Annotated in this window: 53 protein-coding genes and 1 pseudogene (1 of these 54 cut by a window edge); 28 read left to right on the top strand and 26 right to left on the bottom strand. The window is 74.0% G+C overall.

Annotation, left to right across the window (positions count from 1 at the left end):
- The 11 genes from uvrC to FVA95_RS06025 all read left to right on the top strand — a co-directional run.
- On the top strand, window positions 1–1,534 hold the 3' portion of the coding sequence (gene uvrC, locus FVA95_RS06075) for an excinuclease ABC subunit UvrC (protein WP_149663320.1). It extends 446 nt beyond the left edge of the window; only the last 1,534 of its 1,980 coding nucleotides appear in the window; the start codon falls outside the window, past its left edge; the stop codon is at window positions 1,532–1,534.
- Window positions 1,531–2,430: an RNase adapter RapZ gene (gene rapZ, locus FVA95_RS06070; protein WP_149663319.1), complete on the top strand. Its 900-nt coding sequence runs from the start codon at window positions 1,531–1,533 to the stop codon at window positions 2,428–2,430. The genes uvrC and rapZ overlap by 4 nt, the downstream gene beginning before the upstream one ends.
- Window positions 2,431–2,459: 29 nt before the next feature.
- A complete protein-coding gene (gene yvcK, locus FVA95_RS06065; protein ID WP_043280574.1) occupies window positions 2,460–3,491 on the top strand; it encodes a uridine diphosphate-N-acetylglucosamine-binding protein YvcK in 1,032 nt (343 codons plus the stop codon).
- A complete protein-coding gene (gene whiA, locus FVA95_RS06060; protein WP_060711951.1) occupies window positions 3,482–4,477 on the top strand; it encodes a DNA-binding protein WhiA in 996 nt (331 codons plus the stop codon). Before yvcK ends, whiA begins: the two co-directional genes overlap by 10 nt.
- A 53-nt stretch (window positions 4,478–4,530) precedes the next feature.
- The gene (locus FVA95_RS06055; protein WP_149663318.1) at window positions 4,531–5,319 is read left to right on the top strand and encodes a hypothetical protein; all 789 of its coding nucleotides are present in this window, start codon (window positions 4,531–4,533) and stop codon (window positions 5,317–5,319) included.
- Between the two features lie 312 nt (window positions 5,320–5,631).
- Window positions 5,632–6,645 carry a type I glyceraldehyde-3-phosphate dehydrogenase gene (gene gap / locus FVA95_RS06050; RefSeq protein WP_149663317.1) on the top strand — a complete coding sequence of 338 codons (1,014 nt, stop codon included), beginning with the start codon at window positions 5,632–5,634 and terminating at the stop codon, window positions 6,643–6,645.
- On the top strand, window positions 6,642–7,823 hold the full coding sequence (gene pgk, locus FVA95_RS06045) for a phosphoglycerate kinase (protein ID WP_149663316.1): 1,182 nt from the start codon (window positions 6,642–6,644) through the stop codon (window positions 7,821–7,823). Before gap ends, pgk begins: the two co-directional genes overlap by 4 nt.
- Window positions 7,823–8,611 (top strand): triose-phosphate isomerase, encoded by a 789-nt coding sequence (gene tpiA, locus FVA95_RS06040; RefSeq protein ID WP_149663315.1) that lies wholly within the window; start codon window positions 7,823–7,825, stop codon window positions 8,609–8,611. The genes pgk and tpiA overlap by 1 nt, the downstream gene beginning before the upstream one ends.
- Window positions 8,612–8,727: 116 nt before the next feature.
- Window positions 8,728–8,961 carry a preprotein translocase subunit SecG gene (secG, locus tag FVA95_RS06035; RefSeq protein ID WP_020627703.1) on the top strand — a complete coding sequence of 78 codons (234 nt, stop codon included), beginning with the start codon at window positions 8,728–8,730 and terminating at the stop codon, window positions 8,959–8,961.
- 28 nt (window positions 8,962–8,989) lie between these two features.
- Entirely contained in the window at window positions 8,990–9,331 is a 342-nt protein-coding gene (locus FVA95_RS06030; protein ID WP_020627702.1) for an RNA polymerase-binding protein RbpA, read from the top strand.
- 62 nt (window positions 9,332–9,393) lie between these two features.
- The gene (locus FVA95_RS06025) at window positions 9,394–10,650 is read left to right on the top strand and encodes a TrpB-like pyridoxal phosphate-dependent enzyme (RefSeq protein WP_149663314.1); all 1,257 of its coding nucleotides are present in this window, start codon (window positions 9,394–9,396) and stop codon (window positions 10,648–10,650) included.
- A 69-nt stretch (window positions 10,651–10,719) separates the two neighbouring features.
- Here the strand turns inward: FVA95_RS06025 and FVA95_RS06020 are convergent, their stop codons facing one another.
- Entirely contained in the window at window positions 10,720–11,142 is a 423-nt protein-coding gene (locus FVA95_RS06020; RefSeq protein ID WP_149663313.1) for a DoxX family protein, read from the bottom strand.
- Window positions 11,143–11,422: 280 nt separating this feature from the next.
- Between FVA95_RS06020 and FVA95_RS06015 the strand changes: the two genes are divergently transcribed.
- Together FVA95_RS06015 and FVA95_RS06010 are read left to right on the top strand one after the other, a co-directional pair.
- Entirely contained in the window at window positions 11,423–12,790 is a 1,368-nt protein-coding gene (locus FVA95_RS06015; RefSeq protein ID WP_205015772.1) for an ammonium transporter, read from the top strand.
- Window positions 12,787–13,125 carry a P-II family nitrogen regulator gene (locus tag FVA95_RS06010; protein WP_075306119.1) on the top strand — a complete coding sequence of 113 codons (339 nt, stop codon included), beginning with the start codon at window positions 12,787–12,789 and terminating at the stop codon, window positions 13,123–13,125. The genes FVA95_RS06015 and FVA95_RS06010 overlap by 4 nt, the downstream gene beginning before the upstream one ends.
- A 5-nt stretch (window positions 13,126–13,130) precedes the next feature.
- On the opposite strand, the gene FVA95_RS06005 is transcribed toward FVA95_RS06010, so the two are convergent.
- From FVA95_RS06005 to tkt, 8 genes are all read right to left on the bottom strand, one after another.
- A complete protein-coding gene (locus tag FVA95_RS06005) occupies window positions 13,131–14,357 on the bottom strand; it encodes a patatin-like phospholipase family protein (protein ID WP_149663311.1) in 1,227 nt (408 codons plus the stop codon).
- 54 nt (window positions 14,358–14,411) lie between these two features.
- Entirely contained in the window at window positions 14,412–15,611 is a 1,200-nt protein-coding gene (gene purT, locus FVA95_RS06000) for a formate-dependent phosphoribosylglycinamide formyltransferase (RefSeq protein ID WP_149663310.1), read from the bottom strand.
- Window positions 15,612–15,688: 77 nt separating this feature from the next.
- The gene (pgl, locus tag FVA95_RS05995) at window positions 15,689–16,480 is read right to left on the bottom strand and encodes a 6-phosphogluconolactonase (protein ID WP_149663309.1); all 792 of its coding nucleotides are present in this window, start codon (window positions 16,478–16,480) and stop codon (window positions 15,689–15,691) included.
- Window positions 16,477–17,427 (bottom strand): glucose-6-phosphate dehydrogenase assembly protein OpcA, encoded by a 951-nt coding sequence (gene opcA / locus FVA95_RS05990; RefSeq protein WP_149663308.1) that lies wholly within the window; start codon window positions 17,425–17,427, stop codon window positions 16,477–16,479. Before opcA ends, pgl begins: the two co-directional genes overlap by 4 nt.
- 40 nt (window positions 17,428–17,467) lie before the next feature.
- Window positions 17,468–19,012, bottom strand: a complete 1,545-nt coding sequence (gene zwf, locus FVA95_RS05985; protein WP_060711941.1) for a glucose-6-phosphate dehydrogenase — start codon at window positions 19,010–19,012, stop codon at window positions 17,468–17,470.
- Window positions 19,013–19,054: 42 nt separating this feature from the next.
- Entirely contained in the window at window positions 19,055–20,767 is a 1,713-nt protein-coding gene (locus tag FVA95_RS05980) for a hypothetical protein (protein WP_149663307.1), read from the bottom strand.
- A complete protein-coding gene (tal, locus tag FVA95_RS05975; protein WP_149663306.1) occupies window positions 20,768–21,877 on the bottom strand; it encodes a transaldolase in 1,110 nt (369 codons plus the stop codon). It abuts the gene before it with no gap.
- Window positions 21,878–21,888: 11 nt separating this feature from the next.
- Window positions 21,889–24,009, bottom strand: coding sequence for a transketolase (tkt, locus tag FVA95_RS05970; protein ID WP_149663305.1), 2,121 nt, complete (start codon window positions 24,007–24,009; stop codon window positions 21,889–21,891).
- A gap of 508 nt (window positions 24,010–24,517) precedes the next feature.
- Here tkt and FVA95_RS05965 point away from each other — a divergent pair.
- The gene (locus FVA95_RS05965) at window positions 24,518–25,438 is read left to right on the top strand and encodes a heme o synthase (protein WP_149663336.1); all 921 of its coding nucleotides are present in this window, start codon (window positions 24,518–24,520) and stop codon (window positions 25,436–25,438) included.
- A gap of 33 nt (window positions 25,439–25,471) precedes the next feature.
- Here FVA95_RS05965 and FVA95_RS05960 read toward each other — a convergent pair whose 3' ends face one another.
- The 6 genes from FVA95_RS05960 to mptB form a co-directional block, all read right to left on the bottom strand.
- On the bottom strand, window positions 25,472–27,496 hold the full coding sequence (locus FVA95_RS05960) for a prolyl oligopeptidase family serine peptidase (protein WP_149663304.1): 2,025 nt from the start codon (window positions 27,494–27,496) through the stop codon (window positions 25,472–25,474).
- A gap of 53 nt (window positions 27,497–27,549) precedes the next feature.
- Entirely contained in the window at window positions 27,550–28,521 is a 972-nt protein-coding gene (locus FVA95_RS05955) for a quinone oxidoreductase (protein ID WP_149663303.1), read from the bottom strand.
- Between the two features lie 186 nt (window positions 28,522–28,707).
- Complete coding sequence (locus FVA95_RS05950; RefSeq protein WP_370460836.1) at window positions 28,708–29,691, bottom strand: heme A synthase; 984 nt, start codon at window positions 29,689–29,691, stop codon at window positions 28,708–28,710.
- Window positions 29,692–29,706: 15 nt separating this feature from the next.
- Window positions 29,707–30,462: an ABC transporter permease gene (locus FVA95_RS05945; protein ID WP_149663334.1), complete on the bottom strand. Its 756-nt coding sequence runs from the start codon at window positions 30,460–30,462 to the stop codon at window positions 29,707–29,709.
- Window positions 30,463–30,497: 35 nt separating this feature from the next.
- Window positions 30,498–31,409: an ABC transporter ATP-binding protein gene (locus FVA95_RS05940; RefSeq protein WP_149663302.1), complete on the bottom strand. Its 912-nt coding sequence runs from the start codon at window positions 31,407–31,409 to the stop codon at window positions 30,498–30,500.
- A complete protein-coding gene (gene mptB, locus FVA95_RS05935) occupies window positions 31,406–33,097 on the bottom strand; it encodes a polyprenol phosphomannose-dependent alpha 1,6 mannosyltransferase MptB (RefSeq protein WP_167306414.1) in 1,692 nt (563 codons plus the stop codon). Before mptB ends, FVA95_RS05940 begins: the two co-directional genes overlap by 4 nt.
- Window positions 33,098–33,226: 129 nt before the next feature.
- Here mptB and FVA95_RS05930 point away from each other — a divergent pair, with 129 nt between their 5' ends.
- From FVA95_RS05930 to FVA95_RS05900, 7 genes are read left to right on the top strand one after another with little or no spacing between them, the layout of a single operon-like run.
- Window positions 33,227–34,039 carry a helix-turn-helix transcriptional regulator gene (locus FVA95_RS05930; protein WP_370460835.1) on the top strand — a complete coding sequence of 271 codons (813 nt, stop codon included), beginning with the start codon at window positions 33,227–33,229 and terminating at the stop codon, window positions 34,037–34,039.
- On the top strand, window positions 34,036–35,472 hold the full coding sequence (gene sufB / locus FVA95_RS05925) for a Fe-S cluster assembly protein SufB (protein WP_149663301.1): 1,437 nt from the start codon (window positions 34,036–34,038) through the stop codon (window positions 35,470–35,472). The genes FVA95_RS05930 and sufB overlap by 4 nt, the downstream gene beginning before the upstream one ends.
- The gene (gene sufD / locus FVA95_RS05920; RefSeq protein WP_240051303.1) at window positions 35,469–36,659 is read left to right on the top strand and encodes a Fe-S cluster assembly protein SufD; all 1,191 of its coding nucleotides are present in this window, start codon (window positions 35,469–35,471) and stop codon (window positions 36,657–36,659) included. Before sufB ends, sufD begins: the two co-directional genes overlap by 4 nt.
- A 37-nt stretch (window positions 36,660–36,696) precedes the next feature.
- Complete coding sequence (gene sufC / locus FVA95_RS05915; RefSeq protein WP_149663300.1) at window positions 36,697–37,464, top strand: Fe-S cluster assembly ATPase SufC; 768 nt, start codon at window positions 36,697–36,699, stop codon at window positions 37,462–37,464.
- A 1-nt stretch (window position 37,465) separates the two neighbouring features.
- Window positions 37,466–38,776 carry a cysteine desulfurase gene (locus tag FVA95_RS05910; RefSeq protein ID WP_149663299.1) on the top strand — a complete coding sequence of 437 codons (1,311 nt, stop codon included), beginning with the start codon at window positions 37,466–37,468 and terminating at the stop codon, window positions 38,774–38,776.
- A 1-nt stretch (window position 38,777) separates the two neighbouring features.
- Window positions 38,778–39,254 (top strand): Fe-S cluster assembly sulfur transfer protein SufU, encoded by a 477-nt coding sequence (gene sufU, locus FVA95_RS05905; protein ID WP_149663298.1) that lies wholly within the window; start codon window positions 38,778–38,780, stop codon window positions 39,252–39,254.
- Complete coding sequence (locus FVA95_RS05900) at window positions 39,251–39,664, top strand: metal-sulfur cluster assembly factor (protein WP_149663297.1); 414 nt, start codon at window positions 39,251–39,253, stop codon at window positions 39,662–39,664. The genes sufU and FVA95_RS05900 overlap by 4 nt, the downstream gene beginning before the upstream one ends.
- A gap of 61 nt (window positions 39,665–39,725) precedes the next feature.
- Here FVA95_RS05900 and FVA95_RS05895 read toward each other — a convergent pair whose 3' ends face one another.
- The 5 genes from FVA95_RS05895 to FVA95_RS05875 form a co-directional block, all read right to left on the bottom strand.
- On the bottom strand, window positions 39,726–40,577 hold the full coding sequence (locus tag FVA95_RS05895; protein WP_149663296.1) for an arylamine N-acetyltransferase: 852 nt from the start codon (window positions 40,575–40,577) through the stop codon (window positions 39,726–39,728).
- 71 nt (window positions 40,578–40,648) lie between these two features.
- Entirely contained in the window at window positions 40,649–41,689 is a 1,041-nt protein-coding gene (locus FVA95_RS05890; RefSeq protein WP_145981329.1) for an adenylate/guanylate cyclase domain-containing protein, read from the bottom strand.
- A 4-nt stretch (window positions 41,690–41,693) separates the two neighbouring features.
- Window positions 41,694–42,143, bottom strand: coding sequence for a universal stress protein (locus FVA95_RS05885; protein WP_149663295.1), 450 nt, complete (start codon window positions 42,141–42,143; stop codon window positions 41,694–41,696).
- A gap of 109 nt (window positions 42,144–42,252) precedes the next feature.
- On the bottom strand, window positions 42,253–43,617 hold the full coding sequence (locus tag FVA95_RS32675; RefSeq protein ID WP_149663294.1) for a lycopene cyclase family protein: 1,365 nt from the start codon (window positions 43,615–43,617) through the stop codon (window positions 42,253–42,255).
- Window positions 43,614–44,405: an SDR family oxidoreductase gene (locus FVA95_RS05875; RefSeq protein WP_149663293.1), complete on the bottom strand. Its 792-nt coding sequence runs from the start codon at window positions 44,403–44,405 to the stop codon at window positions 43,614–43,616. The genes FVA95_RS32675 and FVA95_RS05875 overlap by 4 nt, the downstream gene beginning before the upstream one ends.
- A gap of 149 nt (window positions 44,406–44,554) precedes the next feature.
- Here FVA95_RS05875 and FVA95_RS05870 point away from each other — a divergent pair, with 149 nt between their 5' ends.
- The 3 genes and pseudogenes from FVA95_RS05870 (at window position 44,555) to FVA95_RS05860 (ending at window position 48,755) form a co-directional block, all read left to right on the top strand.
- Complete coding sequence (locus tag FVA95_RS05870; protein ID WP_020625428.1) at window positions 44,555–46,177, top strand: ABC-F family ATP-binding cassette domain-containing protein; 1,623 nt, start codon at window positions 44,555–44,557, stop codon at window positions 46,175–46,177.
- A gap of 301 nt (window positions 46,178–46,478) precedes the next feature.
- On the top strand, window positions 46,479–46,688 hold the full coding sequence (locus tag FVA95_RS05865; RefSeq protein ID WP_010240451.1) for a helix-turn-helix domain-containing protein: 210 nt from the start codon (window positions 46,479–46,481) through the stop codon (window positions 46,686–46,688).
- A 178-nt stretch (window positions 46,689–46,866) separates the two neighbouring features.
- Window positions 46,867–48,755 (top strand): annotated as a pseudogene (locus FVA95_RS05860) (ABC transporter ATP-binding protein).
- Between the two features lie 18 nt (window positions 48,756–48,773).
- On the opposite strand, the gene FVA95_RS05855 reads toward FVA95_RS05860, so the two are convergent.
- Genes FVA95_RS05855 through FVA95_RS05845 form a run of 3 tightly spaced genes read right to left on the bottom strand, consistent with a single transcriptional unit; the run spans window position 48,774 to window position 51,001 of the window.
- Window positions 48,774–49,400 (bottom strand): DAK2 domain-containing protein, encoded by a 627-nt coding sequence (locus FVA95_RS05855; RefSeq protein ID WP_075311737.1) that lies wholly within the window; start codon window positions 49,398–49,400, stop codon window positions 48,774–48,776.
- Window positions 49,397–50,401 (bottom strand): dihydroxyacetone kinase subunit DhaK, encoded by a 1,005-nt coding sequence (locus FVA95_RS05850; protein ID WP_149663292.1) that lies wholly within the window; start codon window positions 50,399–50,401, stop codon window positions 49,397–49,399. Before FVA95_RS05850 ends, FVA95_RS05855 begins: the two co-directional genes overlap by 4 nt.
- A gap of 27 nt (window positions 50,402–50,428) precedes the next feature.
- On the bottom strand, window positions 50,429–51,001 hold the full coding sequence (locus tag FVA95_RS05845; protein WP_020625434.1) for a TetR/AcrR family transcriptional regulator: 573 nt from the start codon (window positions 50,999–51,001) through the stop codon (window positions 50,429–50,431).
- 123 nt (window positions 51,002–51,124) lie between these two features.
- Between FVA95_RS05845 and egtA the strand changes: the two genes are divergently transcribed.
- The 4 genes from egtA to egtD all read left to right on the top strand — a co-directional run bounded on the left by egtA (window position 51,125) and on the right by egtD (window position 55,608).
- Entirely contained in the window at window positions 51,125–52,522 is a 1,398-nt protein-coding gene (gene egtA / locus FVA95_RS05840; RefSeq protein WP_240051302.1) for an ergothioneine biosynthesis glutamate--cysteine ligase EgtA, read from the top strand.
- A gap of 68 nt (window positions 52,523–52,590) precedes the next feature.
- On the top strand, window positions 52,591–53,880 hold the full coding sequence (gene egtB, locus FVA95_RS05835; protein ID WP_370460837.1) for an ergothioneine biosynthesis protein EgtB: 1,290 nt from the start codon (window positions 52,591–52,593) through the stop codon (window positions 53,878–53,880).
- Window positions 53,873–54,622 (top strand): ergothioneine biosynthesis protein EgtC, encoded by a 750-nt coding sequence (gene egtC, locus FVA95_RS05830; protein ID WP_149663290.1) that lies wholly within the window; start codon window positions 53,873–53,875, stop codon window positions 54,620–54,622. Before egtB ends, egtC begins: the two co-directional genes overlap by 8 nt.
- Entirely contained in the window at window positions 54,619–55,608 is a 990-nt protein-coding gene (gene egtD / locus FVA95_RS05825) for an L-histidine N(alpha)-methyltransferase (protein WP_149663289.1), read from the top strand. The genes egtC and egtD overlap by 4 nt, the downstream gene beginning before the upstream one ends.
- Here egtD and FVA95_RS05820 read toward each other — a convergent pair.
- From FVA95_RS05820 to FVA95_RS05810, 3 genes are all read right to left on the bottom strand, one after another.
- Entirely contained in the window at window positions 55,595–55,771 is a 177-nt protein-coding gene (locus FVA95_RS05820) for a helix-turn-helix domain-containing protein (RefSeq protein WP_205015771.1), read from the bottom strand. The genes egtD and FVA95_RS05820 overlap by 14 nt on opposite strands.
- A 130-nt stretch (window positions 55,772–55,901) precedes the next feature.
- Window positions 55,902–56,675 carry an NAD(P)H-dependent oxidoreductase gene (locus FVA95_RS05815; RefSeq protein WP_205015770.1) on the bottom strand — a complete coding sequence of 258 codons (774 nt, stop codon included), beginning with the start codon at window positions 56,673–56,675 and terminating at the stop codon, window positions 55,902–55,904.
- On the bottom strand, window positions 56,635–56,946 hold the full coding sequence (locus tag FVA95_RS05810; RefSeq protein ID WP_149663288.1) for a helix-turn-helix transcriptional regulator: 312 nt from the start codon (window positions 56,944–56,946) through the stop codon (window positions 56,635–56,637). The genes FVA95_RS05815 and FVA95_RS05810 overlap by 41 nt, the downstream gene beginning before the upstream one ends.
- Window positions 56,947–57,169 lie beyond the last annotated feature (223 nt).

Here is a 57,169-nt window from a genome sequence, read left to right as displayed (position 1 = left end):
GGTCTTCCCCGCGCGCACCTGCTCGACGGGGGTGTTCAAGCGGCACGGCCAGATCGGGCGGCCCTGCCTGCTGGGTTACATCGACAAGTGCTCCGCGCCGTGCGTGGGCAAGGTCAGCGCGGACGAGCACCGGGAGATCGTCGAGAACTTCTCCGAGTTCCTGTCCGGGCGCACCGACCGGATGGTGCGCCGGCTCGAACGCGACATGGCCGAGGCCTCGGAGAGGCTCGAGTTCGAGCGCGCCGCCCGGCTGCGCGACGACCTCGGTGCCCTGCGCCGCGCCCTGGAGAAGCAGGCCGTCGTGCTGGGTGACGGCACCGACGCCGACGTCGTCGCCTTCGCCGAGGACGAGCTGGAGGCCGCGGTCCAGGTCTTCCACGTCCGCGGCGGTCGGGTCCGCGGCCAGCGCGGCTGGGTCGTCGACAAGGTCGAGCCCACCGACACCGAGCAGCTCGTGGAGCGGTTCGTCTCCCAGTTCTACGGCGAGCAGCACGCACTCGCCGGCGCCGCCGACGACGCGGCCCAGCCGGTGCCCAAGGAGATCCTCGTCCCGGTGCTGCCCGCCGAGACGCCCGCGCTGGAGCGCTGGCTGACCGGGCTGCGCGGGTCCAGGGTGCAGATCCGGGTGCCGCAGCGCGGCGACAAGCGGGACCTCGCCGCGACCGTCGCGCGCAACGCGAAGGAGGCGTTCGCCCAGCACAAGCTGCGCCGCGCGGGGGACCTCACCGCCCGCTCGGCCGCGCTGCAGGAGATCCAGGAGAACCTGGAGCTCGACCAGGCCCCGCTGCGCATCGAGTGCATCGACATCAGCCACGTGCAGGGCACGAACGTCGTCGCCTCGCTGGTCGTCTTCGAGGACGGGCTGCCCCGCAAGTCCGAGTACCGCCGCTTCGAGATCCGCGACGCCGCTCAGCTGGGCGACGTCGCCTCGATCGCCGAGGTGGTGCGGCGCCGGTTCCGCCGCTACCTGGCCGAGACGGCGGACGAGCCCGCCCCCACCGAGGGCTCCGGCGAGGTCGCGCCGGGCGACACCGTCCGCACCGGGATCGACCCCGAGACCGGGCGGCCCAAGAAGTTCGCCTACCCGCCGAACCTGCTCGTCGTCGACGGGGCGAAGCCGCAGGTCGACGCGGCCGCGGCGGAGCTCGCCGCGCTGGGCATCACCGACGTCGCGGTGTGCGGGCTCGCCAAGCGCCTCGAGGAGGTCTGGCTGCCCGACGACACCGACCCGGTGATCCTGTCCCGGACCAGCGAGGGGCTCTACCTGCTGCAGCGCATCCGGGACGAGGCGCACCGGTTCGCCATCACCTATCACCGCCAGCGTCGTTCGCAGGGCATGACGGCGTCCGCGCTCGACGGGGTCCCCGGGCTCGGCCCGGCCCGCAGACAGGCGCTGCTCAAGCACTTCGGGTCGGTGCGCAAGCTGCGCGCCGCCGACGTCGACGAGATCGCCGGCGTGCCCGGCTTCGGACGCCGGACCGCCGAGTCCGTGGTCGCGGCCCTGCACGCCGGAACCGAGGGGGAGAAGGCATGACCGAGGACAACGGCGAGGCGCCCGCGGGCCCGGGGATCGAGGTCGCCGTGGTCAGCGGCCTGTCGGGGGCCGGGCGCAGCACAGCGGCGAAGGTCCTGGAGGACCTGGGCTGGTTCGTGGTGGACAACCTGCCGCCCGAGCTGATCGCCACGATGGTCGAGCTCGGGTCGCGGGCCCGGGGCGAGGTGGCCCGGATCGCGGTGGTGATGGACGTGCGCTCCCGTGCGTTCACCGACGACCTCGGCGCCGTGATCAAGGACCTCGACGGCCGCGGCTACCGGCCGAAGCTTCTGTTCCTGGAGGCCTCCGACGCGGTGCTGGTGCGCCGCTTCGAGCAGAACCGCCGCTCGCATCCCCTGCAGGGCGCCGGGCGCATCACCGACGGGCTCAACGCCGAGCGCGAGGTGCTGCGCCCGCTGCGTGAGGACGCCGACCTCGTCGTCGACACCTCGAACCTGTCGGTGCACGACCTGCGCACCCGGATCGAGGGCTCGTTCGCCCAGGAGAGCGCGCACGCCGCGACCCGGGTGACGGTGCTGTCGTTCGGCTACAAGTACGGCCTGCCGCTGGACTCCGACCTCGTCGTCGACGTGCGGTTCCTGCCCAACCCGCACTGGATCCCCGAGCTGCGCCCGTTCACCGGCCGCGACCGGGAGGTCAGCGACTACGTGCTGTCCCAGGAGGGCGCGGAGGAGTTCGTCGACCGCTACCTGGAGCTGCTCGACCTGGTCGGGGCCGGGTACCGGCGCGAGGGCAAGCGCTACCTGACCGTGGCCGTCGGGTGCACCGGCGGCAAGCACCGCTCGGTCGCGATCTCGGAGGAGATCGGGCGCCGGCTCGCCGACCGCGAGGGCATCCAGGTCAACGTCGAGCACCGCGACATGGGGCGCGAGTGAGCCCACGCCCGCCCGAGCACAGCGGGGGACTGCGGGTGGTCGCGCTCGGCGGCGGGCACGGCCTGCACGCCACGCTGACCGCGCTGCGCCGGTGCCCGCCGGTCACCGACATCACCGCCGTGGTCACCGTCGCCGACGACGGCGGTTCCTCCGGGCGGCTGCGCCGCGAGCTCGGTCTGCTCCCGCCCGGCGACCTGCGGATGGCGCTGGCAGCCCTCGCCGGCGACGACGAGCGGGGCCGCTTCTGGTCCGGGCTGGTCCAGCACCGCTTCGGCGGGACCGGCGCCCTGGCCGGGCACGCGGTGGGCAACCTGCTGCTCGCCGGGCTGCTGGAGCGCGACGGCGACCCGGTGCGGGCGCTGGCGACCGTCGGCGAGCTGATGGGCTGTGCCGGACGGGTGCTGCCGATGGCCCGGGTACCGCTGGACATCGAGGCGGAGGTCGCGCTGGACGGCGTGGACGGTGCCCACCTGATCCGCGGCCAGGTCGCCGTCGCCGCCACCCCCGGCCGGGTGCGCCGGGTCTGGCTGCGGCCCGAGAGCCCGCCGGCCTGCGACGAGGCCGTGCGTGCGGTGCGTGACGCCGACGTCGTGCTGCTCGGGCCCGGCTCCTGGTTCACCAGCGTGCTCCCGCACCTGCTGGTGCCGGGACTGCGTGCGGCACTGCTGGAGACCGCCGCGGCCCGGGTCGTGCTGCTCAACCTGGCCCCCGAGCCGGGAGAGACCGCCGGCTTCTCCCCCGAACAGCACCTTGAAGTACTGTCCGGGCACGCTCCCGGGCTGCGGGTGCACGCCGTCCTGGCCGACGCCGGGTCGGTGAGCCTGCCGGACCGGCTGGACGCGGCCGCCGCCGACCTGCTGGTCCCCGGCGGGCGGGTGTGGTCGGCCGCCGTCGCCGACGCCCGGGCGTCGACCCCACGTCACGACCCGGACGCACTGGCCGGGGCACTCGTCGACGTGTTCGGTGCTCTGGCCCCCGGCCGGATCCCGGCGGAGAACGGCACCCACGACAGCCCGCAGCACGACAGCCCGCAGCGTGGAAGGAGCTCCCGATGGCCATGACCGCCACGGTGAAGGACGAGCTGAGCCGGCTCACCGTCACCAAGCAGTCGTCGCGGCGTGCGGAGGTCGCCTCGTTGCTCCGCTTCGCGGGCGGCCTGCACATCGTGGGCGGCCGGGTGGTGATCGAGGCCGAGGTCGACACCGGCTCGGTCGCCCGCCGGCTGCGCCGCGAGATCCACGAGCTCTACGGCCACACGGCCGACGCGCACGTGATCACCGCGGGCGGGCTGCGCCGCAGCGCCCGCTACGTGATCCGGGTGATCCGCGACGGCGAGGGGCTCGCCCGCCAGACCGGGCTGCTCGACAACCGGGGCCGCCCGGTGCGCGGGCTGCCGCCGCCCGTGGTCTCCGGCGACCTGTCCGACGCCGAGGCGGCCTGGCGCGGCGCGTTCCTCGCGCACGGCTCGCTGACCGAGCCGGGCCGCAGCTCCGCCCTGGAGGTCACCTGCCCCGGCCCGGAGGCCGCGCTGGCACTGGTCGGCGCGGCGCGCAGGCTGGGTGTCACGGCGAAGGCCCGCGAGGTCCGCGGCGCCGACCGGGTCGTCGTCCGCGACGGCGACGCGATCGGCGCGCTGCTGACCAGGATGGGCGCCCACCAGAGCGTCCTGTCCTGGGAGGAGCGGCGGATGCGTCGCGAGGTCCGGGCGACGGCGAACCGGCTGGCGAACTTCGACGACGCCAACCTGCGCCGTTCGGCGCGGGCCGCGGTCGCCGCGGCGGCCCGGGTCAGCCGCGCCCTGGAGATCCTCGGCGACGAGGTGCCCGAGCACCTGCAGGCCGCCGGCCGGCTGCGCGCCGAGCACACCCAGGCGTCGCTGGAGGAGCTGGGCCAGCTGGCCGACCCGCCGATGACCAAGGACGCGGTGGCCGGCCGGATCCGGCGGCTGCTGCAGACCGCGGACAAGAAGGCCGCCGAGCTCGGCATCCCCGACACCGAGTCCGCGGTGACCGCCGAGATGCTCGAGGAGGACGGCGGCGGGCGCTGACTCCGGTCACACCCCGTCACGAGAGGTTGCGCAGCGTCGGGCATGATGCCCTCGTGACGATCCCGGGCTCCACCCTCCTCGCCGTCCATCTCGATCGATCCAGCACGCTGCGGCCGCTCCTGCCCGCGCTGCGTTCCGGTCTCGCCGACCTGCTCGCCGAGCAGGACGCCCACGACGGTGACCTGCAGGTCGTCGTCGCGACCGGGGACGACCTCACCCGTTCGCTGCCCGACGGCACGCACCCGCCCGCCGTCCCGGTCGGTGCCGGCGAGGCCCGCACCGCACTGCCCGCGAAGCTCCGCCCGCTGGGCGGCCCGGACCTGCGCGGCGGCGCGGCCCGGCTGCTCGGCGCCGTCGGCGACGAGCTCGCCGCCCGCGACGAGGCCGACCGCCCCGAGCGGGTCGTCGTCCTGCTCGTCGGGGAGGGCGCCGTGGGCGACACCTCCGCGGTCCGCGAGCGGATCGTCCACCAGCAGAACACCTACGCCTGGGAGTTCGTGCTGGTCGACGTGACCACCGGCACGATCCCGGCCACAGCCGGTGCCCGGGCGGCCGCGTCCGAGGAGAGCCGGGGCGAGGGCGGGGACGCCGCCGTCGCCGTCGCCGAGCGCCCCGCGGGCGACGGTGCCGAGCGGTTCGGCGTGCCGGCCACCGCGACCATCACCGCAGGCCCGGGGGCCGCCGGCGTGACCGCCGCACTGTCCGCGGCGTCGGCGTTCGTGACCCGGGCCCGCTCCGGGCGCCCGCACGAGCCGGTCGAGGGCTTCTCCGACGACGAGCGCGCCGCCGCCGACGTCCCCGACACCCGTCCGGGCTGGCGCCGGCTGCTCCGCCTGGCCTGAGCACGCACCCGACGGCCCCGTGACCCGCCCGGGCACGGGGCCGCCGGGTGTCCGGATACCGGCCGGTACCGGTCCGTCCTCACACCGGGGACCGTCCGGAGCGCTCCGACCGTGCCCGATCGCGGAGCGCGGCGCAGGTCACGGGCCCTACGGGCGTCGCGACGGCCGATGCGCCGATAGGGTGGCTGCCGAGCACGGCACGCGCCGGCGCCCGCACGGGTGCCGAGCCGCGATCGACCTGCCACACCCCACCGCCGGGACCCGGCGGGCCGGGGGAGAAGACGACAGGCACGACGAGCCCTGGAGGCATCTGTGACGGTCCGCGTAGGAGTCAACGGCTTCGGCCGCATCGGCCGGAACTTCTGGCGGGCGGTGGACGCCCAGCGCGCCGCCGGCACCACGGACATCGAGATCGTCGCGGTGAACGACATCACCGACAACGCGACCCTCGCGCACCTGCTGAAGTACGACTCGATCCTCGGGCGCCTGCCCTACGAGGTCAGCACCTCCGGCGACGAGATCGTCGTGGACGGCAAGGGTTTCAAGGGCCCGGCCGTCCGCGACCCCGCCGAGCTGCCCTGGAAGGACCTGGGCGTCGACGTCGTCGTCGAGTCGACCGGCATCTTCACCAAGCGCGAGGCCGCGGCCAAGCACCTCGACGGCGGCGCCAAGAAGGTCGTCATCTCCGCCCCGGCGACCGACGAGGACATCACGATCGTCAAGGGCGTCAACGACGGCGACTACGACGGTTCGCAGACGATCATCTCCAACGCGTCCTGCACCACGAACTGCCTCGCCCCGCTGGCGAAGGTCCTCGACGACCTGCTCGGGATCGAGAAGGGTCTGATGACCACGATCCACGCCTACACCCAGGACCAGAACCTGCAGGACGGCCCGCACAAGGACCTGCGCCGCGCCCGCGCCGCCGCCCTCAACGTCGTCCCCACCTCCACCGGTGCGGCGAAGGCGATCTCGCTGGTCATGCCGCACCTCAAGGGCAAGCTCGACGGCTACGCGCTGCGGGTGCCGATCCCCACCGGCTCGGCCACCGACCTGACCGTCGACGTCCGCAAGGAGGCGTCGGTCGAGGAGATCAACGCGGCGTTCAAGGCGGCCGCCGAGGGCCCGCTCAAGGGCATCCTCAAGTACACCGAGGACCCGATCGTCTCCTCCGACATCGTGACCGACCCGCACTCGACGATCTTCGACGCCGGTCTGACCAAGGTCATCGGCAACCAGGTCAAGGTCGTCGGCTGGTACGACAACGAGTGGGGCTACTCCAACCGGCTCGTCGACATCACCGGTCTGGTGGCGTCGAAGCTGTGAGGACCCTCGACGACCTCGTCGCCGAGGGCGTGCAGGGCCGGACCGTCCTGGTCCGCAGCGATCTGAACGTTCCCCTCGACGACGACCGGAACATCACCGACGACGGCCGCATCCGCGCGTCCGTGCCGACGATCAACGCCCTCTACGAGGGCGGCGCCCGGGTCGTCGTCACCGCGCACCTCGGCCGTCCGAAGAACGGGCCGGACGAGAAGCTCTCGCTGGCCCCGGTCGCGCAGCGGCTCGGCGAGCTGCTCGGCGCCCCGGTGCGCCTGGTGGAGCTCGGCACGCCGCTGCCGTCGATGGCCGCCGGTGACGTCGTGCTGCTGGAGAACATCCGGTTCGACGCCCGCGAGACCAGCAAGGACGACGCCGAGCGCGGCGCGTTCGCCGACGAGCTCGTCGCCCTGGTCGGCGAGGACGCGGCGTTCGTGTCCGACGGGTTCGGCGTGGTGCACCGCAAGCAGGCGTCGGTCTACGACGTCGCCCAGCGGCTCGACCCCTACGCCGGCGGGCTGGTCCTGTCCGAGGTCGAGGTGCTCCGCACCCTGACCGGGAACCCGGAGCGGCCGTACGCGGTCGTGCTCGGCGGCTCGAAGGTCTCGGACAAGCTGGCCGTGATCGAGGCGCTGCTGCCGAAGGTCGACACCCTGCTCGTGGGCGGCGGGATGTGCTTCACGTTCCTGGCCGCCCGGGGCCACGGTGTCGGGTCCTCGCTGCTGGAGGCCGACCAGGTCGAGGTCTGCCGGACGCTGCTGGAGTCCGGCAAGATCGTCCTGCCGACCGACGTCGTCGTCGCCGACGCGTTCTCCGCGGACGCGAACACGAAGACGGTGTCGGTCGAGGAGATCGCCGACGGCTGGATGGGCCTGGACATCGGGCCCGACTCGGTGCGGGAGTTCGCGGCCCGCATCGCCGACGCGAAGACGATCTTCTGGAACGGCCCGATGGGCGTGTTCGAGCTGGCGCCGTTCGCCGAGGGCACCCGCGGCGTGGCGCAGGCGATCGCGGACGGCGACGCCTTCTCCGTCGTCGGCGGCGGGGACTCCGCCGCCGCGGTCCGGGCGCTCGGCATCGCCGAGGACGCCTTCTCCCACATCTCCACCGGGGGCGGCGCGTCCCTGGAGTTCCTGGAGGGCGCGACCCTGCCGGGCGTCGCCGTGCTGGAGGAGAACGCCTGATGGCCACTCGCAAGCCGCTGATCGCCGGCAACTGGAAGATGAACCTGCACCACCTCGAGGCCATCGCGGTGGTGCAGAAGCTCGCCTTCGCCCTGCCCGACCGGTACCTCGACAAGGTCGAGGTCGCCGTCCTGCCGCCGTTCACCGACATCCGCAGCGTCCAGACGCTGATCGACGGCGACAAGCTGCGCCTCGTGCACGGCGCCCAGGACCTGTCCCCGCACGACTCCGGTGCCTACACCGGTGACGTGTCGGGGGTCATGCTGGCCAAGCTGGGCTGCACCTACGTCGTCGTCGGGCACTCCGAGCGCCGCGAGATCCACGGTGAGGACGACGCCGTCGTCAACGCCAAGGTGCACGCCGCGCTCAAGCACGGGCTCACCCCGATCCTGTGCGTCGGCGAGGGACTGGACGTCCGCGAGGCCGGCACCCACGTGCAGCACTGCACCGACCAGTTGCGTGCGGCGCTGAAGGGCGTCACCGCGGAGCAGGCCGCCGGGATCGTGCTCGCCTACGAGCCGGTCTGGGCGATCGGCACCGGCAAGGTGGCGGGTCCGGCCGACGCGCAGGAGGTCTGCGCCGCGCTGCGCGCGACGCTGGCCGAGCTGTACTCCGACGAGGTGGCCGGCGGGGTCCGCATCCTGTACGGCGGCTCGGTGAAGTCGTCGAACGTGGGCGAGATCGTGGCCCGGCCCGACGTCGACGGCGCGCTCGTCGGCGGCGCCAGCCTGGACGCCGAGGAGTTCGCGAAGCTCTCGGCGATCGCCGCGGGCGGCCCGCTCCCGTGACCGGCAACCACTAGCACCGGCACGACCACCGCGGCCCCGGTCCCCTCGTGAGGGGGCCGGGGCCGCTGGAGTATTCTCGGCCACTCCGGCGAGCGACCACTGATGGGGAAGCGCACGTGATCCTGACCCTCCAGATCATCCTGATCGTGACCAGCCTCCTGCTGATCGCGATGGTCCTGCTGCAGCGCAGCAAGGGTGGTGGTCTGACCAGCCTCTTCGGTGGCGGCGTCCAGTCGAGCCTGTCCGGCTCGGCGGCGGCGGACCGCAACATCGCTCGCTACACGGTCTTCGTCGGCCTCATCTGGCTCATCGCGGTGGTCGGCAACGGCCTGCTGCTGGCCACCGGCTGACGGTCGGACGGACGAGAGGGAGCGGGACATGGCAGGCGGCAACGCGATCCGCGGTACCCGGGTCGGCGCGGGTCCGATGGGCGAGAACGAGCGGGGCGAGACCGCCCCGCGCGAGCGCATCCCCTTCTACTGCGCGAACGGGCACGTCAACAACACCTGGTTCGCCGCGGAGGCCGAGGTTCCCGAGACCTGGGACTGCCCGCGCTGCGGGCTGCCGGGCGGGCGCGACGCGGAGAACCCGCCCGCCGCGCCCCGCACCGAGCCGTACAAGACGCACCTGGCGTACGTGAAGGAGCGGCGCAGCGACGCCGACGGAGAGGCCATCCTCGAAGAGGCCCTCGGCCGGCTGCGGGCGTCCCGGGAGCTCTGACCCCGGCCCCACGGCCCGCCCGGGTCGTGACCGGGCACACGTTCCGGTTAGATTCGGTGGTCATGAGCCGCTGGACGCTGCCCCCGGACCGGATCCCCTCGGCATGGTTCAACGTCGTGCCGCACCTGCCGACGCCGCCGCAGCCGCCCCTGCACCCCGGGACCCGTGAGCCGGTGGTCCCGGACGACCTGGCGCCGCTGTTCCCGGCCGCCCTGATCGAGCAGGAGGTCAGCGCCGAGCCCTGGATCGACGTCCCGGGTGAGGTCCTCGACATCCTGAGGCTCTGGCGGCCCACGCCACTGGTCCGCGCGACCCGGCTGGAGAAGGCGCTGGGCACCCCGGCGCGCATCTACTTCAAGGACGAGTCGATCTCGCCCTCGGGCAGCCACAAGACGAACACGGCGGTGGCCCAGGCGTTCTACAACGCCCGGGAGGGCACCTCCCGGCTCACCACCGAGACCGGCGCCGGCCAGTGGGGGACCGCGCTGGCGTTCGCGTCGGCCCAGTTCGACCTGGACCTGAAGGTCTACATGGTGCGGGCGTCCTACGGGCAGAAGCCCTACCGGCGGATCGCGATCGAGACCTGGGGCGGGGAGGTCGTGCCGTCCCCGGTCGACGAGCCCGACCAGCCCGGCTCACTGGGCTCGGCCATCTCCGACGCGGTCCGCGACTGCGTCGGCCGCTCCGACACCCACTACGCGCTCGGCTCGGTGCTCAACCACGTGCTGCTCCACCAGACCGTGATCGGTCTGGAGGCCAAGGAACAGCTGGCGCTGGCGGGGGAGCGGCTGCCCGACGTGGTCATCGCGCCCTGCGGTGGCGGGTCCAACCTGGGCGGCATCACCTTCCCGTTCGTGCCGGACCCCGGCGTGCGGCTGCTCGCCGTCGAGCCGTTGTCCTGCCCGACGCTGACCCAGGGCCGCTACGACTACGACTTCGGTGACACCGCGGGTCTCACCCCGCTCATGCCGATGTACACCCTGGGCCACGACTTCGTGCCGCCGTCGATCCACGCCGGAGGGCTGCGGTACCACGGCGACTCGCCGCTGGTGTCGTCGCTGGTCAAGGACGAGCGGATGGAGGCCGTCGCCTACCCGCAGGGCAAGGTGTTCGAGGCCGCCATCCAGTTCGCGCGCGCCGAGGGCAAGATCCCGGCGCCGGAGTGCGGTCACGCCATCGCCGCCACCATCGACGAGGCGCTCGCCGCGAAGGAGACCGGGGAGGAGAAGGTGATCCTGTTCAACTACTGCGGCCACGGCTTCCTCGACCTCGCCGCCTACGACGACTACACCCACGGCCGGCTCGACGAGATGGGCTGAGCCCCCGGGCACGTGACGACGGCCCGGCACCCCCGTGGCGGGAGTGCCGGGCCGTCGCCGTGCGGGCGGTCAGCGGCGCAGGCCACGGACCAGGGCCGCGGTGTCGTGGCGGCGGGCCCACGCGACCACGCACACCGCCACCAGGGTCAGCGCCGGGAAGGCGACCATCGCGGGCATCAGCATCACGGTGACCGCGGTGGCCCCCACCATCAGCACCACCTGGCAGGCCGCGGCGAGCCCGCACAGCCGCGGGACGAGCAGCGCCACCGCACCCGCCAGCTCCAGCCACCCGACGACGACCATCCCGGCCGTCCCCAGCCCCAGCAGGTCGAAGCCGGCGACCGCGACCGGGTCGGCGCCGATCTTCGGCAGCGCGGCCATCACGAAGATCCCGGCGAGCAGCACCTGCAGCACCCACAGGCCCACGGTGGCGGCGCGCGGCCGGCGGGTACGGGCGGTGGTGGACGCGGACTCGGTGCGGATGGCGGTCATGGCGGTCTCCCTCGGTGGTGCGGTCCCGGGCCGGGGCCGCCGTCGCAGGGGGAGACCGCACCCCGCGCCGGAACTCATCGGTCCGATCCGGTCCTGCTCCTGCTCCTGGTCCGATCCGTGCCGTCGGTGCCGTGTGTCGCATGAGCGGCGTCTGCGCGCCGCGCGCCGGGTGCCCGGACCCGACACCCATCGGAAACCACGCATGGTTGCTCCACGAAACACCGCGGGCGAACGATCCCTGCCGGGGTCGGGGAACTGCGACGACGGAGGACGCGTGGGCGTGAATGCGGGAGACACCGCGTGGGTGCTGGTCAGCGCCGCGCTGGTGATGTTGATGACGCCGGGACTGGCGTTCTTCTACGGCGGGATGACCCGCAGCAAGTCCGTGCTCAACATGCTGATGATGAGCACCATCTGTCTGGCCGTGGTCAGCGTCCTGTGGGCGCTGTACGGCTACAGCTGGGCCTTCGGCAACGACGTGGGCGGCGGCCTCCTCGGCGGCGGGGAGTTCGCCGGGCTGGCGAACACCGTCGGCGCGATGGTCGGCGTCGGCAGCGACTCGGCCCCGTGGCCGGGGCCCGACGCCCTGCCCGCGCTGGCGTTCGTGATGTTCCAGCTCATGTTCGCGGTCATCACCCCGGCCCTGATCTCCGGCGCCGTCGCGGACCGCACGAAGTTCTGGGGCTGGACCGCGTTCGTCGTGCTCTGGGTGACCATCGTGTACTTCCCGGTCGCGCACTGGGTGTTCGCCTTCGACGGGTTCACCGGACCGGACAACGTCGGCGGCTGGATCGCCAACACCCTCAAGGCCGAGGACTTCGCCGGCGGCACCGCGGTGCACATCAACGCCGGTGCCGCGGCGCTCGCGCTGGCGATCGTGCTCGGCAAGCGGCGCGGCTGGCCGCGCGAGCCGATGCGCCCGCACAACCTGCCCTTCGTGCTGCTGGGAATGGCGCTGCTGTGGTTCGGGTGGTTCGGCTTCAACGCCGGGTCCGCGCTCGCCGCCGGTGACCTCGCCGCGACGGCGTTCACCAACACCATGCTCGCCACCGCCACCGCGCTGATCGGGTGGCTGCTCGTGGAGCAGTTCCGCGACGGGCGCCCCACCACCCTCGGTGCGGCCTCGGGTGCCGTCGCCGGGCTGGTCGCGATCACCCCGGCCTGCGGGTTCGTGCAGCCGGTCGGGGCGCTGGTCATCGGGCTCATCGCCGGTGCGGTGTGCGCGCTGGCCGTCGGGCTGAAGTTCCGGTTCGGCCTCGACGACTCCCTCGACGTCGTCGGCGTCCACCTCGTCGGCGGCATCGTGGGCACCCTGCTCATCGGCTTCTTCGGCGACAACAGCGTCAACTCCGCCGCCGCCGGCGACAACGGCCTGTTCTACGGTGGCGGGCTCGTCCAGCTGGGCCGTCAGGCGCTCGCCGCGGGCGCGGTGCTGCTGTACTCCTTCGTCGTCGCGCTGGTCCTCGGTTACCTGATCAAGGTGACCATCGGGTTCCGCATCGACGAGGAGAACGAGGCCACCGGCATCGACGAGACCGAGCACGCCGAGACCGCCTACGACTTCTCGTCGCTGGGCACCCGCGCGCTCGCCGGGGCCTCGCGCCCCGCGACGCCGGCCACCCGCGAGCCCGTGGGAGAGACCCGATGAAGCTCGTGACCGCCATCGTCAAGCCGTTCGCGCTGGAGGACGTCCGCGCCACGCTCGAACGCCTCGGCGTGCTCGGGCTGACCGTCGGCGAGGTCCGCGGGCACGGCAGGCAGAAGGGGCACACCGAGATCTACCGCGGCGCGGAGTACTCGGTGGACTACGTGCCCAAGGTGCGCATCGAGACCGTCGTCGACGACGACCTGGTCGACAAGGTCGTCGACGCCGTCGCCGAGGCGGCGCGCACGGGCAAGATCGGCGACGGGAAGATCTGGGTGCAGCCGGTCGAGACCATCGTGCGGGTCCGCACGGGCGAACGCGGCAGCGACGCCGTCTGAGCCGGTCAGCGCGTCGCCGGACGGGCCGTCCGGCGACGCGCGACCCCGCCCGCGGGTGCGGTGCCCACCGCGTGCGCCGCACCCAGCTCCGCCGCCGCGGCCGCGAACGCCGGGTCGAAGAACAGGAAGCTCAACAGCTCCGCGCCGTGGGTGGTGTCGGCGTCGCGCACCGCGCCGCCCACCAGCCGTTCCAGCACGGCCAGCGACGGGTTCCGCAGCGCTCGCAGCCCGCCGTACTCGCGGCGGCGCACCGCCTCGGCCAGCTCCGCCAGCTCGGTGGCCCGGTCGGCCGGCGGTCCGGCGAACCAGGTCGCGATCCGGCGGTGCCGCCGGTCCTCGCCGCGCTCGACCAGCGCGTTGACCGCACGCAGGGTCCGCAGGTCCTCGGTCACCCCGGCGCCCAGCACGATGCGCAGCGCCAGCGCGGCGACCGCGTACACGTCGGGCACCCGGTCGCCGGGGGGCGGCGCCGCGGCGGACGCGCCGAACGGGACGTCCGGTGTCGTCGCGACGACCCCGACCCGGTCGGCACCCAGGCGCAGCGCGGGCTTCAGCGGGGTGTTGAGCCGGACCCCGCCGTCGAGGTACCAGCCGGCCGCCTCCCCCTCGATGCGGCGCGGGGCGAACAGCACCGGCACCGCGGCCGAGGCGAGCAGGTGGTCGGGGCCCAGCCGGGCGTCGACGTAGCGGATGTCGCGCCCCGGGTCGTACGGCGGCAGTGCCACGTCCGGCCCGCGCTCGACGAACACCGTGGTCCCGCCGGTCCCGGCCGCGGTGCACGCCACGCCGACGGCGTCGACCCGGCCGCGGGCGACGGCGTCGTGCAACCGGTCCCAGTCGACGACCCGGTCCACCACCGGGCGCAGCCGGTCGGCGTCCAGGAGCCGGGTCACCCGGTCCGGCACCAGCAGCAGCCTGCGCAGCCACGACGGGACCCCGGCGAGGTCACCGAGGTAGGCCGCGGTCGCCTCCACCGCCGACGACGGCAGCGCCACCACCTCGTCGGTGCGCACCGAGGACCAGCGGGCGACGAGCTCGGCGGCCGCGGCGTCGGGAGCGACATCGGCCAGCCCGGCCAGCGCGGCCACGTTCAGCGCGCCGGCGCTCGTGCCGACCAGCACCGACGGCGCCGACCACGTCCTCGCCATCCGCGGCAGGAGCTCGGTCAGCGCACCCGCCTCGTAGGCCCCGCGCGCCCCGGCACCGGCCACGACGAGTCCGCTCCGAGCCACCCCGCCAGGCTACCCGCGGTGGACCCTCCCCAGGGCGACGGCGGGGACCCGTCGTCAGGCCCGCGGCACCGGCCGGACGTGACCGGCGGCGCGGGTCGCGCGCTCCCGGGCGGTGTCGACGTCGTCGGCGTGGGCGACCGCGACGCCCATCCGGCGCCGCTCGGTCGCGGTGGGCTTGCCGAACAGCCGCAGGTCCGCGCCCTCGACCGCGAGCGCCTCGGCGACGCCCTCGTAGGCGGGCGCGTCCATGTCCTTGCCGCCGTAGACCACCGCCGACGCACCGGGGGAGCGCAGCGCGGTGTCCACCGGCAGGCCCAGCACGGCGCGGGCGTGCAGCTCGAACTCCGAGAGCCGCTGGGTCGCCAGGGTGACCAGGCCGGTGTCGTGCGGGCGCGGGCTGACCTCGGAGAACAGCACGGTGTCGCCGCGCCCGTCCCGGCCCTCCCGGACGAACAGCTCCACCCCGAACAGCCCCCACCCACCGAGCGCCTCGGTGATCCGGGCGGAGACGTCGCGGGCGGCGGCCAGCGCGGCGTCGGACATGGGCTGGGGCTGCCAGGACTCGACGTAGTCGCCGGACTCCTGGCGGTGCCCGATCGGCTCGCAGAACGCGGTGCCGCCGGCGTGCCGGACGGTGAGCTGGGTGATCTCGTAGTCGAACTCGACGAAACCCTCGACGATCACCCGCGGGTTCGACACCCGGGCGCCGGTGCGGGCGTACTCCCAGGCGGTCTCGGCGTCGTCGGCGCTCTGCAGGACCGACTGCCCCTTGCCCGACGACGACATCACCGGCTTGAGCACGCACGGCAGCCCGACCGTGGCGACGGCGTCGCGGACCTCGTCGAGGGTGTCGGCGAAGACGTACGGGGAGGTGGGCAGACCCAGCTCCTCGGCGGCGAGGCGCCGGATGCCCTCGCGGTCCATGGTCAGCTTCGCGGCCCGTGCCGTCGGCACCACGGTCGTCCCGGCCGCCTCGATCTCCAGCAGCGCACCGGTGGCGATGGCTTCGATCTCGGGGATGACGAGATCGGGCGCCTCCTGCTCGATGAGCGTCGCCAGCGTCACCGGGTCGGTCATGTCGATCGCGTGCCAGCGGTGCGCCACCTGGTGCGCGGGTGCGTGCGGGTAGCGGTCGACGGCGACGACCTCCACACCCAGGCGCTGGAACGCGATCGCGACCTCCTTGCCCAGCTCACCCGAGCCGAGCAGCAGCACGCGGGTGGGATCCGGGCCGAGCGGGGTGCCGATACGCATGACGGGGACCCTAACCGCAGGTCCACCTGCGGCACCCCGCCCGGGCGCGGCATCTCACATCCGCGCCCGGGCGGTGGTCAGGACACCCGGGCGACGAACCCGTCGGGCAGCTCCGCGGCCGCCTCGGTGTCGAGCAGCCAGCGGGTCGTGACGGTGCCGCGGGCCCCGCCGACCGGCAGCTCGGTCTCCGGCGTGCCGGTGAGCGCACCCGCGACGGCCGGTGCCTTGCCCGCCCCGGCGGCGACCACCCACACCTCGCGGGAGCGGCGCGCCGCGGCCAGGGTCAGCGAGATCCGGGTCGGTGGCGGCTTCGGGCAGTCGAACACCGCGACGACCGTCGCCGCCTGCTCGTGCACGGCGGGGGAGTCGGGGAACACCGACAGGGTGTGGCCCTCCTCGCCCATCCCGACCAGGGTCACGTCGAACGCCGGGATGCCGTCGTCGCCGGGGCCCGCCAGGTCGTCGAGCAGCCGCGCGTAGTCGGCCGCGGCGGCCAGCGCGTCGTCACGGGTGCCGCCACCGGGCGGGGCCGCGGGCATCGGGTGCACCCGGGCCGGGTCGAGCGGGAGCGCGTCGAGCAGCGCCTCGCGGGCCTGGCGGTCGTTGCGCTCGGCGTCGTCGGCGGGGACGAAGCGCTCGTCGCCCCAGAACAGCTCCACCCGGGCCCAGTCGACGGCGTCGCGCGCCGGGGAGGCGGCGACGTCGCGCAGCAGCTGGATCCCGACCCCGCCGCCGGTGAGCACCAGCCGCGGCACGGTGCCCGCGGCCTGCAGGTCCACCAGCGCGGTGACCAGCCGGGCCGCGGTCGCCGCGGCGAGGGTGTCCTTGTCCGGGTGCACCACGACCCGGACCTGCGACGCGGCGCTCACGCGCGCACCTTCACCGGGGTGCGGCCGCGGGTCACCTTCGACACCCCGGCGAGGGCCTCGGCGTACACCTCGTCCGGGTCGAGCCTGCGCAGCTCCTCGGCGAGGCAGTCCGACACCTGCCGACGCGCCAGCGCGATGAGGCGCTCCGGCTGCCCGGGCTGGCTCAGCCGGGCGGTCTTGCCGTCCGGTCGGGCCAGCTCGACGTCACCGGAGGGGCGCGTCAGCCGGACCAGGGCGAGCCCGTTGTCCGTCTCCGACGGCGAACGCTTCACCTTCACGCCCAGGCTCGCGGCGAGCCAGCCCGCGATCAGCTCGGTGGACGGCGACACCGCCTCTCCGGCGACGACCGCCGATGTGATGCCCTCGAACGGCGGCACGTCCAGCGCCGCGGCCAGCTGGGCCCGCCACTGGGTGAGGCGGGTCCAGGTCAGGTCGGTGTCGCCGGGCGCGTAGTCCTTGCGGCGTGCCTCGAAGGCCTTCACCGGGTTCTTCGCCGACAGCGCGTCGGTGATGCGGCGCTGCGCGAGACGGCCCACCGCGTCCTCCGACGGCGAGGCCGGCGCCTCGTTCGGCCACCACGCGACGACCGGGGCGTCGGGCAGCAGCAGCGGCATGACCATCCCGGCGCCCGCGTCCACGTCGGCCAGGGCGCCGTAGCCGCGGAGCAGGATGACCTCGCTGGCGCCGGCGTCGCCGCCGACCCGGATCTGGGCGTCGAGCCGCGGGGAGGCCCGGCGCTGCCCGCGGGCCAGCACGATCACCCGGCAGGGGTGCTCGCGGCTGGCCGTGTTCGCGGCGTCCACGGCCCGCTCCAGCTCCGGGCCGTCCTCGGTCAGCACGACCAGGGTCAGCACCCGGCCCAGCGCGAACACACCGCCGGACTCGCGGAGCTCGACGAGCTTGCGGTTGACCGCCGAGGTGGTGCTCGACGGGAGATCGATGATCACGATGGGGTCTCCGTCTTCTCCGCGACTGCCGTCGGTCCGCTCACGGCCGCCTCCAGTGGCGTCCGGTGCGGGCGAGCATCTCCTCGGCCGACACCGGACCCCAGGACCCCGCGGGGTAGGAGTCCGGGCCGCGCTCGTCGGCGGCCCAGTGCTCCAGCACCGGGTCCAGGATCTCCCACGACCGCTCGACCTCCTCGTTCACCGGGAACAGCGACGGCTCGCCCAGCAGCACGTCGAGGATGAGGCGCTCGTAGGCCTCCGGGGACGCCTCGGTGAACGCGTTGCCGTAGCCGAAGTCCATCGTGACGTCCCGGACCTCCATCTGGCTGCCCGGCACCTTCGATCCGAACCGCATGGTGACGCCCTCGTCCGGCTGCACCCGGATGACCAGGGCGTTCTGCCCCAGCTCCTCGGTCATCGTCGCGTCGAACGGCAGGTGCGGCGCACGCTTGAACACCACCGCGATCTCGGTGACGCGCCGGCCCAGGCGCTTGCCGGTGCGCAGGTAGAACGGCACGCCGGCCCAGCGGCGGTTCTCGACCTCACAGGTGATCGCGGCGAAGGTCTCCGTGGTGGACTCGGGGTTGAAGCCCTCCTCCTCCTTCAGCCCCGGCACCTGCTCGCCGCCCTGCCAGCCGCCCTCGTACTGGCCGCGGGCGGTGGTGGCGTCGAGCGGGTGCGCGAGCTTGACCGCCTTGAGGACCTTGATCTTCTCCGCACGCAGCTCGTCGGAGGAGAACGACGTCGGCTCCTCCATCGCGGTGAACGCGAGCAGCTGCAGCAGGTGGTTCTGGATGACGTCGCGGGCCGCGCCGATGCCGTCGTAGTAGCCGGCGCGACCGCCCAGGCCGATGTCCTCGGCCATGGTGATCTGGACGTGGTCGACGTAGTTGGCGTTCCAGATCGGCTCGAACAGCTGGTTGGCGAACCGCAGCGCCAGCACGTTCTGGACGGTCTCCTTGCCGAGGTAGTGGTCGATGCGGAACACCGAGTCCTCGGGGAAGACGTCGTTGACGATGGCGTTGAGCTCGATGGCCGAGGTCAGGTCGTGGCCGAACGGCTTCTCGATGACGACCCGCCGCCAGACGTCCGGGTCCTCCTGGGCCGACAGCCCGGAGCGGGCGAGCTGCTTGCAGACCACCGGGAACGCACCCGGCGGGATCGACAGGTAGAACGCGTGGTTGCCGCCGGTACCGCGCTTCTCGTCGAGCTCGCGCACGGTGCGCTCCAGCTCGTCGAAGGCGGCGTCGTCGTCGAAGGAGCCCTGGACGAACCGCAGCCCCTCGGCGAGGTGGTCCCACACCTCCTGCCGGAACGGGGTGCGGGCGTGCTCGCGCACGGCCTCGTAGACGACCTGGCCGAAGTCCTCGTTGTCCCAGTCGCGCCGGGCGAAACCGGTCAGGGCGAAGCCCGGCGGCAGCAGCCCCCGGTTGGCGAGGTCGTAGATCGCGGGCATGAGCTTCTTGCGTGACAGGTCCCCCGTCACTCCGAAGATCACCAGTCCGCAGGGGCCGGCGATCCGGGGGAGCCGCTTGTCACGGGGGTCGCGCAGCGGGTTGGTCCGTCCGCCGTTCGCGGTGGGCATCGCCCCTCCTAGTACTGGTGTTCTCGTGATCGGGACACCGGGTCACGGCTCTGTCGAGGGCCCTGTCGGGGGCTCCGTCGACGTCTGTGTCGATGTCTGTGTCGATGTCACGGCCCTGGCCAGGGTGACCAGCCCGGCGAGCCGGTCGGTCAGGTGCAGCCGGAGCACCGGACGTCCCCGGCGTCGCTGGTCGTCGATGACCGCCCGGGCCTGTGCCGCGTGCAGGCTATCCAGTCCCGGGCCGGGCGGCGAGGCGCCCGCGCCGACGGAGCCCGGAAGATCACCGCCGGGGCCGTCCCCGGTCAGGTGACAGTGCACCGCGAGGTCCGGTGCGCCGGTGTCGCCGCTGCGGCAGGCGGGGGCCCAGCCGAACGCGACGGGCAGCCCGAGCCGGGCCACCAGCGGCCCGCGCAGCACCGCGACCGAGGCGTCGGACTCCGGGTCCAGCCAGGCCGAGACGACCGCCGGGGCCCCGTCGGCGACGGCCGCCAGCGCGTCGAGCGCACCGGCGACGGTGCGGGTGCCGGCCGGCAGCCAGTCCCCGGCGTGCACCGCGATCCCGCCGTCGACGAACGACGGCGCGGGGTCGGTGCCGTCGGCGGGCGCGGGCGGGGCGGGCGCGAACGGGTCGGTGTCGAGCACCCGCCCGGCCAGCGCCGCGGCGGCCTGCCACAGCACGACCGCTGCCCCCGGTCCGGCGTCGAGCCGCACCGCGCCGTGGCCCGGCCCGGGCCGCGGCCCGGTGCCGTCGGCGTGCACGTCCACGACGCCCGCGGGAGCGGTGGGCTCGCGGGGGCCGGGGCCCGCGCCGACCGGCTCGTCGGGCGGCACCGGCACGACGGTGAGCCCGGCGGCGGTGAGCAGCGGGGCCAGCCAGCCGGTCAGGGTGGGGGAGCGCTCGACGTCGCGCAGGGCGAGCAGCGAGCCGCGGCCCGCGACGAGCGCGCCGGCCAGCAGCAGCGCCGGGTTGTCCGGGTCGTCGGCGGCCAGTGCGCGCTCGGCGGCCACGGCGTCGCCCAGGACCGCGGGCACGTCCGCTCCGGCGAGCCCCGCGGGGACCAGCCCGAGCGGTCCCAGCACGCCGAAACGGCCGGGCACGTCGGCGTCGAGGGTGACCACGACCGGACCGGGTTCGGCGGGGACGTCCAGCGGCGAGCCGGGCTCTGTCAGGTGCACGGTGCGCGCGGCGAGCGTCTGCGCACCGACCTCCTCGGCGATCGCGGCGGCGACCACCCGGGTGACTGCCGCGACGACCGGGTCGGTTCCCGCCGCGTCGGCGACGACGAGGACGGTCTCGGCGAGCTCACCGGACAGCGCCTCCGCGACCTGCACGGGGTCCGCGGAGTCCAGCGCGGTCAGCCGGGTCGCGTCCGGGGCGGTCCCGGCGACCACCCGGGCCGCGGCGACCGCGTCGGGCGTGCCGACGAGCAGCACCCGGTGCGCACCGGCGACGGCGAACCGCTCGCGCAGCGCGGCGACCTGGCCGACGAGTGGCCGGCTGCGGGTCGCGAGCCCGGCCCAGCCGGTGCGGGGCGGGGCGCCCGCCGCGCGGGGCCCCCACACGCTGGGGTCGCCGTCGGCGAGCCGGGAGGCGACGGTCTCGTCGGTCAGCTCGGCGGCGATCCGCCGGGCCGCCCCGGCGAACGGCTCACCGGCGAGCCGCACCCGCACCGGGGAGGGTGCGGGTGCGGCCGGGCCGCCGGCGGCGGCGGAGCCGAGGTCGGCCCCGTCGCCACCGGGAGTGACCTCGTCCAACTACTTCGCGGCGTCGAGCTGGCCGCGGACGGTGTCCTGCAGCTCGGTCCAGGACTTCTCGAACTTCTCGACGCCCTCGTTCTCCAGGGTGAGGAACACGTCGTCGAGGTCGATGCCCTGGCCCTCCAGGTCGGTGAAGACCTGCTGGGACGCCCCGGCGGTGTCGGTGACCTTGTCCCCGTTCACCTCGCCGTGGTCGGCGAAGGCCAGCAGGGTCTTCTCCGGCATCGTGTTGACGGTGTTGTCCACGACCAGCTCGGACACGTACAGCGTGTCCGGGTAGTCGGGGTTCTTCACCCCGGTCGAGGCCCACAGCGGGCGCTGGGCGTGCGCACCCTTCGCGGCGAGGGCGTCCCAGCGGGCGCCGGAGAACGCGTCGCGGTAGGCGGCGTAGGCCAGCCGCGAGTTCGCGACGGCCGCCTTCCCGCGCAGACCGAGCGCCTCCTCGCCGCCGACCGCCTCGAGCCGCTTGTCGATCTCGGAGTCCACACGGGACACGAAGAACGAGCCGACCGAGTGGATCCGGGACAGGTCCTGCCCGTTCTCCAGGGCCTGCTCCAGGCCGGTCAGGTAGGCGTCCATCACGAGCTTGTAGCGCTCGACGGAGAAGATCAGCGTCACGTTCACGCTGATGCCCTCGGCGGTCGCCCGGGTGATGGCCGGCAGGCCCTCCTCGGTCGCCGGGATCTTCACCAGCAGGTTCGGCCGGTCGACGGCCTTGGACAGCTCGCTCGCCTGGGCGGCGGTGCCCTCGGTGTCGTGCGCCAGCCCCGGGTCCACCTCCAGGGAGCCCCGGCCGTCGACGCCGCCGGTGCGCTCGAAGACGCCGGAGAACACGTCGCAGGCCTGCTGCACGTCGGCGACGGTGATCTCGCGGATCGCGGTGTCGACGTCGGCGCCGCGGGCGGCGAGCTCGCGGACCTGCGCGTCGTAGGCGGCGCCGTCGGACAGCGCCCCCGCGAAGATCGTCGGGTTGGTGGTGACCCCGACGACGTGCTTGTCCTCGATGAGCTCGGCCAGGTTGCCCGAGCTCAGCCGTTCGCGGGACAGGTCGTCGAGCCAGATGGAGACTCCGGCCGCGGAGAGTGCGGCCAGTCGGTCGTTGCTCACGTTCGCTCCCTTCACGCCGTCGTCGCGGCGAGGGTCTCCCGCGCGGCGTCGGCGACGGTGTCGGCGGTGAAGCCGAACTTCTCGAACAGGGTGGCGGCGTCGGCGCTGGCACCGAAGTGCTCGATGGACACCGAGCGCCCGGCGTCACCCACGACGGCGCGCCACGGCATCGCGATCCCGGCCTCGACCGAGACCCTGGCCCGCACCGCGGACGGCAGGACCGACTCGCGGTAGGCCTCGTCCTGGGCGTCGAACCACTCGACGCACGGCATGGACACCACACGGGTACCGACGCCGTCGGCCTCCAGCTTCTTCCGCGCCTCGACCGCGAGGTGCAGCTCGGAGCCGGTGGCGACGATCACGACCTGCGGGACGCCGGTCGAGGCGTCGGACAGCACGTAGCCGCCGCGCGCGACGCCCTCGGCGGAGGTGCCCGGCAGGGTCGGCACGTTCTGGCGGGTCAGCGCGAACCCGATCGGCCCGTCCGACGGGCGCTCCAGCGCCGCCTTCCAGGCGTAGACGGTCTCGTTGGCGTCACCGGGGCGGACCACCGACAGGCCCGGGATCGCGCGCAGCGCGGCCAGGTGCTCGATCGGCTGGTGGGTCGGGCCGTCCTCGCCGAGACCGATCGAGTCGTGCGTCCACACGTAGATCGGGTTGGTCTTCATCAGGGCGGCGAGGCGGACCGCCGGGCGCATGTAGTCGGAGAACACCAGGAAGGTGCCGCCGTAGGCGCGGGTCGGGCCGTGCAGGGCGATGCCGTTGAGGACCGCGCCCATCGCGTGCTCGCGGACACCGAAGTGCAGCGTGCGGCCGTACGGAGAGGTCGTCCACATGCCGGTCGAGGCCGACTTCGGGCCGAACGAGTCGACGCCCTTCATCGTGGTGTTGTTCGACTCCGCGAGGTCGGCCGAGCCGCCCCACAGCTCCGGCAGCACCTCGGCCAGCGCGCCGAGCACGGTGCCGGAGGCCTTGCGGGTCGCCAGGCCCTTCTCGTCGGTGTCGAAGTGCGGCAGCGCGTCCGCCCAGCCCTCGGGGAGCTTCTTCGCGAGCAGCCGGTCCAGCAGCTGCTTGCGCTGCGGCTCGCGCTGCGCCCACTCGTCGAAGGTGCCCTGCCAGGTGTCGTGCGCGGCGCGGGAGCGCTCGCCGACGGCCCGGGTGTGGGCGAGGACGTCGGCGTCGACCTCGAAGTCCTGGTCCGGGTCGAACCCGAGGACCTTCTTGACCTCGCGGACCTCGTCGTCACCGAGCGCCGAGCCGTGCGCGGCACCGGTGTTCATCTTGTTCGGCGACGGGTAGCCGATCACGGTCTTGAGCACGATGATCGACGGACGGCCGGTCTCGGCCTTCGCCGCCTCGAGCGCGGCGAGGATGCCGGTGACGTTCTCGCCGCCCTCGACGACCTGCACGTGCCAGCCGTAGGCCTCGTACCGCTTCGCGGTGTCCTCGTTGAACGCGATGTTGGTGTCGTCCTCGATGGAGATCTCGTTCGCGTCGTAGATCACCGTGAGGTTGCCGAGCTCCTGGCGGCCGGCCAGCGACGACGCCTCCGAGGTGACGCCCTCCTCGATGTCGCCGTCGGAGGCGATCACGTAGATCTGGTGGTCGAACGGCGAGGACCCCTCGGGGGCGTCCGGGTCGAACAGGCCGCGCTCGCGGCGGGCGGCGATCGCCATCCCGACGGCAGAGGACAGCCCCTGGCCCAGCGGGCCGGTGGTCATCTCGACGCCGCGGGTGTGGCCCCACTCCGGGTGGCCCGGGGTGAGCGAGCCCCACGTGCGGAGGCTCTCGAGGTCCTCGCGCTCCAGGCCGTAGCCGGCCAGGTAGAGCTGGATGTAGAGGGTGAGGCTGGAGTGGCCCGCGGAGAGCACGAACCGGTCGCGGCCCATCCAGTCCGGGTCGGCCGGGTCGTGGCGCATGACGCGCTGGAACAGCGTGTACGCCAGCGGGGCCAGGCTCATCGCGGTGCCGGGGTGTCCGCTGCCGCACTTCTGGACCGCGTCCGCGGCCAGTACACGGATGGTGTCCACGGCCCTGCGGTCGAGGTCGGTCCAGTCGTCGGGGACGTGCGCGCGGGTGAGCGCGGCGACGGCGCTGTCCCCGGCGTGGGGGGACGTAGCGGTCTCGGACAAGGCGATGGCTCCTGTACTCGCGTCGACGATCGTCGGTCTGCCGGTGGTGGATCCGGATGTCCGCCCGGTGGTCGCGGCCACTGCGGTGGCGGCGACGTCGGCGGGTGTGGTGACCCGGACCACCTGGCGGCATCCTCGCCGCCCCGACCCGGAACACCCTACTGCTCACGCCCGCGGCCTGCGGCTTTGCGCCTCGTGGCGTTCAGCGGACCGGGGCGCCGAGGTCGGTGTACCCGGCGGGCCCGCGACGCATGCCACCGGTTAGCATCGACGCGCTGTAGAACTAGGGAGGTCGCCACCGCGGCTACCCACCCGGTGTCCACGGCACCGAGCCGGTGCGGCCCCTCGGGCGGCGCGGCACGGGATCACTACGTCGAACCGAGCGAGGTACGAACAGGTGAGCGCACCCGCGTCAGGGCGGAGCCGGGCCGACGAGGCCGGAGTGCCGGCCGAGCACGTCCCGGCCGGACCGGACGCCGCGCCGGCGGCGACGCCCCCCGCCACGACCGTGGTGGTCCCGGCGGCACCGACCGGGCGCCTCGCCCGCGCCCGCGCCACGGTGGCGGCCTATCTGGGCCTCACCAAGACGCGGATCATCGAGCAGCTGCTCGTCGTCACCGTGCCCGCCATGTTCCTGGCCCAGCGCGGCGTGCCGTCGCTGCTGCTGATCGCGGCCACCCTGGTCGGCGGCGCGATGGCGGCCGCCGCGGCGCACGCGCTGAACTGCGTCGTCGACGCCGACATCGACCAGAAGATGGCGCGCACCGCCCGCCGTCCGCTGGCACGGGGACAGGTCCCCACCCGCAACGCCCTGGTGTTCGGCCTGGTCCTGGCCGCGCTGAGCTCGGTGTGGCTGGGCCTGACCACGAACTGGCTCGCCGCGGTGCTGTCGCTGGCGGCGATCGCGTTCTACGTGCTGGTCTACACGATGCTGCTCAAGCGGCGGACCTCGCAGAACATCGTGTGGGGCGGTGCCGCCGGCTGCATGCCGGTGGTGATCGGCTGGGCCGCGGTGACCGGCACCGTCGAGTGGCCCGCGCTGGTCATGTTCGGTGTGATCTTCTTCTGGACGCCGCCGCACTTCTGGGCCCTGGCGATGCGCTACCGCGAGGACTACGCCGCCGCCGGGGTGCCGATGCTCCCGGTCGTCGCGCCCGCGCCCGCGGTGTCGGTGCGCATCGTCGTCTACAGCTGGGTGATGGTGGCCTGGAGCCTGCTCCTGCTGCCGGTGACGTCGTGGGTGTACCTCGCGGTGGCGCTGCTCGGCGGGGCCTACTTCGTGTTCCGGGCGCACCGGCTGCACCACCAGGTGAAGGAGGGCGGCGAGATCTCCCCGATGCCGCTGTTCCACCTGTCGAACATCTACCTGTGCGTGCTGTTCGCGGCGATCGCCGTGGACGCCGCGCTGGGGCTGCCGGTCCTGTTCTGAGCCCGGACCGGCAGCCCGCCGGGGTGTGACCGGTCAGCGCAGCAGGTCCGGGGTCTCCCACTCCGTGCCCAGCACGTGGTGGTCCAGGAACGCCCACACCGTGCGGTACCAGACCTTCGCGTGGTTCGGGGCGAGCACCCAGTGGTTCTCGTCGGGGAAGTACAGGAACCGGTGCGGGTTGGTCTCCGGGTCGGCCTGCCGGGACACCAGGTCCCACCACAGCCGCAGCCCCTCGCCGATCGGCACCCGGTAGTCGCGGTTGCCGTGGATCACCAGCATCGGGGTGACGATCGCGTCGGCGTGCCGGTGGGGGCTGTTGGCGTGCGCCATCGCCGGGATCATCTCGGTCAGCCAGTACTCGGCGTGGTCGGTCGTCGGACCGAACTGGTCGAGCGCCCACAGGCTGGCGTGGGTGACGATCGCGGCGAACCGGTCGGTGTGCCCGGCGACCCAGTTGGCCATGTAGCCGCCGAAGGAGCCGCCCATCGCCGCGGTGCGGGTGTCGTCGACGTCGGGCCGGGCGATGGCGGCGTCGGTGGCGGCCATCAGGTCGGTGAACGGTGCGCCGCCCCAGGAGCCCCAGCCCCGCTGGACGAAGTCCTGGCCGTAGCCGGTCGACAGGGCCGGGTCGGGGAGCAGCACGGCCCAGCCGCGTGCGGCCATCAGCCACGGGTTCCACCGCCACGACCAGGCGTTCCAGCTGGCCAGCGGGCCGCCGTGGATCCACAGCAGCAGCGGGGCCGGGTGCTCGGCGTCGGTGCCCTCGGGCAGGACCAGCCAGGCACGGACCCGGGTGCCGTCGGCGGCGGTGGTCTCCAGCTCGGTGAGCGAACCGGGCAGTGCGGGCGCCGCGGCGGGCGCGGGCAGGTACTCCGGGACGGCGTCGTGGCCGTCGGCGGGGATCCGGACCGGCGCGGGGGGCGCGTCGTAGGCGTGGCGCAGTGCGTGGACCCACCGCCCGTCCGGTGACGGGCACGGGTCGGAGTAGGTGCCGTGGTCGCCGGTCAGCCGGGTGACGGTGTCGTCCTCCCCGGTCGCGCCCAGGTCGATCCGGAACAGCGGGCCGCGGCCGTTCTCGTCGGCGGTGACCACCAGCGCGGCCCCGTCGCGGGTCCAGCGCGCCGCGGTGGGCCACCGGTCCCAGCCCGGTGCCACCGGGCGCGGTGCGCCACCGGCGAGCGGGACCAGGACCAGGTCGGTGCGCGGCGCGACCTCCGGGGTGGAGACGCGTTCGCGCAGCGCGACGACGGTCCGCCCGTCCGGGCTGATCCGGGGCGCGGCGTACTCGTGGCCGTCGTCGTCGGTGAGGTCGCGGTGCTCCCCGGACGCGGTGTCGACCACGACCAGGCCCGGCCGCCAGGTGCCGTGGCCGTGCGCGCGGTTCCAGCCGGTCACCACCGAGCCGCCGTCGGGGGAGACGTCGAACGCGGTCTCGTCCAGCGCGCGGCCCGGCGCCGGGGTGAGGTCCTGCCAGGGGTCGGTGTCCCCGGGCCTGGACAGGAGCAGCCGTTCCTCGGCCGGGCCGAGGTCGTGGTCCCAGTGCCGCACCGGGTACCCGGTGTGCAGGATCGCGGTGACCTTGCCCTCGGTGCGCGCGCTGCGGCGCTGCTCGTCCTCGTCGGTCGTGGTGGCACCGGGCAGCGTGGGGGAGGACACGACGACCGTCCCCGCGTCGGCGGCGACGGCGACCGCGGAGATCCCGCCGGGCCGCGCTCCGGCGGGCTCGGCCTCGCCCCCGGCCGCCGGGAGGCGCCACAGCGAGGTCGGCGGCTCGGCCTCCCCGGTGGCGTCGGGGTCGGGGCGGGCCGACCGGAACAGCAGGTCGCCGTCGGGGGTGAAGACCGGCCCGGACTCGCCGGCCGCACCCCGGGTCAGCCGCCGCGCCGGGGCCTCGCCCGCGGGGTCGATCTCCCACAGGGCGGTCCGGTAGCGGGTGCCGTCGGCGTCGAGCTCGGCGACGCCGGTGACCAGGCGCTGCCCGTCGGGGGACAGGGTGAGCCCGCCGAGGCGGGGGAGCGCGACGTAGGCGTCGAGGTCGTGGAACGGGGTGTCGGTCACGCCGTCGGTTCTACCGCACACCGCGCGGCGGACCGACCCCCCGTGGCGCCTCGTCAGGGGACGAGCAGCACCTTGCCGGTGGTGCGGCGGCCCTGCAGGTCGTCATGGGCGGTGCGGGCCTCCGCCAGGCCGTAGCGGTGCCCGATACGCACGTCGAGGCGGCCCGCGGCGACCTCGCCGTACACGGCCGCCGCGCGGGCGCGCAGCTCGTCGGTGGTGGCGATGTAGTCGAACAGCTTCGGGCGGGTCAGGTACAGCGACCCCGCCGCGTTGAGCCGCTGCGGGTCGAACGGCTCGACCGGGCCGGACGCGGCGCCGTAGAGCACCAGCGTGCCGCGACGGCGCACCGAGGCCAGGCTCGCGTCGAACGTGCTGCGCCCGACCGAGTCGAACGCCGCGTGCACGCCCTCGCCGCCGGTGAGGTCGCGGACGGCGGCGGCCAGGTCGTCGACCGCGGTGTAGTCGATCACCTCGTCGGCACCGGCCCCGCGGGCCAGCTCGGCCTTCTCCGGCGTCGACGTCGTGGCGATCACCCGGGCGCCCTTCGCGACGGCCAGCTGGGTGAGCAGCAGCCCGACGCCCCCGGCCGCGGCGTGCAGCAGGATCGTCTCCCCGCCGCGCAGCGGGAAGCAGTCGGTGACCAGGAAGTGCGCGGTCATGCCCTGCAGCGCCGCACCGACCGCGACGTCGTCGGCGACGCCCTCGGGCACCGGGACGGCCTTCGCCCACGGCACGGCGACCTGCTCGGCGTAGCTGCCCAGGGTGTTGGCCCAGGCGATCCGGTCCCCGACCGCGACGCCGTCGACGTCCGGGCCCAGCGCGGTGACCCGGCCCGCGCCCTCCAGCCCCGCGACGTAGGGCGTCGGCATCGGGTAGATGCCCTCGCGCTGGTAGGTGTCGATGAAGTTCACCCCGGCCGCGGCGACCTCCACCAGCACCTCGCCCGGACCCGGGACCGGGGCGTCGGTGTCGACGACCTCCAGCACCTCGGACCCGCCGGGCTCCCGCACCCGTACCGCACGCATGTGTCCTCCTCGTCGCTCGCCGCTGCTGCCGTGCCGATCATGCCCTCACGCGTCGCGGCGCAGCATCCGGGAGACGAGCACGACCGCGGCGACGATGGTCCGGCGCGCCGCGAGCCAGGTGCGCGCGACGAGACCGTCGGTCGGCAGCGGGTCGCGCAGCACGTCGTTCGGACCGACCCGCGCCGCTCAGGCCGACGCGGTGGCCGGCTCCGGGGCGGTGTCCGCCGGGTCACCGGTCGGGGTGGCGCGGGGGTCGACGGCGGATGGCCGGGTCGCGGTCCCGGCCCACACCCAGGCGGCCGCGGCGGCGGTCAGCCCGGCGCCGAGCACGTGCAGCGACACCAGCAGCTCCGGGACCCCGAGGGCGTACTGGACCCCGCCGAGCGCGCCCTGGGCGAGGACGACCACGACGAGCACCCGGAAGCGGCGCAGCAGAGCCTGCGGGGCGGACACCGCGCGCAGCAGGAACCCGAGCCCGACCAGGGTCCCGAGGTAGAGGAACAGGGTGTCGACGTGCAGCTGCGCGAGCGCGGGGATCGGCACGTCCAGGCGCGGGGTCTCCGGGTCGCCGCCGTGCGGACCCGCCGCGGTGACCAGCGTCCCGGCGACGAGCAGCACCGCGAGCACCGCGGTGGAGAACAGCACCAGGCCGCGCCCGGCGGCGGGCACGGTGCGGGTCGCCGGGCCGTCGGCCTCGGTCGCCGCGCCGACGAACAGCACCGACAACCAGACCAGCACCATCGAGGCGAGGAAGTGCAGCATCACCGTCCACCAGGCCAGCCCGAGGAGCACCGTGATGCCGCCGATGACGGCCTGCGCGACGACGCCGAGCGGCATGGCCAGTGCGAGCGCGGTGAGGCGGCGCCTGCGGGGCCGGGTGAACAGGGCCCCGAGCAGCGCGGCGCCGGCGAACAGCACGACCAGGATGCCGAGCAGCCGGTTGGAGAACTCGATCCACATGTGCAGCGGCGCGATCTCGGCGTGGTCGACCGGGATCATGCTGCCCGGCTCGCACTGCGGCCAGGTCGAGCAGCCGAGCCCCGAGCCGGTGACCCGCACGACCGATCCGGTCACCCCGATCCCGATCTGGGCGACGAGGTTCGCGATCGTGAGCCGGCGCATCAGCACCGGCGGGGTGGAGGGCACGCGCGACGACAGCACACTACACATCGTAGAAGATGCGGCTCAGGTCCAGCGCACCAGCCGCGACGCCGCCACCCCGGCGACGACGGCCCACCCGGTGAGCACCAGCAGCGGCCCGGCCGAGGGGAACTCGCCCGCGCCGAGCGCCGACCGCAGCGCCTCGGCCAGCGCCCCGGACGGGAGCCACGGGGCGATCGCCGCCAGCGGTCCCGGCAGGTCCGCGACCGGCACCACGATCCCGCCCGCCAGCAGCAGCGCGAACCACACCAGGTTGGCGACGGCGAGCACGATCTCCGCCCGCAGCGTCCCGCCCAGCAGGATGCCCAGCGCCCCGAACGCGGCCGCGCCGAGCAGCACGGCCAGCGCGGCGCCGTCGAGCCGGGCCCCGGCCGGGGACCAGCCCAGCAGCGCGGCGAGCACGCCGAGCAGCACCACCTGGATCACGACGACGGCGGCGACCGCGGCCAGCCGCCCGCACACCAGCAGCCAGCGGGGCAGCGCCGTCGCGGCGAGCCTGCGCAGCGCGCCGTAGCGTCGGTCGAAGCCGAGCGCGATGGCCTGGCTGGTGAACGCCGAGCTCATCACGGCCAGCGCCAGCATGGCGGCGAACAGCCACGCCACCCGCGGCTCCGGGGCGGGCACCGCCGGGACGAGCGTGAGCCCGGCCAGCAGGGCCGCCGGGATGAGCAGGGTCAGCAGCACCTGTTCGGCGTTGCGCAGCGCGAGCCGGGTCTCCAGGCCGCCCTGGGCCCGCAGCATCGTCAGCGCACGGCCGCGGCCGGGCGCGGGGGTGAACATGCCGTCGGGGAACGGCGGTGCCGTCGGCGGGGTCCTCACGAGCGCAGCTCCCGTCCGGTGAGGTCGAGGAAGACGTCCTCCAGGCTGCGGCGCACGACCTGGACGTCGTCGGCGAGCACACCCTGGTCGGCACACCACGAGGTGATGGCGGCGAGCGCGGCCGGGTCGATCCGGCCGCGGACCCGGTAGCGGCCGGCGGACGTCTCGCAGCTGGCGTAGCCGGCGGGCAGCCGGGCGTCGAGACCGTCGACGTCCATCCCCGGCCGGGCCCGGAAGCGCAGCTCGGTCTGGTCGCCCGCGGTCAGCTGCGCCGGCGAGCCGTGCGCCACGACCCGGCCGTGGTCGATGATCACGACGTCGTCGGCGAGCTGTTCGGCCTCGTCCATCAGGTGGGTGGTCAGCAGCACCCCGACGCCGTCGCGGCGCAGCGCCCGCACCAGGTCCCACACCAGGTGGCGGGCCTGCGGGTCGAGACCGGCGGTCGGCTCGTCGAGGAACACCAGCTCCGGGCGCCCGACGACGGCGCAGGCCAGCGCCAGGCGCTGCTGCTCCCCGCCGGAGAGCCGCTTGTACGGCGTGCCCGCCCGCGGTCGCAGCCCGAGCACGTCGAGGAGCATGTCCACGTCGAGCGGGTGCGCGGCGCAGTCGGCGACCAGGTGCAGCATCTCCCCGGTCCGCACGGCCGGGTAGGCGCCGCCGCCCTGCGGCATGACGCCCACGCGGGGGCGGACGGCCTCGTCGGCCGGGTCGTGGCCGAGTACCCGCACCCGCCCGGCCGAGGGCGCCCGGAAGCCGGTGCTCACCTCGACGGTCGAGGACTTGCCGGCGCCGTTCGGGCCGAGCAGCGCGAGGACCTCGCCGCGGGCCAGGTCGAGGTCGATCCCGTCGACGGCGGTCGTGGTGCCGTAGCGCACGACGAGGCCGCGGATCTCCAGGGCGGCGCTCACCGGGCGGGCTCCGTGTCCGAGGACGCGCGGGTCCCGGCGGGGGCGTCGCCCGGGGTGCCCGCGCCGTCGGCGTCGTCGGGGCCGCCGGGGCCGTCGGCGGCCGCGTCGTCGGGGGCGCGGATCAGCCGCGCGACCACGTACAGCGCGAGGGCGTACATGACCGCGCCCGCGGTGATCGCCAGCGGCAGCTGGAAGCCCCGGAAGAAGAAGTCGGCGCCGGTGGGCGGCACGACCAGGGCCAGCACCACCGACAGCAGCAGCAGGCCTCGCCGGTAGAACGGCATGGCCCGGGTGACGACCAGCGGCAGCAGGGCCCAGAACAGGTACCAGGGGTGCACGACCGGGCCGAGCAGCACGACCGCGCCGAGCCCGAGGCCGGTGCCGGTGACCGGGTCGACCGTGCCGCACAGACAGCCCAGCAGCAGCACGACCACGATGACCACGATCGGCAGCACGAACAGGCTGCGCATCAGGCCCATCGTGGTGTCGAGATGGTCGCCGAGCCCGGCGAGCCTGCCGACCTGCCCGGCGAGCAGGCCGAGATTGGTGCTGATCGACATGGGGGAGATGAGCGCGCTGGGCGCCGACAGCCCGCGCACCCAGTTGAAGCCCAGCCCGGTGGCGAGGCTGAAGAAGGTCAGCACCGCGGCGGCGATCGCGGACAGCCACGCGGTCGTGACGGCCCAGTCGACGAGCCTGCCGCCGCGCCTGCGGACCAGGTACACGCCGACGAACCCCAGCGCGAGCAGCGCGGGGAGCTTCACCGAGGCGGCGGCGACGATCAGCGCGGCGCCGGCGGTGATCCGCCACCAGGGCTGCACGGTGTCGTCGCGGCCGAGCATCACCCAGAGCCCGAGCAGCATCAGCGGCAGCATGATCGACTCGTTGTGGATGCCGCTGACCATGTGGAACAGCACCAGCGGGTTCGCCGCGCCGAGCCACAGGACCAGCCCGGCGTCGAGGTCGAAGCGCGACGCGAGCCGCGGCAGCACCCACACCAGCAGGGCGACCCCGGCGAGCGCCAGCAGCCGGTGCTCCAGGATCCCGAGGACGACGTTGTCCCCGGACAGCGCGGTGATCCCGCGGCCCAGGCCGAGGAACAGCGGGCCGTAGGGCGCCGGGGTGTCGCGCCAGACCGTGGGGATGCCGCGGACCAGCGGGTCGTCGATGCCGAGCGCCTGCGCCGGGCCGATCGAGTACGGGTCGATCCCGCGGGCGAGCGTCGCGCTCTGGGCGAGGTAGCTGTAGATGTCCTTCGAGAACATCGGCGGCGCCAGGGCCAGCGGCACCCCCCACAGGATCGCGGTGCGGCCGAGCTCGCGACGCTCGGGCGCGGGGTGCCGCGCCCCGCGGGTGGTGAGCATCCGGGCGATCCACAGCCAGGCCGTGACCACCATCAGCAGGCCCGCGTAGGTGATGGCGATGGCCAGGGTGACGTTGCGCGCGGGCAGCCCGATCACGCGCAGCCCGTTCAGCGGGTTCGGCACCGGGAACGCCCCGGAACCCAGCGCGCTGATCCCCATCAGGAGCGCGCCGGTCAGGCCGAGGATCCGCGCGATCCGGGCCTGCTCGCGCAGGCCGCGCCGGGCCCGGTGGCCGGTCGACGGCGGTGCGGCGGGGGGATCGGACGGCGCCGCACGCGTCGGGGGGTCGTCGCGCCCGGACGGGGCGACCTCGGGCGTCACCATGGGAGAAGAGGCTAGTGGTGCCGCCGCGGGGGGGCCGGTACCGGCCCTCACCTGCGGGTGGAGTGAGCCCGGTCACCGCGGTGGGGGGCCTGTTTTGCCGTGCCGACCGATATACGCAACACTGGTGTTGTGAAAACGGACCGGACAGCGCCGCGGCGCCTCGACGACCCTGCCTGCGGGCACGGCGTCGCGGGCGACGCCGTGGTGCCCGCCGGATCCGGGACGGGTACCCGCGCCCTCGTGGCGCGGGTGCTCATGGAGCAGGGTCCGGTCACGGCCGCCGTCGTGGCGGCCGAGCTGGAGCTCACCGAGGCCGCCGTGCGCCGGCACCTCGACGCGCTGATCGTCGACGGCGAGGCGGAGGCCCGGGCCCCGGCCCGGTCCGCCCGGCCGCGGGGCCGGGGTCGTCCGGCCCGGGAGTACCTGCTCACCGACACGGGCCGGGTCCGGTTCGGGCACGGGTACGACGACCTGGCCACCCAGGCTCTGCGCTTCCTCGCCGAGACGGCGGGGGAGGAGGCGGTCGACGCCTTCGCCCGGCACCGGGTGCGCGAGCTGCTCGGGTCCGACCTCGACGCGGTGACCGCTCCGGCGGATCCCGCGGAGCGGGTCGAGGCGCTCGCCCGTGTGCTCAGCGCCCGCGGCTACGCCGCACAGACCCGGCGCGGCGGGTTCGGGGTGCAGCTGTGCCAGCACCACTGCCCGGTCGCCCACGTGGCCACCGAGTTCCCGGAGCTCTGCGAGGCCGAGACGCGTGCCTTCGCCGATCTGCTGGGCACGCACGTCCAGCGGTTGGCCACGATCGCCCGCGGCGACGCCGCGTGCACCACACACGTGCCGCTCGAGGATCCCGAACTCCTCGCGCGGGTACGGGACAGGGGAGCCGCGGGTACCGCGCAGCTCCCACCACCACGGTCCCCGAAAGGGAGGCAGTCCTTATGACGACCACTCCTGATGTGCGCACCGAGCTCACGCAGGAGGAGACGATCGCGGCGCTCGGCCGGTACGACTTCGGCTGGGCCGACTCCGACGAGGCGGGCTCCATCGCGAAGCGTGGCCTGTCCTCGGAGGTCGTCGCCGACATCTCCCGCCTGAAGAGCGAGCCCGAGTGGATGCTGGAGTTCCGGCAGAAGGCGCTCGACATCTTCGGCAAGAAGCCGATGCCGCGCTGGGGCTCCGACCTGTCCGGGATCGACTTCGACAACATCAAGTACTTCGTGCGCTCCTCGGAGAAGCAGGCCGCCACCTGGGAGGACCTGCCCGAGGACATCAAGAACACCTACGACAAGCTGGGGATCCCGGAGGCCGAGAAGGCCCGCCTGGTCTCCGGTGTCGCCGCGCAGTACGAGTCCGAGGTCGTCTACCACTCGATCCGCGAGGACCTCGAGCAGCAGGGCGTCATCTTCCTGGACACCGACACCGCGCTGAAGGAGCACCCGGAGCTGTTCCGGGAGTACTTCGGCTCGGTCATCCCGTCCGGTGACAACAAGTTCTCCGCCCTGAACTCCGCGGTCTGGTCCGGCGGCTCGTTCATCTACGTCCCGCCGGGTGTGCACGTCGACATCCCGCTGCAGGCCTACTTCCGGATCAACACCGAGAACATGGGCCAGTTCGAGCGGACGCTGATCATCGTCGACGAGGGTGCCTACGTGCACTACGTCGAGGGCTGCACCGCGCCGATCTACAAGACCGACTCGCTGCACTCGGCCGTCGTCGAGATCGTGGTCAAGAAGGGCGGCCGCTGCCGCTACACCACGATCCAGAACTGGTCGAACAACGTCTACAACCTGGTCACCAAGCGCGCCAAGGCCGAGGAGGGCGCGACCATGGAGTGGGTCGACGGCAACCTCGGCTCCAAGGTGACCATGAAGTACCCGGCCGTGTGGTTGATGGGCGAGCACGCCAAGGGCGAGGTCCTCTCGATCGCGTTCGCGGGCGAGGGCCAGCACCAGGACGCCGGCGCCAAGATGGTCCACCTCGCGCCCAACACCTCCTCGACGATCGTGTCGAAGTCGGTGGCGCGTGGCGGCGGCCGTACGTCCTACCGCGGCCTGATCCAGGTCAACCCGCGCGCACGCAACTCCCGGTCCACGGTGAAGTGCGACGCGCTGCTGGTCGACACGATCTCCCGCTCCGACACCTACCCCTACGTCGACATCCGCAACGACGACGTGTCGATGGGGCACGAGGCCACCGTCTCCAAGGTCTCCGACGACCAGCTCTTCTACCTGATGAGCCGCGGTCTGACCGAGGACGAGGCCATGGCCATGGTCGTGCGCGGGTTCGTCGAGCCCATCGCGCGCGAGCTGCCGATGGAGTACGCGCTGGAGCTGAACCGGCTGATCGAGCTGCAGATGGAGGGTTCCGTCGGATGACGACGAGTGAGGTTGCCGGTCTCGCGCCCGAGCTGAAGGGCGCCAAGGAGGGGCAGGGCGAGGTCCCGATCGCCTCCGCCGGCGAGCGCTTCCAGTCCTTCGACGTGGCCGCGTTCGAGGTGCCCGGGGGCCGCGAGGAGAACTGGCGGTTCACCCCGCTGCGCCGGCTCAAGGGCCTGCACGACGGCAGCGCCGCGTTCGAGGGCACCGCGGCGGTCTCGGTCACCGAGACCGCCGGGGTGACCGTCGAGAAGGTCGGCCGCGACGACGCCCGGATCGGCGAGGGCGGTGTCCCGTTCGACCGGGTCGCCGCCGCGGCCTGGTCCGGGTTCGGCGAGGCCACCCTGGTGACCCTGGACGGGGAGAAGCTCGACCCGGTGACCATCACCGTCGACGGCCCCGGCGAGGGCGTCACGGCGGCCGGCCACCTGCACATCCGCACCACCCCTCACACGCAGGCGACGGTCGTCGTCGTGCACCGGGGGTCGGGCGTGCTGGCCGACAACACCGAGGTCGTGCTGGGTGACGGTTCGCACCTCACACTGGTCGTGACCGAGGAGTGGGCCGACGACGCCGTGCACGTGGGCGCCGAGCACTACTCGATCGGGCGCGACGCCACCCTGCGGGCCACCACGGTCCAGCTGGGCGGCGACCTGGTCCGGGTCTCCTCGACCGTGCGCTACGCCGGCCCCGGCGGCGACGCCGAGCTCCTCGGGCTCGGGTTCACCGACGCCGGCCAGCACCTGGAGCAGCGCCTGCTGGTGGACCACGCGGTGCCGAACTGCAAGTCCAACGTGCTCTACAAGAACGCGCTGCAGAGCCTCACGAAGGACTCCTCGCACGTGGTGTGGATCGGCGACGTGCTGATCCGGGCCGCCGCGGAGAACACCGAGACCTTCGAGTTCAACCGGAACCTGGTGCTCACCGAGCACTGCCGCGCCGACTCCGTGCCCAACCTGGAGATCGAGACCGGCGAGATCGTGAGCGCCGGCCACGCCAGCGCCACCGGCCGGTTCGACGACGAGCAGCTGTTCTACCTGCGCAGCCGCGGCATTCCCGAGGACCAGGCCCGCCGCCTCGTCGTCCGCGGGTTCTTCGGCGAGGTCCTCAACAAGATCACGCTGCCGGAGCTCAAGGAGCGACTGGAAGCGGCCGTCGAGGCCGAGCTCGCCCTGACCGGCGTCTGATCCCACACCCTTCCCGAATACGGAGCGACCACCACAGATGTCCACTCTGGAGATCAAGGACCTGCACGCCTCGGTCGAGACGGCCGAGGATGGTCCCAAGGAGATCCTGCGCGGCGTGAACCTCACCGTCCGCGCGGGCGAGACGCACGCGATCATGGGGCCGAACGGCTCCGGCAAGTCCACGCTGGCCTACGCCATCGCCGGGCACCCGAAGTACACCGTCACCGGCGGCGAGGTGCTCCTCGACGGCGAGAACGTCCTGGAGATGTCGGTCGACGAGCGGGCGCGGGCCGGGCTGTTCCTGGCCATGCAGTACCCGGTCGAGGTCCCGGGTGTGTCGATGGCGAACTTCCTGCGCTCGGCGGCCACCGCCACCCGCGGCGAGGCGCCCAAGCTGCGGACCTGGGTCAAGGAGGTCAAGGACGCCATGGCCGGCCTCGACATCTCCCCGGAGTTCGCCGACCGCTCGGTCAACGAGGGCTTCTCGGGCGGTGAGAAGAAGCGCCACGAGGTGCTCCAGCTCGAGCTGCTGAAGCCGAAGTTCGCCGTGCTCGACGAGACCGACTCCGGCCTCGACGTCGACGCCCTGCGCGTCGTGTCCGAGGGCGTGAACCGGTACCGCTCCGACGGCGAGACCGGCGTCCTGCTGATCACGCACTACACGCGGATCCTGAACCACATCAAGCCGGACCGCGTGCACGTGTTCGCCGGTGGCCGTGTCGTCGAGTCCGGCGGCCCGGAGCTGGCCGACGAGCTGGAGAAGAACGGCTACGTCCGGTTCACCCAGGCTGCCGCGGCGGTCTGACATGACCCTCACCCACGGAACCGGGACCACGGCCGGCGCTGCTCTCGGTGCCGACGCCGTGGCCCGGATCCGGGCGGACTTCCCGATCCTCGCGCGCACCGTGCGCGAGGAGAAGCCGCTGGTCTACCTCGACTCCGGTGCGACCTCCCAGCGGCCGCGCCAGGTGCTCGACGCCGAGCGCACGTTCCTGGAGCGGCACAACGCTGCCGTCCACCGGGGCGCGCACCAGCTCGCCGAGGAGGCCACCGACGCCTACGAGTCCGCCCGGGCACGCATCGCGGCGTTCGTCGGTGCGAACGACGACGAGGTCGTGTTCGTCAAGAACGCGACCGAGGGCGTCAACCTGGTCGCCTACGGCCTCGGCAACGCCTCGGTCCGGACCGGGCTCGACGCCGCCTCCGAGCGGTTCGCGCTCGGTCCCGGTGACGAGATCGTGGTGACCGAGCTGGAGCACCACGCGAACCTCATCCCGTGGCAGGAGCTGTGCCGGCGGACCGGCGCGACCCTGCGCTGGTACTCCGTCACCGACGACGGCCGGATCGACCTCGACTCGCTCGAGCTCACCGACCGGACGCGGGTCGTGGCCTTCACCCACCAGTCGAACGTGACCGGTGCCGTCGCGCCGGTCGCACAGCTGGTGGAGCGGGCCGCCGCGGTCGGTGCGCTCACCGTGCTCGACGCCTGCCAGTCGGTGCCGCACATGCCGGTCGACCTGCACCGGCTCGGGGTGGACTTCGCGGTCTTCTCCGGGCACAAGATGCTCGGGCCGTCCGGGGTCGGCGTCCTCTACGGCCGCCGGGAGCTCCTGGAGGCGCTCCCGCCGTTCCTCACGGGTGGCTCGATGATCGAGACCGTCCGGATGGAGGGCGCGACCTACGCCCCGCCCCCGCAGCGGTTCGAGGCCGGGGTGCCGATGACGTCGCAGGCCGTCGGTCTCGGCGCCGCGGTCGACTACCTCGAGGCGATCGGGATGGACGCCGTCGCCGCGCACGAGGCGTCGCTGACCGCGGCCGCCCTCGAGCAGCTGTCGGCGATCGACGGGCTGCGCATCGTCGGTCCGGCCACGCCCGGCGAGCGCGGGGGAGCGGTGTCGTTCGTCGTGGACGGCATCCACGCCCACGACCTGTCCCAGGTGCTCGACGACGCCGGCGTCGCCATCCGCGTGGGTCACCACTGCGCGTGGCCGCTGCACCGGCGTTTCGGCATCGTGGCCAGCGCCCGCGCGTCGTTCGCGGTGTACAACACGCTCGACGAGGTCACCGCGCTGGCCGACGGGGTGCGCGCCGCCCAGACGTTCTTCGGGACGGTGTGACGTGCAGCTGCAGCAGATGTACCAGGAGATCATCCTGGACCACTACCGCGACCCGCACGGTGCCGGTCTGCGCGAGCCGTACGACGCCGAGACCCACCACGTGAACCCCACCTGCGGGGACGAGGTCACGCTGCGGGTCAAGGTCGACGACGGCCCAGAGGGTGCCGTGGTCACCGACGTCTCCTACGAGACGCTGGGCTGCTCGATCAGCCAGGCCTCGGTGTCGGTGCTGCACGACCTGGTCGCCGGGAAGTCGGTCGGCGAGGCATGGAAGATCATGGCCTCGTTCCAGGAGATGGCCCAGGGACGCGGCAAGGTCGAGCCCGACGAGGACGTCATCGGCGACGGCGTGGCCTTCGCGGGCGTCGCCAAGTACCCGGCGCGGGTCAAGTGTGCTCTCCTGGGCTGGATGGCATTCAAGGACGCGGTGAGCCGCACCGACGCCAGCATCGAGAACTCCGAGGGGAGTCCGGCATGAGCGAGACCACCGAACAGAGCACCTCCGAGGACGTGGTGCGCGGGGCGGCGGGCATGCCCGAACCGCCCGCCCGGGCCGACGCCGGTGACGGCGCGACCCTGGAGGCCCTGGAGGAGGCGATGAAGGACGTCGTCGACCCCGAGCTGGGCATCAACGTCGTCGACCTCGGCCTCGTCTACGGCATCGACCGGGACGGCGGCACCGCGGTCCTCGACATGACGCTGACCTCGGCGGCCTGCCCGCTGACCGACGTGATCGAGGAGCAGACCCGCTCCGCGCTCACCGCCGGTCCCGACGGCGGCCTCGTCGACGACGTCCGGATCAACTGGGTCTGGATGCCGCCGTGGGGCCCGGAGAAGATCACCGAGGACGGCCGCGAGCAGCTGCGCGCCCTCGGCTTCCGGGTCTGAGGACCCGTACCGACCCGACGGGCCGGACCCCCGACATCCGGGGGTCCGGCCCGTCGTCGTCTCACGGGAAGTAGACCTCCCGCAGCCGGTCATCGAGCCCGGCGACGCCGCCGGTGTCGATGCCGAAGTGCGTCTCCAGGGCGTCCCGGACCCGGGCGGGGGAGGTGAGGTCGTGCCGCTGCGTGGCGCGGTCGGCGGTGCGCACGGTGAGCCGGGTCCCGTCCAGGGTGGTCCGGCGGTCCGGGGTGGTGCGCGCGGCGATGAGCCCGGTCCGGAAGTGCGACCCCGGGTGGTGGGTCAGGTACCAGGAGCCCATCGCGAAGTCGACGTCCGGGGCGGGGGCCAGGTCGAAGGTGTACTGGTCGGCCCAGCCACCGTCGCCGCCGCGCCGCTGCAGGACCCAGCTGCCGTGGTCGACGCGGGCGTAGCGGTAGGTCGCCTGCGGGGTCGGCTGCTCCAGCCCCGCGACGAGCCGCAGGGCGGTGGTCGGCCCCGTCGAGCCGAACCCGGCGTCGACGGTGAAGCGGCCCTCCACGGTGTCGACGAGGGTCAGCCGGTGGGTGCGCTCGGTCGGCGGGTCCTCGGCGGCCAGGCCCAGCCGGACCCGCCCGACCAGCGGGGTCACCCGGAGGCCGAGGTCGGCCAGGGCGTCGTGCAGCAGCCGGTTGTGCTCGAAGCACCAGCCGCCGCGCCGCCCGTGCACCAGCTTGGCCGCGACACCGTCGGCGGTGGTCGGCGGTTCGACCCCGGTGAACGGGTCGAGGTTCTCGAACGGGATGGTCGCGACGTGCGCGGTCACGAGCCGGTCGAGCAGCGCCCGGTCCGGTGTCGCCCGGTCGACCCCGACGAGGTCGAGGTACGCGGCGACCGAGGTGGTCACCGTGCTCGTCGTGCTGCCCGTCGTGCTCGTCATGGTGATCGAGCCTGTCACCTCGACCCGGGTTTAGGTCAACTGAATCAACCAGGTCGACCGGGTCGACACGGTCAGCGTTCGCGGGCCCCGCGCAGCGCCCAGGCCCGCAGGTGGGAGTAGCCGCGCGTGTGCAGGGTCGCGATCCGCCGCAGGTCGAAGCGCGGGTCGTCGCGCAGCGCGTCGTACATCTCCTTGTCGACGAGCACCGTGTCCGGGCGCGCCTCGGAGGTGAGCCGGGCCGCGACGTTGACGACCTCGCCGTAGACGTCGCCGTAGCGGGCGAGCACCATGCCGTGCGCGAGACCGATCCGCAGCAGGGGCAGCGACGGCTCGGTCCGGACCCGGTCCCGCAGGCCGAGCGCGATGGCCGCCGCGTCGGCGGGGTGCTCGGTCACGAAGAGCACCTCGTCGCCGACGGTCTTGATCACCCGGCCCCGGCCGTTCGCGATGACCTCGTTGGTCACGGCCCCGAAACGCTCGATCATCTCGCCGAGCTCGTCCATGCTGCGACGGCGGGTGGTGCGGGTGAACCCGACCATGTCGGCGAACCCGACCGACAGCGGCCAGGTGTCGGCGACGATGTCGGCGACGTCGCGGCGCTGCACCCCGGCGACCCAGCGCGACGCCGTCGCCGCGAGGTGGCGCCGCCACACGTAGGACTGCAGCGCCTCCAGGTCGGGGATCACCTCGGCGGCGAGCCGCGCCGCGTCGCGCGGGGTCAGCTCCCCGATGTGCGCAGCGGCGACCTGGGCGAGCATGCCGATCTGCCACTCGGCGAGCCGGGACAGCGACTGTGCGATCGCCCGGGCGACGGCCTCGCGGGCGACCGTCTCGGGCAGCCACTCCTGGCTCAGCCGGGTGACCATCCGGGCGGCCTCGAGGTCGGCCCGGGTGTAGACGCGGTCACCCGGCTCGGAGTCGGTGAACCCCAGCGCCCGCCAGAGTCGCCCCGACTCCTCCGGGTCGAGCCCCGCGGCCTCCACCAGCTCGTCGCGGGTGAACTCGCGGGGCACACCCAGGATGAGCTCGTCCAGCGCCCCGTCGTCGACCTCGCTCCAGTCGATCGAGGCGGGATCGGGCAGGGGGCGGGACGACCCGGGCTCGGACCTCACGCGATCACGTGGTGTGCACGACGAGCACGTCCACGCCGGCACGGCGGGTCGCGTCGGCGGGCACCGAGCCGAGCAGCCGCCCGGAGAAGGTGTTCAGACCGCGGTTTCCGACCACGAGGAGGTCGGCGTGGTGCTCCTTGACGGCCTTGCGGAGCACGTCCACCGGGGCGCCGTCCTCGGCGAAGGTCGAGACATCCTTCGCGCCGACGGCGGCGGCCCGGTCGGCGGCCTCGCGCAGCGCCTCCTCGGCGGGGGTCCAGCCGGTGACGAGGAAGGCCTCGTCCTTCAGCGCGTCCTCCGCGGCCGAGGTGTCCTCGCGGCTGGCCGGGGTGTAGGCGGACACGATGACCAGCTTCGCGCCGCTGTCGGCGGCCACCCCGGCGGCGCGCTCGACGGCCAGGAACGACGTCGCCGAGCCGTCGGTGCCGACGACGATGGTCTGGTATGCGGACACAGGGGCCTCCCGGGGGAACGGTCGCGCGTCGCCGGGCATGCGGCCGGCGTCACCGCGTGCGACGACGTTACTACGTTGTATCCGATCAACTTGTCCCGACTCCCTCCCGTCATCGCCCGTTCGGGTGGAATGCGGCAGCTGATCGCAGCATGCGCGTACGTACGGCCGGCGGAGCGGCCCGGAACACGCCGGCCATTCCGGCCAGGGTGCCGGTCAGGTCGTCGCGGCCGGTGAGGAACGCGCGTCCGCTGCGTCCGGCGAAGAACGCGTCGAAGAAGTCCGGCACCAGGTCCGGCGGCATCTCCAGCACGGTGCGCAGCCCGTGCCGCCGCAGCCGGTGCACCGCACGCGCCGACCGGGGCCAGAGCAGGCGCCGGGCCGCCGTCGTCGCGGCAGCGGGATCGTGCGGCAGGTACCGGGCCAGCTCCGCGGCCAGTCGGGGGGCCAGCCCGAGCGCGGGGGCGACGCTGAACCCCGTGGCCGGGTGCACCAGCGGGGTCGCCGCCCCGAACCCGACGGGGTGCCGCGGACCGCGCGGGGTGTCGACCGGGAAGCGCACCCGCTCGACGGGGGCGCCGTCGGGCACGGTGACGCCGGCCGCGGCGAGCCGGGCCGTGAGCCGGTCGCGCAGCTCGGGCAGCGGCAGCCCCGGCCGTCGCGCCAGCGACGTCTCCTCCAGCAGGACGGTGCCGTCGCCGTAGGGGACGGCGTAGAGGAACGTCGGCCAGTCCGTCCACCCGGGCCGGTGCGGGCCGGGGGAGCGCCAGTCCATGAAGACGGCCTCGCCGGGCCGCACCATCGGTGCTGCCGCCCGCTCGTCGACGACGACCCCCCAGGCGGTCTGCTCGGTCCCGCCCGCCGGGCCGGGCCGCAGGCGCGACGGCGCCCCCGTCGCGTCGACGACCAGTGCCGCGTCGACGACCCGCGTCGCGTCGTTCCGCGGGGCTGTGTCGCTGCTGCCCTTGCCGCTGCTGCTGCCGCCGCTGGTGCCGTCGTCGTCGGTGCCGCTGCTCTCGCCGTCGATGCGCCCGCCCCGGTCGCCCGGGACGTGCAGCCGCACCCGGTACCGGTGGCCGTCGGGGCGGACGTCGTCGGCGGCGGCCCGGCCGGGCAGCACCGTGACCCCGGCGAGCCGGGCGTCGAGGTGGGCGCGCAGCCCGGCGGTGTCCAGCACCGCGTACGGGCCCAGCGCGCGGGTGCCGCCGCCGGGCAGCACGGCCACTGCCTCCGGCCGGGTCGCGATCGTCGTGGCCGGCAGGTGCGGCGGCAGCTCCTCGGGCCACGCGCAGTAGGTCGCCGTCCACGCCCGCTCAGGGGCGGGGTCGGCGAGCGCGGTGCGCAGTCCGGCCTCCGCGCACGCCGCGGCGAGGGCCCGCCCGGCCGGCCCGCCGCCGAGCACCAGCACGTCGGCGACCGTCGGCCCGGAGGCATCCGGCCGCTGCGGCGCCGCGGCCCCACCGGCCGTCCCGGTCACCGCGGATCCTGCCGGTGCCGCCCGGCGGACAGGCTGCCGCCGTCGATCCGCAGGGTGGCCCCGGTGACCCAGGACGCGGCGTCGGAGACGAGGAACGCGACCGCCTCGGCGACGTCCGCCGGCTCGCCGATGCGCCCCAGCGGGTAGCCCGCCACGACGGACGCCTCGTCCCGGGCGTAGAGCGCCTCGGCGAACCGCGTCCGCACCACGGCGGGGGCGACGGCGTTGACCCGGATGCCGGGGCCGAGCTGGCCTGCCAGCTCCTCGGTCAGGGTGAGCAGCGCGGCCTTCGACGCGCCGTAGGCGCCGATGACGCCGGTGGCGCGCAGCGCCGCGACCGAGGCGACGTTGACGACCGCGCCGCCGTGCGAGCCCATCCAGACCCGGTGCGCCTGCTGGACGAACCCGAGCGCGGCGACGACGTTGACGTCGAGGATCTTGTGGACGGCGTCGAGGTCGGCCTCGACCAGCGGCCCGTGCTGGGGGTTGATCCCGGCGTTGTTGACCAGCACGTCCAGCGAGCCGAACGCCGCCACCGTCGCCTCCGCCGCGGCGGCCCGGTGCGCCGCGTCCCCGACGTTGCCGGCGACGGCCAGCACCCGGCCGGCGTCGACACCCGCGGCTGCCGCCAGACCGGCCGCCGCCGCGTCGAGCTCGGGGGCGTGTCGCCCGGTGATCGTCACCGACGCGCCGCGCGCCAGCAGCGCGGCCGCGACGCCGTGGCCGATGCCCCGTGAGGCGCCGGTGACCAGTGCCGCCCGACCGGCCAGGGAGGTGAGATCGGTCATGGGGAACGACCCTACGTGGGAAACACCGTGGACCCGGCCGGTAGTCTGGCTGCGTGATCCTGATCGAGTAGACCGGCTCCCGGGCACAGGTGTGCCCGCATCCGGTCCTCTCAGCGTCACTCCTCGTCCTCCGTCTGGAGCCCTTTCACGTGATCACCACGACCGACCTCGAACTGCGTGCCGGGTCTCGCATCCTGCTCTCCGGTGCGACCCTGCGGGTGCAGCCCGGCGACCGGATCGGTCTGGTCGGGCGCAACGGCGCGGGCAAGACCACCTCGATGCGGGTGCTGGCCGGTGAGGGAGAGCCGTACTCCGGGCAGCGGACCGCGAACTCCCCGGTCGGCTACCTGCCGCAGGACCCGCGCGAGGGCGACCTGTCGGTGACGGCGAAGGATCGGGTGCTCTCGGCCCGCGGCCTGGACGTGCTGCTCGCGAAGATGGAGAAGGCGCAGACGGCGATGGCCGAGCTGGCCGACCCGGCCGCGAACGACAAGGCGATCCGCGAGTACGGCCGGCTGGAGGAGCGGTTCTCCGCCCTCGGCGGCTACGCCGCGGAGTCCGAGGCCGCGCGGATCTGCACCCACCTGGGACTGCCCGAGCGGGTGCTCGCCCAGCCGATGCGCACGCTGTCGGGCGGTCAGCGCCGGCGCGTGGAGCTGGCCCGGATCCTGTTCGCGGCCTCCGACGGCGGGTCGCAGTCGGCGACCACGCTGCTGCTCGACGAGCCCACCAACCACCTCGACGCCGACTCGATCACCTGGCTGCGCGGGTTCCTGCAGTCCCACGAGGGCGGGCTCGTCGTGATCAGCCACGACACCGAGCTGCTGGCCGCGGTGGTGAACAAGGTCTGGTTCCTCGACGCGACCCGCGGCGAGGCCGACCAGTACAACATGGACTGGAAGCGGTACCTGGAGGCGCGCGCCACCGACGAGAAGCGTCGTCGCCGTGAGCGGGCCAACGCCGAGAAGAAGGCGTCGGCGCTGCACGTGCAGGCCGCGAAGATGGGCGCGAAGGCCACCAAGGCCGTCGCGGCGAAGAACATGGCCCGCCGCGCCGACGCACTGCTCGCCGGCCTGGACGACGAGCGTCAGGCCGACCGCGTCGCGCACATCCGGTTCCCGACCCCGGCGCCCTGCGGGCGGACCCCGCTCACCGCGGAGAACCTGTCCAAGGCCTACGGGTCGCTGGAGGTCTTCACCGGGGTGGACCTCGCGGTGGACCGCGGGTCGAAGGTCGTGGTGCTGGGCTTCAACGGCGCCGGGAAGACGACGCTGCTGCGGATCCTGGCCGGCACCGAGGAGTCCGACTCGGGCGGTGTCGTCCCCGGCCACGGGCTGCGCCGGGGCTACTTCGCCCAGGAGCACGACACGCTCGACATGGACGCCTCGGTCTGGGACAACATCCGCCACGCCAGCCCGGACGCCCCCGAGCAGCAGCTGCGGACCCTTCTCGGGTCGTTCATGTTCTCCGGGGAGCAGCTCGAGCAGCCCGCCGGGACGCTGTCCGGCGGTGAGCGGACCCGGCTCGCCCTGGCCGGGCTGGTGTCCTCGGCGGCGAACGTGCTGCTGCTCGACGAGCCGACCAACAACCTGGATCCGGCCAGCCGCGAGCAGGTGCTCGACGCGCTGCGCCGCTTCGAGGGCGCCGTCGTGCTCGTCACCCACGACCCGGGCGCGGTCGAGGCGCTGGAGCCGGACCGGGTGATCGTGCTGCCCGACGGCACCGAGGACCACTGGTCGGCCGACTACCTGGAACTGGTTCAGCTCGCCTGACCGGTCACCGCACGCCGCGGTGATCACCCGACCGGACCACCACGATCATCGGACGTGTCCGGCACGTGTCGCGTGCGGCGGCGGCGACCTTCTCGGCCGGTCCCGACGGGTGGTTCGTTGCGCCACCCGACGGACGTCGCCGTCGAACGGTGCTCGCGGTGCTGGGCCGTTCGGGGTAACCGTTCGCCGATCGCGTTTTCCGCGATCTGGTCATAAATCGCCAACTGGATCATCATGACCTGATCGTCGCGGCTGATGCGGCGATCCGCGGGGGCATCCGCGGAGGGGATGAGGAGGGCCGATGGCCGAGCTGAAGAAGGGCGCCCGGATCACCGGGACGCAGCGGGGCAAACTCGCCGCCGACCTGAAGAAGAAGTACGAGAAGGGCGCCAGCATCCGTTCGCTGGCCGAGCAGACCGGGCGGTCGTACGGATTCGTCCACCGGGTCCTGTCCGAGACGGGTGTGACGCTGCGCGGGCGCGGCGGCGCGACCCGTACCAAGAAGAAGTAGCTCTCTCGTCGGCGCCGCCGGCCGGGTCGAGACGTGGGCCCGGGGCGGCGTCGTCGTGTGTCCCGGGTCGGTCGTGTGCCCGGGCCCCGGGCCGCCGGGCGCGTGATCGCCGCGCCCGCCCGCCGTGCGCGCCGTAACGTGAACCCTCGCCGTCCACCACCGGCGAAGGGGAACACCGTTGGATCGCCCGCTCACCCTGATGCGCGGGGTCATCCGGGGGGCGGACTCGACGTCCATCCGCCGTGGCTCCATCGCGCGGGGCACCTGGCCCCGGATCTGGGGCTTCGTCCGGCCCTACCGTCGCTGGCTGTTGTCCTACCTGGCCCTGACCACCGTCACCGCGGTGATCGGGGTCGCCACGCCGGTGCTGGCCGGCCGCGTGGTCAACACGATCGTCGCGGCGAACGACCTGCCCGACGCCGCCCGGGTCGTGATGGTGATCGCCGGGGCGATCGCCGGGATGGCCGTCCTGGAGGCGGTGGTCGGGCTCACCGGACGCTGGTTCTCCGCGCGGCTCGGTGAGGGCCTGATCGAGGACCTGCGGGTGGCGGTGTTCGCCACGTCCAGTCGATGCCGCTGGCGTTCTTCTCCCGCACCCGGACCGGGGCGCTGGTCAGCAGGCTCAACAACGACGTGATCGGCGCCCAGACCGCCATCACCGGCACCCTGTCCACCGTGCTGTCCAACAGCATCCAGCTCGTGCTGGCCGTCGCGGTCATGATCGGGCTGGCCTGGCAGGTCACCGTGCTGGCGATGCTGCTGCTGCCGGTGTTCGTGCTCCCGGCCCGGCGGATGGGGACCTGGCTCGCCGAGCTGCGCCGCGAGGCCGCCGAGCTCAACGCCACCATGGGCAACCAGATGACCGAGCGGTTCTCCGCACCCGGCGCCACGCTGGTGAAGCTGTTCGGCGACCCCGACTCCGAGGCCGCCGTCTTCCGCGGCCAGGTGTCGCGGGTGCGGGACATCGGTGTCCGGTCGGCGATGGTGTCGCGGCTGTTCGTCACCGCGCTGCAGCTGGTGTCCGCGCTGGCCCAGGCCATGATCTACGGTCTCGGCGGCTACCTCGCGGTGACCGGGTCGATTCCGGCGGGCACCGTCGTCGCGCTCGGGCTGCTGCTGACCCGGCTCTACACCCCGATGACGGCGCTGGCCAACGCCCGCGTCGACGTCATGACCGCGTTGGTCGCCTTCGAGCGGGTCTTCGAGGTGCTCGACCTGCGTCCGATGCTGACCGAGCGGCCCGACCCGGCCCCGCTGCCCGACGGCCCCGTCGACGTGGCCCTGCGCGGGGTCCGGTTCACCTACCCCAGCGCCACGGACGTCTCCCTGGCCTCGCTGGAGGAGGTCGCGGTGCTCGACCAGCGGGTCAACGCCGAGGTGCTGCACGGCGTCGACCTGCACGTCCACGGCGGTGGCCTGCTGGCCCTGGTCGGGTCGTCCGGGGCCGGGAAGTCCACGCTCGCCTCGCTGGTCCCCCGGCTCTACGACGTCGACTCCGGCTCGGTGGAGCTGTCCGGGGTGGACGTGCGGGACCTGTCGTTCGCCACGCTGCGCGGTGCCGTCGGCATGGTCACCCAGGACGGGCACCTGTTCCACGACACCATCGCCGGGAACCTGCGCTACGCCGCACCCGCCGCCACCGACGACGACATGGTCGACGCGTTGCGCCGCGCCCGGCTCGGCGACCTGCTCGACACGCTGCCCGACGGCCTCGACACGGTGGTGGGGGAGCGCGGCTACCGGCTCTCCGGCGGCGAGCGCCAGCGCCTGACCATCGCCCGGCTGCTGCTGGCCCGCCCGCGGGTGGTGATCCTCGACGAGGCCACCGCCCACCTCGACTCCGAGTCCGAGGCCGCGGTGCAGGAGGCACTGGCCGAGGCGCTGGTCGGGCGGACGGCGATCGTCATCGCGCACCGGCTGTCCACCGTGCGGGCGGCCGACCGGATCGCGGTGCTGGAGGGCGGTCGGATCGTCGAGTCCGGGACCCACGACGAGCTGCTGGCCGCCGACGGCCGCTACGCCACCCTCTACCGCACCCAGTTCCTCCCGGCCGCGACCGCGAGCTGAACGGCCCGCGGACGGCGCTCAGGTCCGCCCGGCCAGCGGGTCCGCCACCTCGGCATCGGGCTCGGCGACCGCGGCGACCGCGGCGAACAGCAGCGCGACGCCGACCGCGCCGGGGTCCGGTGCGCCCTTCGCGCGCTCCCCGACGTAGGACGCGCGGCCGTGCCGGGCCGCGAGCTCCGCGGTCCGTTCGGCGCCGTCGAGGGCCGCGGCCGCCGCCGCGGCGAACCCCGCACGGTCCAGCGCGGTCACGGCGGGGGCGAGCGCGTCGACCATCGTCCGGTCGCCCACCTCGGCCTCGCCGACCCGCTGGATCGCGGTCAGCCCGGCCCGGGCGCCCGCGGCGAACGCGGCCGCGTCGGCCGAGCCGTAGGACAGCGCGCGGGCGATCTCGGAGAACAGCAGGCCCAGCAGCGGGCCGCTGGTGCCGCCGACCTCGTCGAGGAAGACCTCGCCGAGCGCGCCGAAACCGCGCTGCGGGCCGCGCTCCGCGAGCGCGACGGCCAGCCGGACCCCGGCACGCAGGTTGTCGCCGTAGTCGCCGTCGCCGGAGTGCTGGTCGAGGTCGGTGAGTGCGCCGTGGCCGTCCTCGACGGCCCGGGCGAACCGGGCCAGCACGGCGTCCTGGTCGATCCGCTGGCCGGTCATGAGGTCTCCGTCCGGGGGAAGGCTGCCGTCCGTGCGGGGGCGGACCACAGGTCCGTCCACTCCGGGCGCATCCGGGTCAGGGTGAGGGAGAAGCCTGCCATGTCCAGGGCGGGCACGAAGGTGCCGACGAGCAGGCCGACCCGCTCCAGCCCGCGTGCCTCCAGCGCGACGGCGGCCAGCTCGGCGAGCACGTACAGCTCCAGCAGTGCCGTGCCCCCCATGCCGTTGACGACCAGGACGACCTGGTCGGGGCCCGCGGGCAGGCCGGCGACGATCTCGTCGAGCATCCGGTCGACGAGCTCCTCGGTGGGCGGCCGGTCGACCGAACGCCGCGCCCGCTCGCCGTGGATGCCGACGCCGTAGTCGAGCTGCCCGTCGAGGGCGAACGCGGGCTCCCCGGTGCGGGCCGAGCTCTGCGCGCGGGAGGCGACGGCGAGGCTGCGCGAGGCGGCGGCGACGTCCGTGCCCAGCGTCGCGAGCTCGGTGAGCCCGGCGCCGGTGTCCGCGGCGGCCCCGAGGATCTTCTCGACGACGACGGTCGCCCCGGTCCCGCGCCGCCCGGTCGCGGTGTCGAGCCCGTCGGTGGCCAGGTCGTCGTCGACGAGGACCCGGGCGACGTCGACGCCCTCCATCCGCAGCCGCTCCGCGGCGATGCCGAAGTTGATCCGGTCGCCCGTGTAGTTCTTCACGACGTGCAGGACCCCGTCCGGGCCGGCGGCGGCCCGGGAGGCGTGCAGCACGGCCTTGTTGTGCGGGGAGGTGAACACCGGGCCGGGGGCGACGGCGTCGAGCATCCCGCGGCCGAGGAACCCGGCGTGCAGCGGCTCGTGGCCGGAGCCCCCACCGGAGACCAGCCCGACCCGCCTGCCGGGTGCCCGATCGCGGGCGACCAGGTGGATCGGGTCCTCGTGCAGGACGACGAGGTCGGCGTGGGCCCGGGCGAACCCGCGGACGGCGGCCGGCACGGGGTCGTCGCCCGCGGGGTGGAAGGGGAACGGCATGGCGCCGATCATGCTGGCCGCGGGCGGTCAGCGCATCAACGGCGCGCGGACCGCGTTCTCCACGAGGTCGAGCACCGGGCCGAGGTCGTCGGCGGGCAGGCCCATCGCCAGGTGCGACACGAGCCCCTCCAGCACCAGCTCCAGGTACTGGGCGAGCACCGGGACCGGCACGTCGTCGCGCAGGGCGCCGGCCGCGGCCTGGCGTTCCAGCCGCGCCCGGGTCGCGGCCGTCAGCGCACCGGAGTGCTGCTGCCAGCGGGCCCGGAACTCCGGCTCGGTGCGCAGCCGTCGCGAGACCTCCAGGCGGGTGCCCAGCCAGCTGCGGTCCGATCCGTCGCGCAGCAGGTCGCGCATGACCTGCACCAGGCCCTGCTCCGCGACGACGTCGGCCATCCGGGTGGCGTCCTGCTCGGCGAGGGCCAGGAAAAGCGCCTCCTTGTCCCGGAAGTAGTGGAAGATCGCGCCACGGGACAGCCCGGTGTACTCCTCGAGCCTGCGGACGGTGGCGCCCTCGTAGCCGTGGTCGGCGAAGCAGGTCCGGGCACCGGAGAGGATCTGCTGCCGGCGCGCGGCGAGCTGGTCGGTGCTGACACGGGGCATGCCCCCAGTATTCCGTACGCTTGTCCTGCATGGGGGGACGGCCGTGTCGCCGGTCACCCGCGGTCCCGCGGAACACGATTTCATCGCGTGCGGGTGTCACACGTCGGGGGTAGCGTCGACCTGGTGACCCTGGACCACCAGAGCACCGACGGTGTGCTCCGCAGCGTGGGGGAGGCCGAGGCCTACGTCGCTTCGGTCTGCTTCAAACACGGCCCCCCGACCCTGGCCGGTGTCGAGATCGAATGGATGCTCCACCGACCCGGTCACCCGGCCGACCCGGTCGACCTCGGCGCCGTGCGTGCCGCGCTCGGCCCGCACTGCCCGGCCTCCCTGGACCCCGCCTCGCACGCGGCCCCGCTCCCCGCGGGCGGCACCGTGACCGTCGAGCCGGGCGGCCAGATCGAGATCTCCAGCGCTCCCGCCGGCTCGCTCGAGGCCCTCCTCGGCGCCCTCACCGCCGACTCCGCCCATCTCCACGGACTGCTCGCCGAGTACGGCCTGCGTCCGCACGACCGTGCCGCCGACCCGGTCCGGCCCGCCCGGCGGCTGCTGGACCTGCCGCGCTACGCGGCGATGGAGTGCGTGTTCGACGGCGTCGGCCCGCACGGCCGCAGCGGCATGTGCTCCACGGCCGCGGTGCAGGTCAGCCTGGACGCCGGCCCGGCCGCCGGGATCGCCGACCGCTGGGCGGTCCTGCACGAGCTCGGCCCGGTGCTGCTCGCGGCGTTCGCGAACTCGCCGGTGCAGCACGGCCGCCGCACCGGCTGGAAGTCCTCCCGGCAGGCGTGCTGGCTGAGCCTGGACCCCTCGCGGACCGCGCCGCCGTCCATCGCGGCGGCCGGTGCGGACCCGGCCGCGGCGTGGGCGCGCCGGGTGGTCACCACCCCGCTGCTGTGCGTGCGCGGCACCGGGACCTGGTCGGTGCCGGCCGGGGTCACCTTCGCCGACTGGGTGTCCGGCCGCGCCCGTGGCGGTGTCCTCGACCGGCCGCCGACACTGGCCGACCTCGACTACCACGTCTCGACCCTGTTCCCGCCGGTCCGTCCGCAGGGATACCTCGAGGTGCGCTACGTCGACGGCCAGGCCGGCGAGGACTGGGCGCTGCCCGCCGCGGTCCTGCTCGCGCTGACCACCGACACCGTCGTCGACCGGGTCCGCGAGCTGTGCGAGCCGGTCCGCGACGAGTGGGTCGCCGCCGCCCGCGACGGGCTGGGCCACCCCGGGCTCGCCGCCGCAGCGGCCGCGTTGTTCCCGCTGGCCTGCGACGTGCTCGCCGCCGGCACGCACCCGCTGACCACCGCCCCCGCACCGCTGCTGGACCGGCTGCGGGAGGTCACCGAGCAGCGTGTGCTGCGCGGGCGCTGCCCCGCCGACGAGGCCGACCCGGCCGAGCACGGCGCGGGGCCGGCCACCGCCCCGTTCCCGCCGGGGCTGTACCAGCCCGCCCGGGCCGGTCGAGGCCCCGGCCGACCCGGCGACGCCACCCCGACCACCCGAGCCGCCGAGGAGGACGTGGCATGACCGCCGACCCCACCGTTCCCACCGGACCCCTGACCGGACCCGCGACGCCCGGGGAGCGCCCGGAGACCATGCGCACCCGGGTCGCGGCGCTGCTGGACCGCTCGCGGGGCCGCAGCACCGCGCTGACCGATCTCGACGACGGTGAGCTGCAGGCCCAGCACTCGCCGCTGATGTCGCCGCTGGTCTGGGACCTCGCGCACATCGGGTCGATGGAGGAGCTGTGGCTCGTCCGTGACGTGGGCGGTCGCGAGCCGCTGCGCCCGGAGATCGACGGCCTCTACGACGCGTTCCAGCACTCCCGCTCCTCGCGGGTCACGCTGCCGCTGCTCACCCCGACCGAGGCCCGCGGCTACGTCGCCGAGGTGCGGGACAAGGCGCTCGACGCGCTGCACCGCAGCCCGCTGCGCGGTCGCCGGTTGGAGGCCGAGGGCTTCGCGTTCGGGATGATCGTCCAGCACGAGCAGCAGCACGACGAGACCATGCTCGCCACCCACCAGCTGCGCTCCGGGGCGCCGGTGCTCGACGCCGCCCCGCCGCCCCGCCCGGCCGGTGCGGTCGACCCGGCGGCGGAGGTCCTCGTCCCGGCGGGCCCGTTCGAGATGGGCACCTCGGCCGAGCCGTGGGCGCTGGACAACGAGCGGCCCGCGCACGTCGTCGACCTGCCCGCGTTCCGGATCGACGTGCACCCGGTCACCAACGGTGCGTTCGCGGCGTTCGTCGACGCGGGCGGCTACGACGACCCGCGGCTGTGGACCGACGCCGGCTGGGCGCACCGCACGGAGGAAGGGCTGGCCGCGCCGCGGTTCTGGTCCCGCGACGCCGACGGCACCTGGTGGCGGCGCCGGTTCGGGATCGTCGAGCGGGTGCCCGACGACGAGCCCGTCGTGCACGTGTCCTTCCACGAGGCACAGGCCTACGCCCGCTGGGTCGGCAAGCGGCTGCCCACCGAGGCGGAGTGGGAGAAGGCCGCCCGCTTCGACCCGGCGACCGGCCGCTCGCGGCGCTTCCCCTGGGGTGACGACGAGCCGCGCGCCGAGCACGCCAACCTCGGTCAGCGGCACCTGCAGCCGGCCCCGATCGGGGCCTACCCGGCGGGGGCGTCCGCGCTCGGGGTGCAGCAGATGGTCGGCGACGTCTGGGAGTGGTGCGACTCCGGCTGGCACCCCTACCCGGGGTTCACCGTCTTCCCGTACCCCGAGTACTCGGAGGTCTTCTTCGGCGGGGACTACGCCGTCCTGCGCGGCGGGTCGTTCGGCACCGATCCGGCGGCGATCCGGGCGACGTTCCGCAACTGGGACCACCCGATCCGCCGACAGATCTTCGCCGGGTTCCGGCTGGTCCGCGACGCCGGTGTGTAGGCACCTCGCATACCTGGGGGAACCGGCCACACTGGCGTCCCTGGTCCTGGAACCGGAGCACGGGCTGCTCGCGCAGTCCTACGCACCGGCCGACATGCGCGGTGGCGGCACGATCAACGCCGACGGCCACGGCACCGGCTGGTACCCGCCCGGGAGCACGACGCCGGTGCGGGTCCGCTCGGCCTCGCCGCTGTGGTCCGACACGTCCTACGCCGCGCTGGCCGGGGCGACGACGTCGGGTGCCGTGCTCGCCGCCGTCCGCTCGGCGACGGTCGGGATGCCGGTCACCGCGACGGCCGCCGCCCCCTTCACCGACGGGCGGTGGCTGTTTAGCCACAACGGCGTCGTCCGCGGCTGGCCGGAGTCCCTCGCGGAAGCCGCGGCGGCACTGCCCGTCACCGACCTGATGACCCTCGACGCCCCCACCGACGCGGCACTGCTGTGGGCAGTGGTCCGGCGGGGTCTCGCCGACGGCGCCGACCCGGCCGACCTGCTGGCCAGGGTCTGCGCCGACACCGAACGGACCGCGCCCGGCTCGCGGCTGAACCTGCTGCTGACCGACGGCACGACGATCTGGGCGACGGCCTGGCGGCACGCGCTCGCCGTCCGGGTCGGCTCGGCCTGCGTGACCGTCGCCTCCGAACCGACCCATGCGTTCCCCGACTGGACCCGGGTGCCCGACCGGCACCTGGTGGTGGCCCGACCGGGCCACCACGAGAGTCATGACCTAGGAGCTCCGTGAGCACTCCCGGCGCCATTCAACTGGACGTCCACCTCACCGAATCCGATGCCGACACCGCGCTGCGGTCCGATGTGACGCGCGGGCTCGCCGCGTCGCCGAAGGAACTGCCGCCGAAGTGGTTCTACGACGCCCGGGGATCCGAGCTGTTCGAGCGGATCACCGAGCTGCCCGAGTACTACCCCTTCCGCACCGAGCGGGCCCTGCTCACCGACTCCGTGGACGACATCGCCCGCGCCTCGGGCGCCGACACCGTCGTCGAGCTGGGGTCGGGGTCCTCGACCAAGACCCGGTTGCTGCTCGACGCGTTCGCCCGTGCCGGGACGTTGCGCCGCTACGTCCCGCAGGACGTCAGCGAGTCCGCCCTGCGCGGCGCCATCGACGAGCTCCACCGGGACTACCCGGAGCTGGAGCTGCACGGCGTGGTCGGCGACTTCACCCGTGACCTGGACCGGCTGCCCGGTGCCGAGCCGGGCGGGAAACGGATGATCGCCTTCCTCGGCGGCACCATCGGCAACCTCATGCCCGGCCCGCGCCACGAGTTCCTGCGGCACGTCCGCTCGGTGCTGCGGCCCGGGGAGCAGCTGCTGCTCGGCACCGGCCTGGTCACCGACCCGGCCGTGATGGTCCCCGCCTACGACGACGCCGCCGGGATCACCGCGGAGTTCAATCGCAACGTGCTGCGCGTGCTCAACCGGGAGCTCGACGCGACCTTCGACGTCGACGCGTTCGACCACGTCGCGGTGTGGGACGCGGAGAACTCGTGGATCGAGATGCGGTTGCGCGCCACCCGCGACATGCGGGTCCGGATCGCCGACCTCGACCTCGACGTCGCGTTCGTCGCGGGGGAGGAGCTCGCCACCGAGATCTCGGCGAAGTTCACCCCGGCGACGGTCGACGCGTTCGCCGCCGCGGCCGGGTTCGCCACGACGCGCCGCTGGGTCGACCCCGACGCGCGGTTCGCGCTGACCCTGTTCACCGCCGCCTGAGCTCCGGCGGTGCTGCGCCGGCCGGGCGCAGCACCGCCGACGGCGTGGTCCCGGTCTCCCGGCGGACCGCCGCGACGAACGCCGAGGGCGTCGCGTAGCCGACGTGCCGGGCGACCACGCCGACCGGGCGGCCCGAGGCCAGCTGCTCCAGTGCGACCCGCATCCGCAGCAGCGGCGGTGGCGCGGTCGTCGGCGGGATCGTCGAGCAGGGCCAGGGTGACCCGGCGGGCCCGCGGGTCGGTGGACAGACCTCCGCGCGGCGCGTCTGCCGCTCCCGCTGAACCCGGGGCGGTTCACACGGGTTGTTCCGCCGAGGTCGGATCGAGGACGGAGTCGAGGTGGGCGGGCACCTGCGCGAGAGCATCGGCACGAGCCTCCGCGTCCAGCCGAGCCGGACCGTAGGTGACGAAGGGCGGCACGACGTCGTAGCCGACGAACTCGAACATCCCCCGGTGGACGTGGAACAGGAACGCGTCGAGGTCACCGAACCCGTCCGCTGCGCCGCGGCGGAACGCGGACTCGTCACCTCCCGTCGTCAGTAGCACCATGGCCTTCTTTCCGCGCATGGCCCCGTTGCGAAGGATTCCGTGCTCGCCACCGAACAGCGCGCCCATGACGAACACCCGGTCGACCCTGCCCTTCAGGATCGCGGGCATCGAGAACCACCACAGCGGGAAGGACAGGATCAGCAGGTCCGCCCCCTGGAGCAGCTCCAGATGGCTTCCGACCGGTTCGGACACCACTCCGCCGCTGATCTGACGCATCTGCTCGACCTGCGGCTTGAAGTAGCCGGACCCGCTCGCGAACTGTGTCCGCGACAGCGTCGGGTCCCACCCGTGCGCGTAGAGGTCGATGGTGTCGACGGCGACACCACGAGAACGCAGATGTGCTGCGGCCGCGGCAGCCTGCGCGGTCGAGAAAGAACCCGGCTCGGGATGCGCATGGACGATCAGGGCGCGACGGACGGAGGACACCGTGGGGACCGTGGACATGGCGGAATCATATCGACAATCGTCGAAGTGTCGATCAGATGTGATCCCTGAGACGGGCCAGTAGCTCCTCGACACCCGCGTCGGCCCGTCTGTAGTGGGTCCACTTGCCGACCCGTGTCGACCGGACGAGGCCCACCCGTTCCAACGTGGTCATGTACGTGGAGATCGTCGACTGGGACAAACCGGTCTTCGATGCGAGATGCGTGACGCAGACCCCAGCCATCGCCCGGTCCGCCATCGGCTCGTACTCGCTGAACGACGCCTCGGGCGTGCGCAGCCACTCCATGATCTGCAGGCGCGTGGGATTCCCCAGTGCCTTCAGCACGTCCACCAACGCCACGGTCATCGCGCGATCCTCTCATCGACAGGTCCGCCCCTGATGAGCAGGAACATCGCGGCTCGGACCCGTCCCACGGCGCATCGGTCAGGCCTGGACGACGGGGCGTCGATGATCATCGGGCCTGTGCAACGAACGGTGGTTCCGGCCCGACACGCCGGACCTCAGCGTCCGGCGGGATGGGCACTGTGAGTGATGACATCAGACCCTATGGGCTCTGCTGAGAACGAGA

Origin of the sequence: Pseudonocardia sp. EV170527-09 (assembly GCF_008369905.1) — a bacterium.
In the GTDB taxonomy this organism is placed as follows: Bacteria; Actinomycetota; Actinomycetes; order Mycobacteriales; family Pseudonocardiaceae; genus Pseudonocardia.
The sequence above is the reverse complement of the archived record's forward strand: the minus strand, read 5'-3'. Positions and strand labels throughout refer to the sequence as shown.

What these genes read in the sequence shown, in the direction of transcription:
- FVA95_RS05855 (WP_075311737.1), bottom strand. Translation starts at nt 49,400, where the DNA reads ATGACCGGCCAGCGGATCGACCAGGACGCCGTGCTGGCCCGGTTCGCC.
- sufB (WP_149663301.1), top strand. Translation starts at nt 34,036, where the DNA reads ATGACGACCACTCCTGATGTGCGCACCGAGCTCACGCAGGAGGAGACG.
- FVA95_RS05900 (WP_149663297.1), top strand. Translation starts at nt 39,251, where the DNA reads ATGAGCGAGACCACCGAACAGAGCACCTCCGAGGACGTGGTGCGCGGG.
- purT (WP_149663310.1), bottom strand. Translation starts at nt 15,611, where the DNA reads ATGCGTATCGGCACCCCGCTCGGCCCGGATCCCACCCGCGTGCTGCTG.
- sufC (WP_149663300.1), top strand. Translation starts at nt 36,697, where the DNA reads ATGTCCACTCTGGAGATCAAGGACCTGCACGCCTCGGTCGAGACGGCC.
- egtB (WP_370460837.1), top strand. Translation starts at nt 52,591, where the DNA reads ATGCGCACCCGGGTCGCGGCGCTGCTGGACCGCTCGCGGGGCCGCAGC.
- FVA95_RS05955 (WP_149663303.1), bottom strand. Translation starts at nt 28,521, where the DNA reads ATGCGTGCGGTACGGGTGCGGGAGCCCGGCGGGTCCGAGGTGCTGGAG.
- FVA95_RS06025 (WP_149663314.1), top strand. Translation starts at nt 9,394, where the DNA reads ATGAGCCGCTGGACGCTGCCCCCGGACCGGATCCCCTCGGCATGGTTC.
- FVA95_RS05950 (WP_370460836.1), bottom strand. Translation starts at nt 29,691, where the DNA reads ATGTGTAGTGTGCTGTCGTCGCGCGTGCCCTCCACCCCGCCGGTGCTG.
- FVA95_RS05820 (WP_205015771.1), bottom strand. Translation starts at nt 55,771, where the DNA reads ATGCGGGTCGCACTGGAGCAGCTGGCCTCGGGCCGCCCGGTCGGCGTG.
- whiA (WP_060711951.1), top strand. Translation starts at nt 3,482, where the DNA reads ATGGCCATGACCGCCACGGTGAAGGACGAGCTGAGCCGGCTCACCGTC.
- FVA95_RS05850 (WP_149663292.1), bottom strand. Translation starts at nt 50,401, where the DNA reads ATGCCGTTCCCCTTCCACCCCGCGGGCGACGACCCCGTGCCGGCCGCC.
- FVA95_RS06020 (WP_149663313.1), bottom strand. Translation starts at nt 11,142, where the DNA reads ATGACCGCCATCCGCACCGAGTCCGCGTCCACCACCGCCCGTACCCGC.
- mptB (WP_167306414.1), bottom strand. Translation starts at nt 33,097, where the DNA reads ATGGTGACGCCCGAGGTCGCCCCGTCCGGGCGCGACGACCCCCCGACG.
- FVA95_RS05845 (WP_020625434.1), bottom strand. Translation starts at nt 51,001, where the DNA reads ATGCCCCGTGTCAGCACCGACCAGCTCGCCGCGCGCCGGCAGCAGATC.
- FVA95_RS05875 (WP_149663293.1), bottom strand. Translation starts at nt 44,405, where the DNA reads ATGACCGATCTCACCTCCCTGGCCGGTCGGGCGGCACTGGTCACCGGC.
- FVA95_RS05895 (WP_149663296.1), bottom strand. Translation starts at nt 40,577, where the DNA reads ATGACGAGCACGACGGGCAGCACGACGAGCACGGTGACCACCTCGGTC.
- FVA95_RS06030 (WP_020627702.1), top strand. Translation starts at nt 8,990, where the DNA reads ATGGCAGGCGGCAACGCGATCCGCGGTACCCGGGTCGGCGCGGGTCCG.
- FVA95_RS05910 (WP_149663299.1), top strand. Translation starts at nt 37,466, where the DNA reads ATGACCCTCACCCACGGAACCGGGACCACGGCCGGCGCTGCTCTCGGT.
- tpiA (WP_149663315.1), top strand. Translation starts at nt 7,823, where the DNA reads ATGGCCACTCGCAAGCCGCTGATCGCCGGCAACTGGAAGATGAACCTG.
- zwf (WP_060711941.1), bottom strand. Translation starts at nt 19,012, where the DNA reads ATGCCCACCGCGAACGGCGGACGGACCAACCCGCTGCGCGACCCCCGT.
- FVA95_RS05810 (WP_149663288.1), bottom strand. Translation starts at nt 56,946, where the DNA reads ATGACCGTGGCGTTGGTGGACGTGCTGAAGGCACTGGGGAATCCCACG.
- FVA95_RS06010 (WP_075306119.1), top strand. Translation starts at nt 12,787, where the DNA reads ATGAAGCTCGTGACCGCCATCGTCAAGCCGTTCGCGCTGGAGGACGTC.
- rapZ (WP_149663319.1), top strand. Translation starts at nt 1,531, where the DNA reads ATGACCGAGGACAACGGCGAGGCGCCCGCGGGCCCGGGGATCGAGGTC.
- FVA95_RS05945 (WP_149663334.1), bottom strand. Translation starts at nt 30,462, where the DNA reads ATGTTCACCCCCGCGCCCGGCCGCGGCCGTGCGCTGACGATGCTGCGG.
- sufD (WP_240051303.1), top strand. Translation starts at nt 35,469, where the DNA reads ATGACGACGAGTGAGGTTGCCGGTCTCGCGCCCGAGCTGAAGGGCGCC.
- FVA95_RS05865 (WP_010240451.1), top strand. Translation starts at nt 46,479, where the DNA reads ATGGCCGAGCTGAAGAAGGGCGCCCGGATCACCGGGACGCAGCGGGGC.